The sequence below is a fragment of the Fischerella major NIES-592 genome (assembly GCF_001904645.1).
Classification (GTDB): domain Bacteria; phylum Cyanobacteriota; class Cyanobacteriia; order Cyanobacteriales; family Nostocaceae; genus Fischerella; species Fischerella thermalis.
On record NZ_MRCA01000007.1, the window covers coordinates 93,550 to 151,220 of the forward strand.

The window sequence follows — 57,671 nt, forward strand, 5'->3', positions numbered from 1 at the left end:
CACAGATAAACACCGATTTGATGACTGGGTTGTCTTTTTATCTGTGTGTATCGGTGTGTATCGGTGGTCGAGTTTTCAACAAGATTATGGGGCAATCAGGGGGTAATGATTATCGAACACAGATGAACACAGATAAACACCGATTTGATGACTGGGTTGTCTTTTTATCTGTGTGTATCGGTATCGATGTGTAAACCTCTTTTTCAATTAACGATCAATCACCAACCACCAACAACTAACAAATATTAAGGTACTTCCATCGAAATCAAACCATTCTCCGGCAAATAATTGCAAAAACGCCCTTCATCTGCAAACGCTAGAATTAAGCGCAGGGTATAGTCTGGTGGCACTTGTAAATCAGCCCACGGAATCGCAATCTCTAAACAACGGTCTAAAGCAACTTGCGCCCGACTAGTACGAGGATGCCATTGATAATGTTCCCCTGCTTCCCGAAATTGAACCGATTGCGTCAGTAAATTGATTTCTAAATGATGATGGAATAGGTAATTCACTGGTGCAATATCTGGCACTTCCGCTAAGGGAATAGGGCTATTGTGCATCGTCTTGTCAGGATAAAACCACAGCAAATTTAACTCTGGTGGTAAATCCTGTCCTGGCTGACTACCTGCTTTGAAGTCTAGCCTCAGATACAAATTCAAGTGATCTACCCCATACCACAGACGTTGGATGACGCTACTGTTGTGCATTGTTCCCCGTGCGCCACCTATTTCGATACGTCCAGCTTTATCCCAGTCTTGTTCATCTCCTTTACCGTCTATATTGGGATGAATAAAGCTTTCTGGACGATGATCTGTGCGTGCAGCATGAACTTCTACAGGCTGACGTAAGTAGGGAGGTATGGGTTCATTTAAAGCTTTGTAAATACCACACAGATGTTCGCGAAATAATTGATCGAAAATCGCGTCTTGGTTGGAAGAATGCCCTTCACCAAACCACCAAAACCAGTCAGAACCTTCTGCTGCGTACAATGCTTCCCAAACTGCTGGGTTGTTTTCTTCGGTTGCTTCTGGATGATTTGCTAAGGTGGCACGTGCCTGTGTCAAGTAATCCCAAGCACGATTTTTGGCAGGATCACCAATCCAAGTGGTAAAACTACCATCTACCCAGGAACCACTGTGTAGTTGTTTTCCAGGAATAGTTGCTGTTGGTGGGTACTGTTCGAGGAATTCTGAGACGGTGACGAGTTTGAGATGTGGTTCTCGTTCTAGGGTTGCATACAAGGCTTCTAAAAAGGGTTTGCCATCTTGAGCATAAAATTCCCAACAATTTTCGCCGTCTAAGGCGATGGTGACTAACCAGGGTTGTTCGCTTTGGTGTTCTCTTTGCATTTTTGCGATCGCTTGCAGGTGTCCTACCAAGTCCGCGGCTGCTTGTTTCGCTGGCATGGAACCATAGGTAAAGCCAATTAAATCTGATAATCTATGGTCACGGAAGACGATCGCTAAATCACCCGCAGGGGTTTCTAAACGGTATGGTCGATACAATAACTCTGGTTGTTGCACATTTCCCGCCCCGTCCCGGTGGAAAAAGTGCCGCAATGTCCATCCCAGGACAGATTCATCTGAGCAAATCCACTTAAATCCTTGTTTGATAATATACGGTAATATTTCTGGGCTAACTGACTGTTCCGAGGGCCATAAACCACGGGGTTCTTGTCCAAATCTATCTATGTATAAATTCCAAGCTTTTTGTAAATGTCGGGGAATATCTTCTGGCCACTGAAATCGATACTGAGGCAAGGTCATATTTGGTACAGCTACTCTGCCAGAGTCAGTATCAGCAAGTAAGGGCAAAATCGGGTGAGTGTAGGGCGAAGTGAGTACCTCAATTTGCCCTGTTTGTTGCATTTTCCGGTGTTGCGGGATAATGCGGCTAATGATGTCTCGTTGTTTAGAATAAATACGCTGGCGATCGCTTAAAGTAAAATTTCGACCTTGTTTTAACCACGCAGCAATTTCTGGGTCATCCCAAAACAAGGGATCAATCCAAGCCAAGTTGTGCCAAGCCAATAAATCGCTATAATCTTGTGCTTGCCAATTTTCCAAACACCAAGGTTGTCCTCTCTCTTGCTTTTGGCTGTATAACTCACTGTAGCGGGGATGAGGATCAATCATCGTATGATGATTGGCATCAAAAAAGTGTTGGATAATAAATTCTCGCTGTTGCTGAGTGAGTTGTTCTGTAGGTGTGAGACTAACTTCTAAGTAAGGATCAAAAGCTGTACCAGCTATATAATCTTCTAACTGTAAGATCAGCGATGGTACTAAATTCACGGTTTGGTGTAACTTAGGATACCTCTCTAAAAGCAGTACTAAATCCAAATAGTCCTTAGTACCGTGCAGACGGACCCAAGGCAAGCGATAATGCTGGGACAAAGAAAGCGAAACGCCGCTGCGGGATTTATACAGCGGCTGATGTTGATGCCAGATAAAAGCGATGTAGAGCAGATGAGACATAGGCTTATTTGGGCATGGGACATGAGGATGGGCATTGGGTGTTGGGCATTGGGCATTGGATATTGGGCATCGGGCGTAGTAATATCCCAATTACCAATTACCCATTACCAATTACCCATTACCCATTCCTAAATTACTTGCTCAACTTCTGCAATTTCAGGAATCATTTCCTTGAGACGACGTTCAATACCCATTCTCAAGGTCATTGTGGAACTTGGGCAAGAACCGCAAGCGCCTTGTAACCGCAGTTTAACAATGGGGCCATCGAGTTCTACAAGTTCCACGTTACCACCATCAGACATCAGATAAGGGCGCATCTCATCCAAAACAGTTTCTACGTTGTCAGCTGTCAATTCCATTTTTCAGACCTCATTTTGAGCAGAAATATTTATTTCTATATTTGTTAACTACATCCTAGTACAAGAAGGGTGGGGATTAGGGAAGTGTGGGGTGTAGACGCGCTCTGCGCGGCTTCCCGTAGGGTAGGGGCAATGGGGAGAGTATCAGGAGTATGAGGGGTAGAGGAATTACCACTAACTACTAACCACTAACAAACAACAATCAACCACTAATTCAGAACAATATTTGAGTAATTAAAATCAGTATTAGTAGTATTTTTGTCATCTATATACTCTTGCACAACTTGCTTGGTCATGATATAGTAGCTTCCTATTTTCTCATAGGTATCTTCAAACTTCAAAATGCTGGTGACTTTGTTGGTTTGGGTGTTGCGGAAAGTAGCCTGATAGGAAATGGGAATATAGCCTTCACCTGTATCCAAACTTTTATAAGTATCAATTACAAAAGCCATACGACCCATTGTTCGATTTACCTGACAAACTTGCTTGTCCCGGATTTTGTAATTAGAATCTATTGAGTTACCCTTGACCAAAATTTCCACTGCATCGGTGTTGTCTCTTTCACCGAGAACGAATTCGTGATTGCCGTGTGACTCCTCAAAAGAAATACGTTGGCGGTGAGTGACCATATCCTGTAATTGAGTGTAAATACCTTCTGCAACTTGCTGATCACTGACTCTTGTAACTTCTATACTCATGTCGTGGTTAATGCGAACTTGACCTGTGTAAACCTCCGCACCCTGCACCACTTGTACATCTGCACTGTAACCAGGAAAGTTTTTGTCCCAAGTGTAACGGCTTTCGTAAGCAGTTTGGAATAACTTGCGGGCTGTGTCTGGAGTTGTCATACCACCACATTGACTTCACTTTTCTTAGTTTAATCCGCTTTGTAGTGTCCAGAGTCAATTGTCAATTGTTTTAACTGGTAACAATTGACGATGGACAATTAACATATTGACAAATGACTATTCTTGTGCATTGACCTCACTTGGTGAAACCATGACTGGTTGCTGATACAGTGGTACATTGAAAGTTACTGTAGAGCCAAGCCCTTCACCCAAGCTATAAAAATGTACTTCTCCACCCATAGCTTCTACAAGTTTTTGAGAGATGACTAGTCCTAAACCTGTACCACCATATTGACGAGTGCGGGAACCATCCACTTGTGAAAATAGTTGAAACAGTTTGTCTTGTTGATCTAGAGAAACGCCAATACCAGTATCTGCCACACGTACTTTTACCATACCGGGGAATTCTCGGTCTTGAAATATTATTGTTTTGCGAACTACATCGGCGTTGACAGTCACACCACCTTCGTGGGTAAATTTAATGGCGTTGCCGACTAAATTCAGCATTACTTGCTTGAGGCGTTGGTAGTCACCGTAGACAAGAATATCATCCGATGTATCTGGCAAATGCATCTGGAAGCTCAGGTTTTTTTGTTCGGCTTGCAAGCGCATAAAGTTGCCTACATCGCTGAAGAGTTCTGCAATACTGACTGGCACTAGTTCCAGTTCCATTTTGTCTGCTTCGATTTTGGCAAAGTCTAAAATATCACTGATGACATCCAGCAGATGGAGTGATGATTTATGAGCCTCCAATATAAACTGCTTTTGTTCCTCTGGATCATCAGCCATTCCGTCCAAAATTAATTTTAAAAAGCCGATCATCCCGTTCAGCGGCGTTCTAATTTCGTGGGACACGTTAGCGAGAAACTCACTTTTGAGGCGGGATGCTTCTTCTGCTTGTTGGCGTGCGGCTTCTAGTTCTCTATACAAAGTCGCATGAGCGATCGCAGTCCCTAATTGATCTGCCACTTCTTTTGCTAGTTCAAGTTCTGTGGCTGTTACACCATAACATTTATCGCACAGAGTCACAGCAATCAATCCGTTGGGCTGATCTTGATAGCAGGTTGCTACTACCAACATTGTTTCTTGCCCAAATAGCGGATGTTTGGGGTTTTCTTCTAAAATTGGTTCTAGGGTAGTCAAAGCTCTAGCAAATGCTGGCTCAGCAGCAATATCCACTTCTAAACCCAACACAGAACTTAATGCTGGTTGACGATACTCTGCTATTACCTTGAGTTTGTTATTTGACGGTTGGTATGGACAAATAATTGAACGCTTTAGTTGTAGCAGTTCTCCTAAACTATCAACCGTTTGTTGCCAAATTATATCTAAGTCTAGAGTGCGGCGGATATTTCTGGTAATTTGCGTTACCAATTGTTGATTTTGCTGCGAACGTAAGGCTAATTCCAATTCTGTGGTGCTTTGTGCGATCGCTTGCATTTCTGTTTTGTTGACTGTAGCTTGTAGTAGCCGTCCAATCACCAAAACAGCGATCGCAGGATTACCCAACGTCGGCAAAATTGGGCTAATAATTAACTCCAACTCTATCAACTGCTCTTGATAGCGAAACCAGTATTGACACTTTTCTGGCACTAAAGTTGTAAGTATCCGGTGCAACCTTTCTAGGTAAGCAACCTTATCTACTGGGGCAAAAACCGCATCGACATTGGCATCAACAACTTGCTGAGGATCAATACCGAACCTTTGGCAGTGTTGCCAATGAAAGGAAAGATATCGCCCTATCCCATCTTGCGTATACACCAACTCGGCTCCGAAATTGGCTGATGAGCCATTAGCGTTACTGGTAAAAGTTTCCAGATGTTCAGACACAAAATTTGGCTGTTGGGAATTAGCAGCAATACTCATGACTCGAGTTGGATAAGACAAATGGCAACCCAAAAAATATTTTTGGCTGAAGCTGTTTATAGCTTGGCATAAATTTTTACAGCTTTAGCACTTTTGATGAGTAAATTTTTGGCTGACAGCCTTAGAAAATCTACACTTCCTCACTCTCCCTTAACACTTAATTTTTTCTCTCATGTAGTTACTAATCATTCCATTCGCCTCGTGGTGGTACTGGCATACGTCTAGGAGTGCGTGTAAGTTCATCATCTCTGGGAACTTCACCTCGTAACCACTGACGAATTGCCACTTCAATTACTTTACTGGGGTCATTGGTTAAATGGCGAATTTGCTCCACCAACTCAGAGTCTAGACGAATTGCAATTTCTACCTTATCGGCTAGAGATTCTTCCACGTCGGTAATCTTATCTTTCATATTCATAGTTTCTAACTCTCAATTCGTTTATCAAAAGCTTTGTGATGAGCTTGTTTTTGGTTCTAGGCAATTGTCACCTGCAATCAGCTTCATTTGTCTGCATTTTGCAGTTCTAGATGTTTATTGTACGCTCCCAACCGATCAATACCAGATGCCATAGATAGACCTTTATATTTTGTCAATATTAGTGGTTGGTTGTTAGTAGTTAGTGGTAATTCCTCTACCCCTCATACTCCTCACACTCCACCCTTACGGGAAGCCGCTACGCGTCTACACACTCCTCACACTCCCCACACTCCCCATCTCCCCCCACTCCGCCTTTTCTCCTCCAATTACACCGTCTGAGCTAAGAAACCATTAAAATACGTTAAGTATATTTCTGTTTAACCTTGGTTGCTGCTAAAGCAAAAAAGTATTATGACTGACGTTCCCGCAGTTCGTATTCGGAATTTTTGTATTATTGCTCACATTGACCACGGCAAATCTACTCTTGCTGACCGCTTGCTGCAAGTTACTGGCACGGTGGACGATCGCTTAATGAAAGAACAGTTCCTTGACAATATGGATCTGGAACGGGAGCGCGGCATTACCATTAAGCTGCAAGCAGCCCGGATGAACTACACCGCCAAAGATGGTCAGCAATACGTACTGAATCTAATTGATACTCCTGGGCATGTGGATTTTTCGTATGAAGTATCTCGCAGTCTGGCAGCTTGCGAAGGTGCATTGTTGGTAGTAGACGCTTCCCAAGGTGTAGAAGCACAAACTCTCGCCAATGTTTATTTAGCACTAGAACACAACCTGGAAATTATTCCGGTGTTGAATAAAATTGACTTACCGGGAGCAGAGCCAGATAGAGTCATTGGAGAAATTGAAGAAATTATTGGCTTGGATTGCAGTGGTGCGATTCTTGCTTCTGCCAAAGAGGGAATTGGGATTGATGAAATTTTAGAAGCGATTGTAGAACGTATTCCACCACCACGAAATACAGTCAACGAACCTTTAAGAGCATTGATTTTTGATAGCTACTATGACAGCTACCGGGGTGTGATTGTATATTTCCGGGTGATGGATGGGACTTTGAAGAAAGGCGATCGCATTTACCTGATGGCGTCTGGCAAGGAGTACGAAATTGACGAGTTAGGTGTACTTTCTCCCAACCAAAAGCAAGTTACAGACTTACATGCTGGAGAAGTAGGTTACTTGGCAGCAGCCATTAAAGCTGTGGCTGATGCGCGCGTCGGCGACACTATCACCCTGGCTAATGCCAAGGCTGCCGAACCTCTATCTGGTTATAAAGAAGCTAATCCAATGGTGTTCTGTGGCATGTTCCCCATCGATGCAGATCAATTTGAGGACTTGCGGGAAGCATTAGAAAAGCTCAAACTTAATGATGCAGCCCTGCATTATGAACCAGAAACTTCTAGCGCCATGGGTTTTGGTTTCCGTTGTGGTTTCTTGGGATTGTTGCACATGGAAATTGTGCAAGAACGCTTGGAACGAGAATACAACCTAGATTTAATTATTACTGCCCCTTCAGTAGTTTATCGAGTTACCACCAACAAAGGCGAAGTACTCTACATCGATAACCCCAGTCACTTGCCCCCTCCCAACGAACGAGAGAAAATAGAAGAACCCTATGTCCAAGTAGAAATGATTACACCAGAGACTTATGTCGGGACTCTGATGGAATTATCACAAAACCGACGTGGTGTGTTTAAAGATATGAAATATCTCACCCAAGGACGTACCACCCTGACTTACGAATTACCCTTGGCAGAAGTCGTCACTGACTTTTTTGATCAGATGAAATCGCGATCGCGTGGTTATGCCAGTATGGAATATCACCTGATCGGCTACCGCGAGAATCCTTTGGTGAAGCTAGATATCATGATTAACGGCGAACCAGTTGATTCTTTGGCGATGATTGTCCACCGTGATAAAGCCTATGGTGTTGGGCGTTCAATGGCTGAGAAGTTAAAAGAACTCATTCCTCGCCATCAATTCAAAGTGCCAATTCAAGCCGCTATTGGTAGCAAGATAATTGCCAGTGAACACATTCCCGCTTTACGAAAAGACGTACTTGCCAAGTGTTACGGTGGTGACATTAGCCGGAAGAAAAAACTGTTACAGAAGCAAGCCAAGGGTAAAAAGCGGATGAAAGCTGTAGGTACAGTTGATGTTCCCCAAGAAGCTTTTATGGCAGTGTTGCGGTTGGATCAGCAGTAATGCTTGCAAAAAAAAAGGGTGTAGGGGTGTGGGAAGAGCCAATTTTTCAAGTTTGGTTGTGGGATTTTCCCATAATTGACTCTCTTGAAAATAGGGATTGGGGAGCAACTTAACAGCAAACCGATAATGCATCGGTGTGCATCGGTGTACCCTGCGGGAAGCCGCCCTTACGGGCGTCTACATCTGTGTTCGTTTTATTTTTAATCAATTGCCTGCGAGGATCTAACTTGAAAAATCAAAAATACACAATCTAATTTTGAATTAAGTAGAAACGCAAGGTACAAAAAGTATTTTTTGATAAATCGAACACCGTTCATCAGTGGTCGATATTACAAAATATAATTTTTGCCACAACCCTTACCCCATCCCCTAATTTCACTTCAAGTAGACATAATTAAACGTAAAATACCAGCCATAAACTCTGCCAAGAAGAAGATATTATCCTCTTTAATGCAAGCCGATAATATTTAATTTGACTTGATTTTTTCTGAAATACATTGGAAAGAGCCTGTAAATGTAATTACAGACCCAAAATATTGTTTTCAGCTAAAAATCTTCTTCCATGCAATTGCAATTTGAATCAACAGATATATTTGCTGACATCGACCCTCGGCTACAAAGACTACTTGAACGCAAAAGCCAAGGAATAACTATAGCTGCTACTACATCCACTGAAAAAGAAGAGGTTGCAGTTATTGCTAAGGTAAACAACCTCAAGGAATGGCTATCTATGAACGAAGTCTATCCGGGTGCTGACTTGGGTAGTACGCCCAATGGTGAGCGAATTGTCACAGGTAGAATTCCGGTTTCCCGAATTGAGCATATAAAGCAGTCCGACTGCGTGGTCAGCTTGAAACCAGCACAAGCACTAAAACCAGCTATAAATATTAATTCTCCAGCGACTGTTGCTAAACAAGACCTTTGTTCTCAAAATTCTCTAGAAGAACAGGGAAGTGGTGTTGTAGTTGGTATTATTGATGTCGGTTGTGACTTTGCTCACAAAAATTTTCGTCATCCTGATGGTTCTACAAGATTGTTAGCTTTTTGGAACCAGGATGGTCATTCTGATCCTAAAAGTCCCTATGGATATGGTCAAGAGTACAAGCGGGATGAAATCAATCAAGCCCTTAGCGCAAGTGATCCTTATGCTGCTTTGGGATACGAACTAGAAGAAAGGGCCCACGGCACTCATGTCATGGATATTGCCGTTGGTAACGGACAAGGGAGTGGTTTGTCGGGTGTCGCCCCTGGCGCAGATATCGTGTTTGTTCAACTATCTCAAAATGAATATACTCCCCTGATTGAAAATGGTGAACAAGCCGTAGAAAGTTGTTTTGGCGATACGGTGGCGCTGTTGGAAGCAATGAGATATATCTTTGATATTGCTGGCGATCGCCCTTGTGTAATTAACATTAGTTTGGGGCTATATGGTGGCCCTCATGACGGTACAACTTTAGTTGAACAGGGTATTGACGCTTTAGTTTCCGAAAAACCAAACCGAGCTATAGTAATTGCTGCTGGTAATAGCTACGATACAGGTATTCATGCATCTGGAATTGTGTCGCAGAATCAGCATTTTGATCTCCAGTGGCAAATCCTCCACAGAAATCCCAGACAAAAAGAAATAGAAATATGGTACGACGGGGGCGATCGCTTCCAATTAGAAATTATTGCTCCCGATGGTAGTAGTCTAGGTCGGGTAGATTTGGGAGAAAACGGAGAAGTGGTAGACACTGAAGACAACACCATCATATTTTTCACTAACCGCCACTCTGACCCCAATAACGGAGATAACGTTATTTGCGTGTTTATGGAACCTGATTTACCAGGTGGGATTTGGACGCTACGCCTCCACGGTATTCATGTCATCAATGGGAAATTTCATGCTTGGATTGAGCGTGAAGATCACAGCCAAACTTGTTTTGTGCCTCCCCACGATAATACCCATACCCTGAACACCATCGCCTGTGGATATAAAAGCATCGTGGTTGGTTCCTACGATAATACTAAAACCAATAAGCCCCTATCATTCTTTTCTAGTTCCGGCCCCACACGCGATGGACGGCAAAAACCAGATTTGATTGCTCCTGGCCATCACATATGGGCTGCTGCCTCACGGACAGCAACTCAAGTTGTACGTATGTCTGGTACTAGTATGGCTGCTCCTGTTGTGACTGGGGCGATCGCTTTAATATTTGCTGAAGCCCTTGCCCATAACCAGTCACTCACCATTGAGGAGATTCGTGAGCTTTTAGCGGCTAGTACCCAAAAGAATTTTCCCATACACAGCCAGCCGGAGCGCTACGGTTATGGAGCGATCGACCTCAATGCAGCTGTGTTAGCTGTACAAGACAAGTTTACTCGGTTATGATATTATGATTCCAGGCATATTTTAACTAAATTTTCCTGTAATGTTATAATGGATGATTTGGTTGTAAGCAAATGAGTAATAAGCAGCTACGCTTGATTAAATGTTCAGGCGACAAACTAAAAAAAATAGAACCGAACATAGTGGACTGGGCGCGACAAAATGAAAGTCCCGACGAGCCAATTGCAGTCACGGTAAAGGTGGCTGAGGATGGTTACATACCAAATTTTGTCAACCTCCGCGCTCAAATATCACCTAAGCTATTTACGGCAACAGTCACAGAAACAGATTTACAGAAATTAGAAGCAGACCCACGCGTTATTTCTTTAGGTACGCCCAGACGTTTACATGCAACAATTTAGTTTCAGTTCGGCTAGCTTTGTGTAGAAGAGCATCAAAACTGAAAGTACTCGTTGTTATGACGTTTATTGTAAATTCATGGTTCCTTATCTGCTGCAACATAAATTTTTATATTTCTTTACAAAAGGGTGGGCTATAAGCTCATCCTTTTAACTTTGGGGCTTTGGGGCAATTAATTTAATAAAAATTTTGGAATTGTGATGTGATTTGCGATCACTGCTGATAGCTAAACGCAGAGTTTTCCTGATATAGCGCTTTTCGTATTAGTCAGAAAAAGAATTTATCTGTGTACCTTACGGAAGCCGCTACGCGTCTACATCCGTGTGCATCGGTGTTCGTTTTAAAAAAAACTAACTTTTGCAAAATAGCTTTGGGGGGCTACCTTTGAGTCCCGATACATAGTGTAGATTTGATTTGCAAGGATGCGATCGCTGGAATGAAAAACAAAATCAAGGACACCCATTATGGGTGTCCCAAAATCAATCAGTCTAAAAAACCCAAACTATTTACTGTTACCATTACCTCCATTACCACTGTTAGTAGTTAGAATTCGTTCAGCTAGCTTATCAGGTACTTCTTGCAGATGGTCGAATTCCCAGTGGAAAGAACCAACGCCGAGAGTTTGCGATCGCAACTCTACGATAAAATTGTGCATTTCAGCTTGGGGCAAATAAGCTGTAATACTATCCCAACCTTGCCAATCGTGAATGGCTTCGTAACCTAAAATCTGCCCCCGTCTACCAGTCACCAACTGCATAACTTTCGAGGTGAACTCGCTGGGGGTTGTAACTTGCACCCGCAGAATTGGTTCCAGGAGGGTGGGTTGACACTGAGTCATTCCGGTTTGCATTGCTACACGGGCAGCTTGCTTAAATGCTTGTTCGGAACTATCGACAGTGTGATAAGAACCGTTGGTTAACGTTACCGCCACATCTACAACCGGGAAACCCAATGGCCCATGTGCTAAAAATTCCCGCACACCCATTTCCACACCAGGAATATACTGTTTGGGAACCACACCACCAACAATGGTTTCCTTGAAGCTAAAACCTTCACCTCGTCCTAAGGGTTGGATGTCGAGATAAACATCACCAAACTGACCGTGACCACCACTTTGGTGCTTGTAGCGCCCGTGAACTGATGAAGCTGGTTTGCGGATAGTTTCTTTGTAAGGTATTTGTGGCAAGTGGGTTGTCATCGGCAAATTATACTTGCGGCGCAGGCGATCTAGTGCCACTTGCAAATGAATTTCGCCTTGACCCCAGAGGATAACTTCATGGGTATCACCGTGTTGTTCCCAAGCAAGAGAAGGGTCTTCTTCTAACAACTTCGTGATCGCACCACTTAGCTTCACTTCATCGTTGCGTTTTTCGGGAATAATCGCCAGGGCATAAACTGGTTCTAGTTGTCCAGTTTTGGGCAATTCCTTAGCAGTATTGTTAGAAAGTGTATCTCCTGTCTTGATACCCTCCATCCGGCTTAAAGCGACAATTTCTCCAGCCCCAGCTTGATTAACTTGTTGTAGCTGTTGTCCCATAAGACGATAAATACCACCAGCCCGGACACCGTTGAGGACTATACCATCAGTTAATTTACCTTGCCAAACCCGCACCAAGGAAAGTTTTCCACCTTGAGGAGTGTAATAGGTCTTTAACACCTGGGCGATCGTGGTGCCGTCTTTTTGGTTACTTAAGCGGCGTTCAGCTGTGGTTGCTGGTTCAGGTGCTTCTCTTACTAAGGCTTCTAGTAGGGGTCTAACTCCGTAATCTTGTTCAGCAACACCAAAGAATACTGGTACTACTAAATCCGCCCCTAATTCCATTTTTAAATCTTTGAGAATTTCTTCTTGGGGCGGTTCAATGTCTTCTAAAAGTTCTTCTAGTAAGTGGTCGTCAAAATTTGCTAAAGCTTCGAGCATTTCTGCTCGTGCAATGTGTTCTTCTTCTTTTAGTTCTTCGGGAAATGGGACTGGATCAGCAGGCGCGCCGGAATGGTAATGGTACGCTTGTTCAGTAACCAAGTCAATAAAACCAATTAGCTGTTCCCCTCCCATAATTGGGTATTGGTGCGCGACGAGGGGACGACTAGAAACGGCTTTGAGGGCGTGCAGTGTTTCCAAAACGTGGATATTCGCCCGATCCATTTTGTTGACAAAGACTAGATGGGGAATTTCCCAATCATCCAGGAATTTAAATAGAGGAGCAAGGGTGAGGACGCGATCATTGATGGGTTCGCAAACTACAATTGCCGCATCAACTCCAATTAAGGCGTTGTAAGTTTCTTGAGCAAATTCTACACTGCCGGGGCAGTCAATAAAGGTGAAGCGAATGTCATTGTATTCAGTACTGGCTGTGCTGACTTCTACACTCATTTGGCGATCGCGTGCTTCTTGAGAGCTATCGCCGACTGTGTTACCATCCTTAACGCTGCCTTTGCGAGAAATAGCACCTGTTACAAATAACAAGCTTTCTAGTAAAGTTGTTTTCCCACTCAAATAAGGCCCGACAATTGCTACATTTCGCGAACCCGATTTCACTTTTTCGTTCATAAAAACTCCTTTGCGGTCTTATGTCCATAACCGCCTTATAGTTGAGTTATGAAGAGTTCAAAACCGTTATTTAGGAAATTATCCCGCCTTTAAATTGACATTAACTCGCCTTTAACCAACCGGCAAACAATCGTATTTTGTTGTAAGATTTGGGTCACTAAAAATTAAAATCTACAAATTTATCTATATAAAATTAAAGTTTAGTAAAAAGATTGCAAAATTAACCAAATATTTGTTAATAAAACGTAACTAAATGCAGTTACGAGATAGTTAAAGTATATGCCAGTTAAACTCTATCAATATCGCCGCCAGACATGGGCAAGTTTCATATTTATAAGTGGAATCATTCTCTTACCCTCCCCTAGTCTCCCTCTTCCTCCATCTTTGTTGGTACAGAATGCTTCTAGCAACGCCACAGACTATTTAAATCAAGGATTACAGGCTGTGCAGACAGGGAGAATACAAGATGCGATCGCCTATTTTCGCCAAGCTGCCCAATTAGATCCCAGCCTCGCGCCAGCACATTACAATTTGGGTTTAGCACTGCGGCAAGCTGGACAATTACAATCTGCTGCGGATGCATTTTATCGAGCCACCCAAGCCGATCCCAAGTTTGCTTTAGCTTATGCGAATTTGGGCGGTGCGTTATTAGAAGGCAATAATTTACAGCAGGCAAATGATTATTTACAAAGAGCAATAGAACTTGATCCCAAATTGGGTGTGGCTCATTACAATTTAGGATTAGTAAGAGAACAGCAGCAAAATTGGGATAAAGCGATCGCATCCTTTAAAAAAGCAATGGAATACAGCAAAAATGCACCAGAACCAGCTTATCATCTAGGCATATGTTATCTGCAACAAAACAAACTCGATAAAGCCAAAGATGCCTTCCGCAAAGCAATACAAATAAATCCCAAATATCCAGAAGCTTATTATAGTCTTGGTTCAGTTTTATATGCTCAAGGCAAAGCAAAAGATGCCCTAGAAGCCTTTAGAAAATCTGCTGAAGCTAACTCTAATTATCCCAATGCTTATTACGGTGCGGGATTAGCTTTTATCCAATTGCAGCAATATGCAGATGCAGTACAAGTATTACAATTTGCTAGAGATTTGTACAAAGCTCAGAATAATCCTGAATGGGCAAACAAAGCCGAGCAACTCTTGCAACAAGCACAAAGAATGAATTAGGTATCGGGAACCTCAACATGAGCTACATTCTGGCATTAGATTTAGGTACGACTGGTAACCGCGCTTTTGTGTTTGATGCTGTTGGTAAAATTGTCGGACAAGCATATCAGGAATTAACACAGTATTATCCTCAGCCGGGATGGTTAGAACACGATGCTGAGGAAATCTGGCAAGATACTTACAGGGTAGTGCAAACTGCGATCGCTAATGCCAAAATTATTCCCAGTGAAATTGTGGCAATGGGGTTAACCGTACAGCGGGAAACCTGTTTAATTTGGGATAAAACTACTGGAAAACCCCTGCATCGCGCGATAGTTTGGCAAGATCGCCGCACTGCTCCTTTGTGTAATAAATTACAGGCACAAGGTTACGCCCAAGAGATTTATGATCGCACTGGTTTAGTGATTGATGCTTATTTTTCGGCTACAAAGCTAAGGTGGTTGCTAGATCATGTTACAGATGTTGATCTCAAAAATGTTTTAGCTGGAACAATTGATACTTGGATTCTGTGGAAACTCACAGGCGGCAAAGTTCACGCGACTGATCACAGCAACGCTAGCCGCACAATGCTGATGAACTTAACAAGTTGTAAATGGGATGAAACTTTACTGGAATTATTTCAAATTCCCGCTCATATTTTGCCGGAAATACTACCTAGTTTAGGGAAATTTGGTGTTACTGATTCCAGTTTACTAGGTGCAGAAATTCCCATCACTGCCCTTTTGGGCGATCAACAGGCAGCTTTATTTGGTCATGGATGCGATCGCCCTGGTTTAATGAAATGTACTTACGGAACTGGTAGCTTTTTAGTTGCTCACACTGGCTCCGAAATCGTCCGTTCTCAAAATCAACTGATTTCCACAGTGGCATGGACGCAAATTCGCAACGGTAGCTTAGATGTGGGTTACGCCCTTGAAGGGAGCATGTTTACGAGTGGGGCATGTATCCAATGGCTGCGGGATGGCATCCAATTAATCAAAACTGCTGCGGAGACAGAAGCGATCGCCAATCAAGTTACAGATAACGGTGGTGTATATTTTGTACCTGCCTTTAGCGGACTGGGCGCACCCCATTGGGATATGAGTGCCAGGGGAGCTTTTTTTGGTATTACCGCCGCCGTCCAACCGCAGCATTTAGTTAGGGCTGTGTTGGAAGCGATCGCCTACCAAGTTAAAGAAGTAGTGGCAGCAATCAGTGTAACTTGCAGCACACCACTACAAAAATTAACAGTAGACGGTGGTGCGTGTGAGAACAATTTTCTTATGCAATTTCAGGCTGATTTGTTAGGTATTGCGGTGGAACGTCCCGTTATCCGGGATACCACAGTTCAAGGTATTGCTTTTGCGGCTGGTTTAGCGGGGGGATTTTGGAAGAGTTATACGGAACTAGTACAGCAAAGGCAAATTGATCGTTACTTCTCGCCTAGTGATAGAAGTGGGTATGCAATGGTCAATTTTATGACTTGGCAAAAGGCAGTAGAACGGGCTAAGCATTGGGCAGAATAGACAAGTTGCTAGTAATCTGGTTTAAATAAAAAACCGCAGAGGCGCAGAGGACGCAGAGGAAGAAGAGGAGAGGATACAACTAGAAATTGGTTTACTCGGCAAAGTTTGTGTGACAGAGTACTAGGAAGATTTGGTCAATATGATGTAATTTACGAAAACTCCACAATGACGCTTGTATCAGAATTGATGACAATTTAATAAAAAATAAACAATAACCATGTCTAAAACCAAAATCCTAGTACTTGCTATTGGTGTTACTGGAGTTATTGCAGGAAGCGTAGCTGCATACATGTATTTTAAGGGTGGGCCTGCTGGAGATATTTCCGGGGCTGCTGGTAGTGCTAAAGTTGTGCCAGATGAAGCGTTTATGGCAACTTATATTTCTACAGACCCCAAAGTATGGGCGAAGTTGGAGCAATTTGGAACTCCAGAAGCGCAAAAAATAGTAGCAAAAGGTCTGGAGGACTTTAATCAGAATGTATTAACTGATAGTAATATTTCTTACGAAAAAGACTTAAAACCTTGGGTTGGTGGTGTCATGATTGCCATGTTACCACCAACTTCAACCAAGCCTGCCCAGTTAAAATTGCCTTCAGCAAATCCCAATTTGCCACCAGTAACAACACAGGAACCAAATGTGCTGATGGTAGTGGGAATCAAGGATAAAATCAATGCTTTGAATTTTGCCAACAAATTGAAAGGTCAAAAAGATGTCATCACCAAGGAAATCGACTACAAAGGTCTCAAAATTACAGAAACTTCAGGAAAAGGTCAACCTACATATACTGCTGTATTGAATAATCATGTGGTGTTTTCTCCCGCAAAGCAAACTGTAGAACAAGCAATAGACACTTTTAAAGGACAGCCTTCTTTTGCTAGCAAAGAAGGAACAAACAGTATTCTGAGTAAAAATGTAGTAGAAAATACTGTTGCACAAATTTATGTGCCTGACTATGCAGGGATGGTACAGCAGTTAATTAATTTAAATCCGCAAGTCCAGCAATTACCGCCGCAGACTTTAGCGCAGTTAAAGCAACTGAAATCGATGGTGATGGGTGTGGGAATTGATGATGCGGGAGTGCGGATGAAGGCGATCGCCAACTTAGATCCAGAACTAGTTAAATTTCAGTATCAAAATTCTGCTGGTAAAGTTGTCTCGCAACTACCTGCTGATACAATTGCTATGGTGAGTGGACAGGGTATTAGTAGTTGGTGGTCAGCATTTGTAGAACAGTCCAACGATTATCCGGAATTTAAACAAGTACTCGAACAAGCACGATCGCAAGTAAAATTAGCGAATCTCGATTTAGATAAAGAAATTTTTGGTTGGATGGATGGGGAATTTAGTGCTGCGGCGATTCCATCTAATCAAGGCATTTTAGCGCAGGTTGGTTTTGGAGGAGCCTTTATATTTCACACAAGCGATCGCAAAACAGCCGAAACCACCTTTACGAAATTGGATAATTTAGCCAAAACACAGCAAATTAACATCGCCCAAAGAAATATTGGTGGTAAGAATATTACAGAATGGCAAATTCCAGGACAAGGATCTTTAATCACCCATGGTTGGTTAGATCAAGATACCGTTTTTGTCACTCTTGGTGAACCAATAGCCGATGCGATCACTAATTCTAATGGTAAGTCTCTCAACGACAGCGAAAACTTCAAAACAGTTACAGGTTCTTTACAGAAACCAAATGGCGGTTACTTCTACCTGAATATGGACAAAACCGCATCCTTAATCAATCGTTTTGCAACCCAGAATCAATCTCTACCACCGGAAGCCAGCGCCATTATCAATTCTATTCATGGTGTTGGTCTGACTACTACCAGTCCTGACAAATCTACCACTCATATGGAGATTTTGTTGGCTCTCAAGAAAACAAGCAAGTAAATAGGGAGATGCGATCGCATTACGTGTTGAGTTTGAGTAGTGCGATCGCATTGTAGATTAGAGCGTACTATGCAAAGATGTAATTTTTGCAGCAACGGCAAAAGTGAAAACAGACAGTATTTTTTACCAATTATTTGCAGAATTTCCCAGTATTTTCTTTGAGTTGATTGGACGCTCCCCCAGTAATAGTCAAGATTATCAGTTTCGCTCGGTAGAAATTAAACAAACCGCTTTTCGTATTGATGGCGTATTTCTACCACCAGAAGACAGTTCAGACAAAACAGTATATTTCTGTGAAGTCCAGTTTCAAAAAGATCAATTTCTCTATCACCGGCTATTTGCAGAACTATTTCTGTATTTAGACCAAAATCCATCTACCTACGACTGGTACACTGTGATTATTTACCCTAAACGCAACCTGGAACCAGACGAAGACAGACTCTATCAGGTTTTGCTAGAAAGTTCCAAAGTACAGCGTGTCTATCTTGATGAACTAGAAACCTCAGCCAACAGGTCTTTGGGAATTGGTGTTGTTAAGTTAGTAGTAGAACCAGAAGAAAATGCTGCTAACTATGCTAAACAACTCATTGCACAAGCAAGGCAACAGAGAGGAGATCGTTTATCTAGTCAAGCGATAATAGATTTAATCGAGACGATCATAGTGTACAAATTTCCCCAATTAAGCCGCCAAGAGGTGGAAGATATGCTGAAATTGAGCGAACTAAAACAAACTAGAGTTTACCAAGAAGCATTGGAAGAAGGACGCGAAGAAGGACGACAAGAAGGACGACAAGAAGGAGTCAAAGAAGGTAAGTTAGCTGCTGTTCCCCTGTTGCTAAAAGCAGGAGTGAGTGTAGAAGAAATAGCTCAACAGTTGGAAGTTGAGATTGAAGCAGTTAGGCAAATAGCACAGCAACAGTCTATAAGTTAAAGGCGAAAAGGGAAAGGGGTCTATTGTGAAAATTGAAAATCAGGTATAGATAGAGTAGGTGCGATCGCATCCGCAACACCAGCATCCAACCTCAGAAGTCCACTTTTCCAGCTTTGAGGTTCAGCATCCGAGTTCGGAACATAAAATTTCTCGCTTGAAACGAGAAACTTCTTACTCGAAACGAAAATCTTCCCAATTGAAACGAGAAATTTCTCACTTCAGACGAGAAACTTCTAAGTCAAAACGAGAAACTCCTCACTTCAAACAAAAAACTTCCAGGTTAAAACGAGAAACTTCTCACTTGTAATGAAAACATTTGAAGCTGAAAACCAGAAGAAGCGCCTATTCATGTATCTGCTCTTTAGGTGCTTCTAACTTAAACATTTCCAGTTCCATTTTATAGTACCGATTTGTACTACCAAGAGGAATCATGCCTAATCTTTGAATAACGTGGAGTGATCTGACATTCTCAGAACGCGCGATCGCATAAATTACAGGTAGTTTTAAAGTGTTAAATCCGTAGTCCAAAATTGCTTTTGCTGCTTCAGTAGCATATCCTTTACCCCAAGCAGATTTCTTCAAATGCCAGCCAATCTCGTCATCTTGGGTTAAGTTTTCTTTCTCATCTCGCAGTTGGAGCAAAATAATAGTTCCAACAATTTCTCTGCTATCTTTAAGAGCGATCGCCCATAAGCCAGTACCATTATTGAGTTGGGCAAAGTTTGTCACCCAACGTTGCAGTAGATTTCTGGAACTCTCAACACTATCAACTTTGGTGATCAAAAAGCGTGTAACTTCATGATCACCGTAAATTTGAAATGCTTGCTCAGCGTCTTGTTCTGGAACCCAAGTACGAATAATCAGGCGATCAGTTTGTGTAAGGATAGTCATCAGGGTAATTATACATATCAACTACACCTCAAATTATCCTTACTATTTGATTGTTACTGAATGGTTACTCCTCCACCCTTACGGGAAGCTACTACGCGTCTACACACTCCTCACGCTCCTCACACCTTCCAATCACCCCCGATTCCTCATCCCTTAATCTTTAGCAACCACTCTCTTTTCCACCACACTTGAGAGACGATTGATATTAGTACTTAACAGTGGCACTTCTTGTCGACATGTTTGACAAAACCAGTAGAGTTCACCATGACGGACATGACGCAACAGAGAATCTCCGCAACATGGACATGTGTTGCTTCTCATGTTCATATTAATGTCCTCCTTAAAAAATTGTTGATTTTAAAATGTAGTTAGAAAAACTTGTTTAAAACAGGATTTTTGCAGAATGAATTCGTCCATTTAAATTAGCGCGGCTAGTGATAATTTGTTCATAAACCGCTTCGTACCCATTTACCATTTGGGTGACACTAAATTTGTTTTCTACATATTCTCGGCAGGTAAGACGATTTAATTCCAATGCTTTTGGAATCATTGTCGCCATTTCTGCAAAAGTTTGACAAACAAAACCTGTCACACCATGATCAATAACTTCTGGTACAGAACCCAAATTTATCGCAATAACTGGTGTGCCAGTTGCCATTGATTCAATCATTACCAAACCAAAAGGTTCTTGCCAGGTTATGGGGAACAGAGTGATTGCAGCTTTACCAAAAAGTTCTGCTTTCTCAGCGTGATTTATTTCTCCAAGAAACTGAATTTGCTGACCATCAATTTGGGGAGCAATTTCATTTTCAAAAAAATCTAAATCCACTGCATCTACTTTTCCAGCCATTTTCAACCGCCAACCTGTTTTTTTGGCAATAGCGATCGCGTGCTGTGGGCCTTTTTCTGGCGAAAAACGACCTAAAAATGCTAGATAGGGTGGATCATCTGGTTTGTCTACAAAAGGGTAATCGTTTGTATCAATTCCATTGTAAACTGTACTAATGTAATTCAGGTTTATTTGTCTCTGGGCGTCGCTAATACTGATGTATGATTGCTTTTGGTGATGGCTGTAAACTTTGCGATTGTCTTCGGTGAAGCTACCGTGCAGAGTATGCACTGTAGGCGTTTGTACTAAACTCGCTAAAGCTAAAGCCGAAATTCCTACATGGGAATGAATTAAGTCGAATTCCGCTGCTTTCTGGTAAACTTGGCTGAGTTCAAGCATTTCATATGCTGTGTACTCTTTGACGTTGGGGTCTAAGCGCAGCGCACGGGGATAAACTGCTTCTAGCTTAGCCAAAGTCTGTGAATCTCCAGAAGCGAACAGAGTGACCTCATGACCGCGACGAACTAGTTCATCGGTCAAGCGACTCACTACTAGTTCAATTCCTCCGTAGGTTGGAGGTGGAACTCGTTCCCACAAGGGGGCAACTTGAGCGATTTTCATAAGTTGTTTTGGTTCAGCAGGTGATATCGTCCTTAGTTAGTAGGACTTACATGCAATTAGGTAGAGCATTTTTACCTAACTATCTGACTTTAAGATTAACCTGAGTCACTCTTGGTAGTGCAAGATCAATTAACCGAACTTTGCGATCGCCTGCTAGGGCAAAAGATAGATAACAGAACATAAAAAGCTTAGAAAATCAGCTTTTAATATATTCTTAATATTTTGATTATCTTTGCTTCGCCACAATGTACTAGCCATTGTAGAACATCAGCACAAGCAATCAGGTAACTATACTGATCAATTTAAAAGTAGTAATACTTTGCTTGCATCTATCTTGGGGATCATAGACAATAAAGAGTTTTGTAGTGAAAAATACTAAATTCTACAAAGAGATCAATTTAAGGAACACAAACTAAATCAAATACACAACCTCACCCCTGTCCCCTCTCCGTGGGTTCACCAGAGGGATGCCGAGCTAAGCAATAGACAAAGGCACAAGTCAAAGGACTATGAGGAGAAATAGTACTAAATACCAATAACCAATAACAAATGACAAATGAAAATAGCTACTTGGAATGTTAACTCTATTCGCACCCGCTTGCAGCACGTTGTTGATTGGTTAATTCAAAATCCAATTGATGTATTGTGTATGCAAGAAACTAAAGTAATTGATGATAATTTTCCGCGATCGCCATTTGAAGAATTAGGCTACCATATCTATCTATCTGGTCAAAAATCTTACAATGGGGTTGCCATTGTCAGCCTACAACCTCTACAAAATATCAGCACCAGTTTTACATCAATCTTGCCAGAAGTATCACCAGAATTTGACGAGCAAAAGCGAGTAATTACCGGTGTAATCAATGGTATGAGAATAGTGAATCTTTACGTACCCAATGGTTCGGCAGTAGGCAGCGAAAAGTACGAATATAAATTGCGATGGTTGGCAATGTTGCGAGAGTATTTGCAAACTCTGCTAGCATCCACACCCAACATTTGTATGTGTGGTGACTTTAATATTGCCTTGGAAGATAAAGACATCCACGAAAAAGCGAATCCAGAAAATCATATTATGGCATCCGAACCAGAGCGCCAAGCTCTGCGGGATATCTTGACACTGGGATTTGCTGACGCTTTTCGCAAATTCACATCAGAAGGTGGGTACTATAGCTGGTGGGATTACCGCGCCGCATCATTTCGCCGCAACTTGGGTTGGCGAATTGACCATCACTATCTCACACCCAATTTGTACGAGCTCGCAAAAAGCTGCACTATAGATATAGTTCCAAGAAAGTTAACTCAACCTAGTGATCATGTTCCTGTAATTCTGGAATTGTAGACATGAAACGCGATCGCCAAACTTTTCTAATTCCGTCAAATTCACATCTGTGATGGTGCATTAGCTAGAGGGTTAACGCTACTACCTCCTATCTGTTGTAATTTTGGAAGTTTAAAATACAAGGGATCGGGGATAGGGGGGACGAGTTGGAGGACAAGGGAGAATGTTAATCAAATACTCTCTTTGTCTTTGCGTCACCCCCTCCCCGCGTCTTATTCAATCCCCGCCCCCTACACCCAACCCAAAATCACTATGTTTCTAGTCACAGGAGCTTCCGGAGGAATAGGTCGTCGTGTCGTGCGAATTCTGCGCGATCGCGAAATGTCAGTTCGAGCATTTGTTCGTCTCACCTCACGTTATGGAGAGTTAGAACATCGAGGTGCTGAAATTTTTATTGGTGATTTAGAACAACAAAAAGATATTCACAAAGCTTGTCAAGATGTCCAGTACATTATCAGCACTCACAGTTCTGATGGTAATGCCTTAGCTTTAGATTACCGCGCCAACATAGAACTTATTGACCAAGCAAAAGTCAATGGAGTGCAACATTTTGTATTAATTTCCGTATTAGGAGCTGACCGAGGATATGAAGATGCTCCGGTGTTCAAGGCCAAACGAGCAGTAGAAAGATATTTAGAAAGCAGTGGCTTAAATTACACTATTTTACGTCCAGCTGGATTAGCATCTAATTTGCTGCCATTGGCAGAGCGATTTCGGGAAACAGGGGTATACTTGCTAATTGGCGACCCCAAAAACCGGACTTCGATTGTGAGTACAGACGATTTAGCAAGGATGGTAGTAGATTCTGTGATAGTTGCGGGCGCTCGCAATCAAATTTTGCCTGTTGGAGGACCAGAGATTTTATTACGTGAAGATATTCCCAGAATTTTCGGTCGCATCTTTAACAAAGAGCCAATCATAATTAATCCGCCACTATTTATGATTGACGGTTTGCGTGGTGTGTTGGGTTTTATTAATCCCCAAGCACAAAAAAATTTCGGAACCTTTCGCACATTGCTGGCAAACGAATTTTTCTGTACAACTGAAGAAATTACCAACTTAGAAGCGATTTTCGGTTTTGAGTTGGAAACACTAGAACATTTTTTACGGCGTTATTTAGCAGTCTAATTTAGTTGGTTGTTGATTGTTAGTAGTTGTTGGGAAACAACCAACAACCAACAAACAACAAAAAACCACTAACCACTAACTACTAACAAAATTCTATGAGATACTCCCTAGCCGCAAATGCTGCTCAAGCACGTCAAACAAAACAAAGATTTGCTAAACCAGACGAACAACTGTCTTATGAATTGGGTAAGGCGGTGCAAGAATTACCGCCTTTGTATACAAGATTATTAGCAGGAACAATTAGTGCAATCGTGTTTGGAGCGATCGCATGGGCACATTTTTCCGAAGTAGATGAAGTGGCGACAGCAAGCGGAGAGTTAATTGCTTCTAGCCAAGTACGACCGATTACATCCCTGGGAAATGGCTCGATTTTAGCAGTGAAAGTTAAAGAAGGCGATCACGTCAACAAAGGTCAGGTTTTAATTGAACGTGACCCAGAGATACAACAATCTGATGTTGTACGCCTCAGTAAATCTGCTGATTTAATCAAAGCAGACTTACGACGTTTGGATGCAGAACGCACAGGAGCAACAACCACAGGTACGCAACTGCAAGATCAACTTTTGACTTCGCGCCTACAAGATTACAAAGCACGTCAAGCAGCAGCAGAAGCAGAAGCAAATCGTCAAAAAGCCTTGATTGAACAAGCCAAAGTCCGCCTTAGTCGGTTGCAAGATAACTTAGCTAACGCCCAAACTAGCCTTGCTAATGCCAAAACCAACCTTATCAATGCCAAAAGTCTGCGAGAGAAAGTTGTTAGTAATTTGGCGATCGCTCAACAAAGAGAACAAGGATTACGCACCCTCAATAATTCTGGTGCCATACCTAGAATAGATTACCTAGAAGCACAAGATAGACTCAATCGTGCCAAAGCAGAAATTACCAGAGCCAATGATGAAGTCACCAACGCTCAAAATAAAATCACAGAGGCGCAAGATAAAGTCGTATCTTTAAAAAAAGATATTGATGCTCAAAAGCAAGAAATTCTCCAAGCCCAAGCAGCTTATCAAGCCGCTAGCACTCAAGCACAGCGTTTAGCTTCAGAACGTTTAAGTGAAATTTTGACCCAAATTAACAAACGTAAAGAAGAACTCACCAATGTTCAAGGTCAGTTAGATCAAGCGCAAAAGCAGCGACAGTTAGAAACCATAGAAGCTCCAGTGTCAGGAACAGTCTATAGAGTCAAAGCTACTAAAGGGCCTGTACAATCAGGTGAAGAATTACTTTCCATTCTGCCAGATGGGGAAGAATTGCTCCTGGAAGTCAAAGTCCTCAACCGTGATATCGGTTTTATTCGCCAAGGGATGAAAGCAAAAGTGAAAATGGCCACCTTCCCGTTTCAGGAATTTGGCGTTGTTGATGGAGAAGTTCTTCAAGTCAGTCCCAATGCCATTGTTGATAAAGAATTAGGTTTAGTGTTCCCCACTAGAATTAAGCTAGCAAAACACTCTTTGATGGTGCGGGGTCAAGAAGTTGGTTTTACTCCTGGTATGGCTGCTAATGGTGAAATTGTCACCCGTAAAAAGTCAGTATTGACTTTCATTTTAGAACCTGTAACTCGCAGATTCAGCGAAGCATTTTCTGTCAGGTAAGGTTGGTTGTTGGTTGTTGTTTGTTGATTGGTGGTTGTTAGTGGTTGATTATTTACCACCCTTCACACCCCTCCTTTCACACCCCTCCTTTCCCCATCACCCCTACCCTACGGGAAGCCGCGCAGAGCGCCTTTACACCCCATCTTCAATACTTTTCAGACATCCTCTGAGTCGGTGTTGACAAAGACAATTCACCAGAAGCGATCGCAGTAATTACAGTAACAATATTAACTTATCTTAATAAGAACAAGCAATATTTATTAACATATAAATTGCTTTTTTGTTTATCTATAATTTGATTAATAATGATAAGATAATATGATTGTAAAAATAAAAGGGGGTGAAAATACCATGCTACCCAAGGTTTTACCCAACTTAAAAAATGTCTTTGGGAGTGTCGTTGAGGACTTTGGCATTCCCGGTATTGTAGCAGTGATTGTTCTGCCTATTGCCATACCAGTGGTAGCAGTTGCTGGTAAATCCTTAACTAAAACAGCAATTAAAGGCGGAATTGTTCTTTATGAAAACAGTAGAAGAGCGATCGCAGCAGTGAGTGAGAACTTCAAAGATATAGTCGCAGAAGCAAGAGCAGAACTTCCTGCTGCCGAGAATAGTAGACACTTACGACGAATTAGGTAGGACAATAGATTTTCAGGAAAGTCATATTTGTTTAGCAAAGAGCGCGCTGCAATAGAAGAAGCAAAACAATCAAATCTTTGCATAAATCAAACATGATGTTATTGTTCCGAAAATCATCAATTCTGCTAAGGTTATCAGATCCAAATCATCAGAATCAAAAGTTTATTACAACATAACTGATCTCCTGATCAGATCAAATATACCTATACAAGTTGCGGTTACAGGAGAAGTTTTGATGCAAGCAAAAAAAGATGCGGTAATGTGGAGAATGCTCAAAAAAATTTACCGTATCTTCGTTTGTTTGCGTCGCGATATTAGTCTTAACAACTGAATGCAACTTGATATTGAAATAATTCGGTATCTGTGGGTAATGGGTAATGAGTAATGGGAAAAATCAATTACCAATTACCAATTACCAATTACCAATTACCAAATTAAAATTCCTAATTCCGAGTTTGACCGGACTATACTTTTCTCAAGGCAGTTGCTCTGACTAAAAGTTTTTTTGTAAACAACTGCTGCTGGATAAGTATGTCTTGTTTTGTGCTGCTTATCAGCATATGGATAATGCAGAAAAAGACACGGAGACACAAAGAAAAATTCTCCTCGTATGTGTCTTATTTTTTCTCACACTAATTGGAAAAAAGATTGTGACAGATAGATAGCTAAAAAGCTTATCCAGTAAATTTCACAATCTAAAATCCAAAATCGTATTACACCTCACATCCCGTCACATTAGAGGAGGCGAGACATGAGCAATTGGTACCAAATAGATGCACAAGAAGTTCTGCAACAACTGGGTAGCGATTTATCTTTGGGATTGAGTACAGCCGAAGTCAGTCGCCGCCAACAACAACATGGTTGCAACGAGTTAATTGAGCAAGAATTACGAAGTCCTTGGCAAATACTCTGGGAACAGGTAAATGCAACTTTAGTGATTATTTTGATTGTGGCAGCGATCGCCTCCGGTGTGTTGGGTGACTACAAAGATGCATTAGGGATCATCGCCATTGTTGTACTGATTGCTGTTCTGGGATTTAGTCAGGAGTACCAAGCGCAAAAAGCGATCGCCACTCTCAAAAAATTATCTTTACCTAACGTCAAGGTACTGCGTAATGGTCGGTGGAAAGAAATTTCTGCCCGTGAATTAGTGCCGGGAGATATTATCCAGTTAGATGCAGAAGATATCGTACCAGCTGATTGCCGTATTTTAGAAAGCGTTGGTTTGCGAGTCCAAGAAACCAGTCTAACGGGTGTATCAGAACCTATAGACAAACAGCCACAAACACTTTCTCAAGCAGACTTGCCACTGAGCGATCGCCACAATATGGTTTACATGGGTACAGTTATTACCTACGGGCAGGGTCAAGCAGTAGTCACAGAAACTGGAATGAAAACCGAGATCGGACGAGTTGCTTCTATGGTGCAAGCAGTGGAAGCAGAACCAACCCCACTTCAGAAGCGCCTAGATGAACTGGGACGGGGGTTAGCAATAGCTTCTCTAGGACTAGTGGCGGTTATTCTCGTTTTGGGAATGCTGCGTGGAGAAGACTGGAAAATCATGCTCCTGACTGCCATCACTCTTGTAGTCGCAGCTTTACCAGAAGGATTACCAGCAGTGGTTACCATTGCTTTGGCTTTGGGTGCACGCCAAATGCTGAAACGGCGGGCGCTGATTCGCAATTTGCCTGCTGTAGAAACCTTGGGATCGGTGACTGTAATTTGCTCTGGCAAAACAGGCACTCTGACCGAAAACCGAATGACAGTTACTGTCCTTGATGTTGCAGGTCAACGCATAGATTTAACTACCCGGATGCGCGCTTGTGTTGGAGAAAAAAGCCAAGACAGACCATTTCTGCTGTGTCAACCACCAGCCATATCTTTGCTTTTAGCTAGTAGTACTCTCTGCAACAATGCTTTGCTAGAAACAGACAGAGATGAGCCGCGTTATTTGCGCGCTGTAGGCGATCCGACCGAAGCTGCTTTAGTCATGGCAGCTGCTCAACAAGGATTGTGGAAGGCTGACTTAGAGCATCTTATTCCTCGTGTCGCAGAAATTCCCTACGACTGTCGGCGTCAACGCATGACCACCATTCACAAATTCCCTAGCATTCTATCTAGAATTCCTTGCGCCTTGGAAACAGTTTGGCATTGGAGCGAAAAAATTGGGGGAATATCTTACATTGTCTTCACCAAAGGTACGGTTAATAGCTTGTTAGATGTTTGCAGTCACATCTGGATTAACGGACAGGCCAAACCATTAACTGAAATTTGGCACAGACATATCTGTGTCACCCACAGTCAACTAGCTGAAAATGGTTTACGGGTAATGGGGGCAGCTTTTCGACCTTTGCAGTCTGTCAATCAGTCGGAGGAAGTAGACCAAGACTTTATTTTTATTGGTATGGTCGGTATGAACGACCCAGCAAGACCAGAAGTGCGAGACGCTGTACTCACCTGTAAGCGCGCTGGTATTCGCCCAGTGATGATTACAGGGGATCATCCCCTGACAGCTAGATTTATCGCCCGTGAAGTAGGTATTGCTACAGATAATCAAATCATTACCAGTGAAGAGTTATCGCAATTATCTGTTGAGGAATTACGATGCACCCTAAATGATAGATCTGTGTATGCGCGGGTTTCTCCCCAACATAAATTTGAGATTGTCCAGACTCTGCAACAACAGGGACACATCGTCGCTATGACTGGTGATGGTATCAATGACGCACCTGCTCTCAAAGGCTCCGACATTGGTGTGGCAATGGGTATCCGGGGTACAGATGTAGCAAAAGAGGCAGCAGATATGGTACTGCTAGATGATAACTTTGCTACTCTAGTAGCAGCAGTCAAAGAAGGAAGAGTCATTTACGACAATATCCGCAAGTTTATTAAATATCTGCTCAGTAGTAATGTTGGTGAACTTTTGGTAATGTTGCTGGCTCCTTTTTTGGGAATGCCATTACCTTTGTTACCACTGCAAATTCTCTGGATTAACCTGACTACCGATGGTTTGCCAGCCCTGGCTCTGGGCGTGGAACCAGCAGAGCGAGACACAATGAATCGTCCTCCCTACCCTCCCAACGAAAATATTTTTGCTCGAGGCATGGGAAGGGATATTATCTGGATTGGTATCCTCATGGGTTGTATATCTCTGGGTACAGGATTTTTGTATTGGAAAATAGGCAGTCCTGCTTGGCAAACTGTAATATTTACTACCTTGACTCTCTCCCAGATGGGTAACGCCTTAGCAGTGCGTTCCAACCGTGACTCTCTGTTTACAATTGGTTTGTTGTCTAATCAAGCACTTTTAGCTTCAGTAGCTTTAACACTAGGTTTGCAAATTGCAGTACTGTATGTGCCGTTCTTCCAGAAACTATTTAATACTTTACCTCTGTCAGCACTGGATTTAGTGATTTGTTTGGCTGTGAGTAGTTTGGTCTTCTGGTGTATAGAGTTGGAAAAATGGCTGCTTCGTCGTAGCAATTCTGACAGCACACTGCATTTAGTAGCAGAAACTAGTGAGGAAAAAGATATGCAAGTATGCAACCGCGTTCCTACCTCTCCACGTTTACGTTTATGTGATTCCTCAAAACCCAGTGATCGCGCTTCTTATTTACGTCTACATTTGCGTTTAAAGGCAAGTGGGTACAGACGCAAGTAATATTGCTGTAAAACTTGATTTGGGTAAATGCAAAGGGTAAGCTTCTTCTGTAATTTTAGTTTATGCGATCGCTACTAAAATCTTTAACTGAATAAAATTAAACTTTTTCTTTGGTAAATTTGAAACGCAGAGGAATGCAGAGTTTTTTTGCACAGAAATTTTTAGGAGTTAATGATTGCTGGTGTTGGTATTTTCGGCATGAATTTTATTAACACGGAACATCAACTGCAACTCACCTACATCTGCTGTAAAACCCCAACGCTCATAAAAAGACATCATCTCTGGTAAACAATAAAGAGCCACCACTTCAACAGAATATAATTTGGGATGATTGATCACTAATTCCATCAATTTAGAGCCAAGCCCCATATTTCTATGACTAGGTTTGACAATGACATCATAAACAGTGGCTCTATATATAAAATCGGTGAGAATCCGAGTAAAAGCAATCAAGCGATCGCACTCATCAACCAATCCAATGATAATATCCGATGCTGCTAGCATCTTCTCGATTTCTTCACGGGTGCGTTGTTGACTCCAGAATTCATTTTTATATAAATCTAATAAATCTGAAATTTGAGTTTCACTAAGTTGTTCTACAACTTGATAATTCATAAGATAATCATTATTTGAATGTGAGTTTGATGGAAGCTAACCCAACTTCTCCCCTAGTGGGAAAAAAATCTACAATTATAATTCGCCTTCTCTTCCTCTGTGTTCTCTGCGTCTGGTGTGGTTTTTACTCAAATTTCATTTTTACAAATCAGATAGGACTGCCACAATTAAATATTATTCTAAATTTATCCTCCAACTTGCATAGCCTCAGTTGCTTTAGCACCACTTTCCAAAAAATCATTTGCCTTCATAATTTCGTAAAGGTTGATATCTGTTTCTAATAAACAAGCATGTCCACTTTCAGGTAATACTACAACTTTGGAGTTGGGTAAAATATTAGCTAATCTTTGTGCTTCTGCAAGAGAAGGTAACAGTCTATCCTGAGTGCTAGCAACTAGTAAAACTGGTTGATTCAGTTGACGTAACTGTTGTTCGTCAACACTGAATTCTCGAATTAGAGATAATCGCCACAGAACAGTTTGTGAAGGTATAGAACGCATTGTTTTCAGCAATTCTTGGCGATCGCTTCTAGAAATACGTGATAATGTTGCTAGAAAAGGTAATAAAGCTAGAGCGCCAATGTCAAAACAGGATGATGGCACTAAATAAGAAAACTGAGATGCCCACTCGTATAATGGGCGAAGATGAAAACTAGAAGCAGGATTAATCAGAATAATTCTTGTAAATAGATGCGGTGCTGCTACAGCTACTTTTTGAGCTAAACAACCCCCAAAAGATTCACCACAAAGATAAACTGGTCGCTGGGAACTTTTTTCTAATTCTGCATGGATCAAGTCCAACACATTATTAGTTAATACTTCCCAGCTAGTCAAATCTTCCCGTGGGATTGCCAAACAACGGACATCGAAACCAACTTCTAAGCCTGCTGTTTGCGTTCGTAATAGTTGACCAGTTCCATCCATCCCAGGTAAATATACAAACAAGGGATATTCTGGCTGAAGGCGTTTGGTAGTCAAAAAACACGGCTTTAGTGCTACTTTTGGGGTCATTGATTAATGTTCAATCGTCATTGGTCATTGGTTATTGGTTATTAGTCGTTGGTTATTGATCATTAGTCATTGGTCATTGCAAGCAACCAACAAACAACAAACAACAACCAACCACTAACTCTAATAAGATCCTTCACACAATAGATTAGCAATTTCGCCATGACAATGTTCTGTTAGTTCAGCGACAACAGTTTTAGCTTGTTTGCCTTGGTATAGTTGTTGGTGTTGGGAGGTAATCCAATAAGGACGACCTATTAACACCGCAACACGATTGTATATTACCAAAGGATGCCAGCCTGGTTGATCGAATAGTGGTTCGGAAGGGTCAAACAAGTTCAATAGTTTCAGGGGAACAGCTGATGTGTTAATTTCTTCAATAGAGGCGATCGCAACTGGCAGAATTGCCAAATCTTTGACATTTGTTCGCAATGCCAGATGAGCAAATCCTCGTTGAAACTCACCCACACTGTTCGGCTGAGTGAATTTCACCATCGGTTCTGTTCCTTCGGGAAAAACTCCAACTAATTGCTTTGACTTCAACAAAAGTTGTGCTTGCTTAAAAAAGCTTTGTTGACGTTGTTGATTTGCCTCTAAGGGAAAGCATCCCAACCCTGCTACTATTTCTCGCATAATCGGTACTTGTCCCATGTAATGATGACAAGCAAATCTGATTGGACTCGAAAGTGCTGCCATCAAGACTGGTGCATCCATAAAGCTACGGTGATTGCTCACTACCAACACACTGGCATCTTGGGGAATGCGATCCTCATAGTAGCGAAACATCTTGGTTGAGAGTGCCGCTAACAACCAGTGAGAAATATTCAGGGGGCTGTTTACACTCATAACTCTTTAATATAAAAATCTCACAAACATAGGTGTTTATCTGCACTTAATCGTTACATTTCTTCACTATGCCTGGGACTGCCTTAAGGTAGAAATGTTTGAGTTAATAAAATTAGGAAAATAGTTTACACAAGAGTCGCTAATTATAATATCGCCAACAAAAAATTGTGAAAACTCTTTTTATTGCAGTTTTACACCTCAGATTTAACATAGCCGTGATGAACTTTGTTGATCACAAAGGATAAAAATATTTCTGTACCTTACTTTTTCTCAAAGTTTCTTTTCTATAGAAGTCATCTATGAGAAAATTCTCATGAATATTATACGAAAATATTTTTCTCCAACCCCTAGTCCCTAGTCTCTGGAATCTAGTGGCTCTTTTCAAGGCAATATATGTGTTTCTATCGACAAAAGCAATTAAACCAAGAAGTTTCGAGAAATCAATAGCTGCGAATTTCTTTGTTTTTGGTAAAAATTAACTGAATTTATACTTATAAAAAACTAATTCCAAACTGAAGAAATTTGTTAATATTCTAGTAGAAGTTGAAAAGATGAGGTTTATGTTATATAATGGCGTGGTTTTATCTCTATAAGTAAGATAGAAAATAGTTTTAACAACTTATATTTTTATTGTGCATGAATCTAGTGGATCAAACAGAAAAAACATTTGCACTGACAACACCGCTATATTACGTCAACGACTTGCCTCACATTGGTAGCGCATATACAACCATCGCAGCTGATGTCGTCGCACGTTTCCAGAGACTTTTAGGGCGTCCGGTACTACTGATAACTGGAACAGATGAGCATGGGTTGAAAATTCAGCGAACAGCCGAAAGTAAAGGTATATCCCCCCAAAAGTTCTGCGATGAAATGTCTGGTGGGTTTGTTTCTTTGTGGCAAGTGCTAAATATTAAGTATGATCGCTTTATCCGGACTAGCGATCCTCGCCACGAAGCAATAGTTAAAGAATTCTTCCAGCGAGTATGGAACAAGGGTGATATCTACCAGGGACAGCAAAAAGGTTGGTATTGTGTCTCTTGCGAAGAGTTCAAAGAAGAACGAGAATTGCTAGAGGGACACCGTTGTCCAATTCATACGAACAAAGAAACAGAGTGGCGAGACGAACAAAACTATTTTTTTCGCCTATCTAAATACCAAACCCAACTTGAAGAACTTTACCAATCTCGACCAGATTTTATTCAGCCAGAAAGCCGCCGCAATGAAGTTCTCAACTTCGTCAAGCAGGGGTTACAGGACTTTTCAATTTCACGGGTAAATGTAGACTTAGGTTTTAGAGTTCCAACTGATCCGAAGCATACTCTGTATGTTTGGTTTGATGCACTACTTGGTTATGTAACAGCATTGTTGGAACCAGATGCAGAACCAACACTAGAAAACGCTTTAGCAAAATGGTGGCCGATAAATTTGCATTTAATTGGTAAAGATATCCTACGCTTTCATGCAGTTTACTGGCCAGCCATGCTCATGTCAGCCAATTTACCTCTACCAAAACAGGTTTTCGGACACGGCTTTTTAACCAAAGATGGTCTGAAAATGGGCAAATCTCTTGGTAATACTCTTGATCCCGTAGCTTTAACTACAAGCTATAGTGCAGATGCCGTTCGTTATTACTTCCTTAAGGAAATCGAATTTGGTAGAGATGGCGATTTTAATGAAAGTAGATTCATCGATGTTCTAAATGCAGATTTGGCAAATGACTTAGGAAATTTGCTCAATCGCACTTTAGGGATGGTGAAAAAATATTGTGCTGGCAATGTGCCACCAATTACAAGTGAAGATATACCTAATGATAGTCCTTTGAAATCAATAGGTTTACGTCTAGGGGAACAGGTAAAAAATGCTTACGAAGCGTTAGCGTTCGATCAAGCTTGTGACGCAATCTTGAAACTGGTACGAGCCAGCAACAAATATATTGATGAACAAGCTCCTTGGTCTTTATACAAACAAGGACAGCAACAGGCTACAGAAAAAGTATTGTATTCTGTCTTGGAATCAGTGAGATTGGCTGCTTACCTCCTATCTCCAGTGATCCCAAACATCAGTCACAATATTTACCAGCAACTAGGCTTTGAAATCGATTTTAATAATCAAGCACAAACTGCCATCACTGCTCCTTTTGCCATTCACGGCACATGGGGGGTATTAAGCGACAAACAAACATTGGGCGAACCATCTCCAGTGTTTAAACGCATAGAACCACCTAAATAACATTAGTTAGTTCTTTCAATTTCTGATTTTGTTTACTTGCTCGGGGCTAATTCGATTGGCCCTGAGAGCTTATCATAAGTTCGTCAAACTCTTTGTAAATCTCAAAAATCAACTATCAATTATTTTTTGATAAAAAATGAGGTATGACAACAATGTTGAATAATCTGGAAAACGACTCGATCTTCACGCCAGAGCAAGTTTTGGAAAATCGAGGTCGTGTTGCCATATTTATTGATGGCTCAAATTTATTTTATGCAGCACTACAATTGGGTATTGAAATTGATTACACCAAGTTATTATGTAGACTCACAGGTGGTTCTAGACTACTGCGTGCTTTTTTTTATACTGGAGTAGATAGAACCAACGAGAAGCAACAAGGCTTTTTACTGTGGATGCGTCGTAACGGTTATCGGGTCATAGCCAAGGATTTAGTCCAGCTACCAGATGGTTCCAAAAAAGCTAATCTAGACGTAGAAATTGCGGTAGATATGATGGCTTTAGTAGATTCCTATGATACAGCAGTTTTAGTCAGTGGAGATGGGGATCTAGCATACGCAGTCAATTCCGTTAGTTACCGTGGTGTGCGGGTAGAAGTAGTCAGTTTGCGTTCAATGACAAGCGATAGTTTAATCAACGTCAGCGATCGCTACATTGATCTAGAAGCCATCAAAGAAGATATCCAAAAAACTCCACGTCAAAGTTATCCCTATCGACCCTTGACTGGTATGGATTTTTTAGACCAACCCAGAGAGACTGAAGGGCAATTGGAAATTCAAGAATGAAGCAGCAACATAAAGGACAAAGGGGACATAGGGGACACGGGGGACATGAGAGCAATCCTTCCTCCTTGTCTTTTCCCTCTCCCTTGTCTTCTCTTCTGCGCGTCCGTCCTAGCATCTTATTTTTAACTTTCTCGCTTGTCATTGGACTGGCTGCTTGTGGCGGTCAAAATCGCACATCGAATCAATCACCTGCTGAGAACAAATCTCCTCAAGATGCAGATAGCAAATTAACTTTCTTTGACGTCACTCTAGAACAAGCAGACGAAGTTGGACGACCAATTTGGAAAGTTATTGCTAAACAAGCCAAATATACTAAAGAAAAAGAAATTGGTCAGGTTGAAAATCCCTATGGTGAGCTATACCAAGATGGCAAAATTGTCTACCAAGTACAAGCAGAAAAAGCAGATATTGAACAGAATGGTAAGCAATTATTTTTAAAAGGAAAAATAGTAGCCACCGATCCTAGCAATGGAATCGTGTTACACGGTAATGAATTGGAATGGCGTCCTCAAGAAGACTTATTAATAGTCCGCAACCAAATTAATGGCACCCATAAACAACTACAAGCAGTAGCAAAAGAAGCACGAGTCAAAACCCGAACTCAACGCATAGATTTTTCTGGGGGAGTAGTTGCTAACTCTCAAGATCCACCATTGCAAATGCGGACAGAACACTTAATTTGGCAAATCAAAGATGAAAAACTCATCGCTGATCGCCCAGTACAAATCGACCGTTATAAAAATAAGCAAATTACTGATCGTGGTAAAGGAGATACAGCCGAAGTAAACCTCAAAACTAAAATTGCGACTGTCACAAAGAATGCTCAAATACAGTTGCTGGAACCACCAATGCAAATCGTCAGCAACTCCATGACCTGGAACTTGAATACAGAAATTGTCACGACAAATGCTCCTGTAAAGATATTTCATCGGGCTGAAAATGTCACAGTTACTGCTAATCAAGGTGAATTTAAAATTCCTCAAAAAACAGTTTATTTAACAGGTAACGTCAACGGTGTAGGACAAAAACGCCAGTCCCTCAAATCTAATACAGCAACTTGGTATCTTGACAATAAATTAATAGAAGCCCAAGGTAATGTGGTTTATAAACAAGTTGACCCACCGATGACATTTAGTGGTGAAAAAGCCGTCGGTAATATTCAAACAGAAAACATCGTTGTTAGTGGTGGTAATTCTCAAAATAGAGTGGTGACAGAAATTATTCCCCAGGAAAAAATCAAGAGTCAATAATCAAGAGTCAAGCAAAAAAGAAGTAGGCGATCGCCACGTTGCAATTGGAAGTTTCTGCTAGTCGGTCAGTATCGGCAGAAGTTGAAATTGTTGCAGGCGATCGCATTACGCATTTAGCAGAGTTTCGCATGATACCAGCGAACCAACCAGAAATGGTGAAGCGGACAACGGCTGAACTGGATCGAGCAATGAGCGATGCGCTAGGGCTAATTAATGTATTAGCAAGTTGCTAAACTTTAGGTTGATAAACCCAAGCAAACAAACAAAATAGAAAATTATGGTAATTCGGCAACCACGCTATAGCAAAGAAGAATTTGCTCAACGAGGGGATGAAATTTATGAGCGTGAGGTGCGTCGCCTCGTTGAGCCAGATCACATAGGTCAAATTGTTGCCATTGACATTGAAACCGGTGCATGGGAAATGGATGCTGATGAAATTACCGCTTGCGCTCGTCTGGAAACTCGTAACCCAAACGCACAAATTTGGATTGTACGTGTTGGCTCTCGCTACGTTCGTCGATTTGGAGCAGGTCATACTCAAAAAACAGCATGATTACTGGGTATGTTAACGCTGAGTCTGAACCTATCATCCGTATCAAGATTCTTGATTCCAACGGCCAGATATATGAGCAGGATATATGAGCAGAACGCAATTGTAGATACAGGTTTCAATGGCTGGCTCTCCCTACCATCGGACTTGATTACCACACTTGGATTAACTTGGAAACGTCGCGGACGAGCAATCCTCGCAGATGGCAGCGACTGCATTTTTGATGTTTATGAAGCTGTTATTGTTTGGGATGGTCAATTGCTGAGGATTCCAATCGATGAAGCCGATTCAGATCCTCTGGTTGGCATGTCGCTGATGGAAGGGTACGAATTAACTATACAAGCAGTGGCAGGTGGTACTGTAGTACTGAAGAAACTACCGACAATCTAATAATTAACTAACCTCTAAACAAAACCTCATTACGATTAGCTGCGCCTAGTTGCGGTACATAATTAATACCAGAGTGAGGAGTGAGGACACTAGGAACGCCTTGAGCGATTTGCAGCTGCTTGAGCAGACGTTGCAGAAATTTATCCTGTTCAGCACGGAATGTAGGTACATAGGGGCCACGGTTAATGATCGCGAACCAAACCAAACCGCGATCGCGCGTAGGCATGACTCCTGCTAAAGCACTCACTTCATTGAGAGTACCAGTTTTAATCACAGTAGCAGCAGGGATGTGTCGAGCGTGCAATGTCCCCCGATTATCAAAGCCAGAGGTGGGGAACAAGTCTGCTAAATTTAAGCCGTGTGCCAGTGCTTCCTGTTGCAGTGCCATTAACATCGCACAAGCAGCTCGAGGAGAAATTCGATTTTCAACTCCTAGTCCGGAGCCATTAATTAGCTGAATTTCGGATGCAGGAACCCTTGCTAATTGGGCAGCTGTTGACTGCACAACAAGATGACCTCCTACCAAATCTGCTAGCATCTGAGCCATATCATTATTGCTGAAAACGTTCATCTCCTTAATGATTTGGTGCAAAGGTAAGGAACGATGACGCACCAGCAAAGTTTGTTGTGGATTTAGTTGTGCTTCCACCTTCACAGTACCAGCGATCGCAACTTGAGGTTTAGGTGTGCCTTTAGGCAACCGTGCGTGTTGAAAAGCAATCCCACGTGTCCAGGTAGTGTGGTTAAATGCTTGCTTGAGTAGCTGACCTGCTAACAGTGGATCTCGTTGAAAATTCATAGCGAAATAACCAGTAATCACTAAATTACCTTGGACTCGCTTGATCCCCATCTTGTTGAGGGTATTACCAACAGCGATCGCTTCTTCCCAAACAAACAAAGGATCACCACTACCAATAATGACTAAATCACCTTTTAACACGCCGTTTTGTATTGGCCCAGTGGCGCTGACTAAAGTCTCAAATTGATGGTTTGGCCCCCAAGTTTTGAAAGCAACTAGAGAGGTCGCTATTTTAGTTAATGAGGCCGCAGGCAAAGGAATTGTACCTTGGTGATTTGCCATCAGCATTGGCCCCGACTGTATCCAAATCCCTTGACTTTGGACTGTGTTCGCTGCGACTAATCTTAATGTTGCTAGCCCTTGGAGATACTGTTGTACTGTAGTGACTCCAGCTGGATTTGGATCAGGAGCAACAATTAAGCTGGGGTTACTTTGCCAAGCTAAAACATCCATCGGTTCCAAAGGCTTGATTTGTACTCCAGCCATTTCCAGCCACATTGAAACTAAACCTGAACCAATTAATTCCAGCATTCTTCACTCCTCATATTTATGCAAATATGCTACTGCAAGCAAAAAGGCTATAAAGAATATATTTTAGGCTTTGTGGCTCTTTTTTACTGCGTAGTTGTTTGCCAAGCTGCACTCATTATTATTTTTGTAAGATTTTATCTCACCAACAATCAACCACTAACAACCAACAAACAACAACAAACCACTGTACGTTGTCTATTCAGTGGGTGTGGGGAGTAATTCATGCTATGTTGGGCTTGTTAGTTGCTTTGTTGAAAGCAGAAAAGACAAAAAAGAAGGATAAAGTAAATACAAACCATCGGGGTTATCCGTAGTTTGATTATATAATTTATACTTTTTCCCTTCAGTCTGGAATTGACGGATGCCAATTGGCAGCCAGCAATCTACTACTTTCAGCAGAGGCATCTGGTAAAATTTGTAAGGTTTCTAGAAGCTCTGAGCAATGGGATCGACTTGCGTACGAATCGCAATTGACGCAATGGGAGGGGATCACGCACCCGGTGAAATCGTCGCTGGCGCACTGCGAGCTAGGGATGAGTTGGGCGTGGAAGTCTTGTTGGTGGGTGATCCCCAACAAATTGAAGCAGTGCTGCCACCAAAAACTAATTTGGGGCAGGTGCAGATCGTTCCGGCTGAGGACGCGATCGCGATGGATGAGGAGCCTTTAAGCGCTATCAGACGCAAACCCAAGGCTTCGATCAACGTGGCGATGGATTTAGTCAAGCAGGGGCAGGCAGATGCTGTGATTTCTGCCGGTCACTCAGGCGCAGCAATGGCAGCAGCATTGCTCCGCTTGGGACGACTGCCGGGAATTGATCGTCCAGCAATTGGTGCGGTGTTTCCCACAATGATAGCTAGCAAACAAGTACTGATACTTGATGTCGGCGCCAATGTAGACTGCCGTCCAAAATTTTTAGAGCAGTTTGCTGTTATGGGGTCGGTTTATAGTCAGTATGTCTTGGGTGTTCCGGAACCGAAAGTCGGTTTATTGAACATTGGTGAGGAAGACTGCAAAGGCAATGATGCAGCTGTGCGCGCCCATCAACTACTGCGGGAAAATTCTCAGATAGCCTTTGTCGGCAATGCTGAAGGACGCGATGTCCTCTCCGGTCAATTTGATGTGATTGTCTGTGACGGGTTCGTAGGCAATGTCTTGCTGAAATTTGCCGAAGCAATTGGAGAGGTGATGCTGCAAATCGTCAGGGAAGAATTACCCCAGGGATTGCATGGTCAACTCGGTACAGCAATTTTAAAACCCAACTTAAGGCGGATTAAACAGCGGATGGATCACGCTGAACACGGAGGTGCTTTGCTCTTGGGTGTTGACGGCATTTGCATTATTGGCCACGGCAGTTCTCAAGCACCTTCAATTTATAATGCCATTCGATTAGCAAAAGAAGCAGTGGATAACCAGGTGCTGCAAAGAATTCAATCTAAATATCAAAGTAAATCCTCCGGGCAACTATTGCCCGAAAACAGTCAATAGTCATATTTGTTCTTTGTTAGTTGATGCTAGTTGGTTGGAATAAACAACAAACAACCAACCACACCCAACTAACAACAAAACAAATGACAAAATCGCCAATAGCTTGGGAGAACCCGGAGTGCAAACATTAGGAATCGCAATTACAGGAAGTGGCTCAGCAGTACCAGCTACTTTTCTGGATAACCAAGGGCTGATGGAACTGGTTGAAACATCAGACGAATGGATCACCACAAGAACAGGAATTCGTCAACGGCGTTTGGCAAATGTAGGTGAATCTCTAACAGATCTTGCCACTGCCGCTGGTGAGGCGGCGATCGCTATGGCTGGCATTACACCGCAACAGTTAGACCTGATTTTACTGGCAACCTCTACGCCCGATGACTTATTTGGCAGCGCCTGTCAAATTCAAGCCAAACTAGGAGCAACAAGAGCTGTAGCATTTGATATGACAGCAGCCTGTTCAGGTTTTGTATTTGGATTAGTAACAGCAGCCCAATTTATTAGAACTGGTGTATATCAAAATGTTTTACTGATTGGAGCAGACATTCTCTCTCGTTGGGTAGACTGGCAAGACCGACGCACCTGTGTACTATTTGGTGATGGTGCTGGGGCAGTAGTATTGCAGGCAAATGATAGCGATCGCTTACTGGGATTTGAACTCAGAAGTGACGGCACTCAAAACGATTGCCTTAACCTTCCCTACACACCTGACGCCACAGAATTACTCCCAGGTGTCGTTGTTGGTAGAGGCAACTTTCAGCCGATCACCATGAATGGTAAAGAAGTTTACCGCTTCGCCGTCCAACAAGTGCCAGAAGTTATTGATAAAGCTTTGTTTCGTGCCAACCTCAGTGTAGAGGAAATAGACTGGCTCCTATTGCATCAAGCTAATCAGCGCATTCTAGATGCTGTTGCTCAACGCTTGAACATCCCCGAACAAAAAGTGATTAGTAATCTGGCTTATTATGGCAATACTTCTGCCGCCTCTATCCCCCTGGCTTTGGATGAAGCAATACGACAGAACAAAATTAAGCCTAATGACATTATTGCCGCCTCAGGTTTTGGTGCTGGCTTAACATGGGGGGCTGCAATTTTTCAATGGGGAAGATAGATAGTAGTTGTTTTTTGTTTGTTGGTTGTTGTTTGTTGCATTTTCCAGACAACCAGCAACTACCAAATACCAACAAAATTTATTAACACTTGACTGTTGACACTTGACTAATGACCAAAACTGCATGGGTGTTTCCCGGACAAGGTTCCCAATCATTGGGAATGGGAATGGATTTGATCAATATACCTTTAGCAAAAGATAAATTTGCTCAAGCCGAAGAAATCTTAGGCTGGTCGGTGATTGAAATTTGTCAAAATGATGCCGACAAGCTATCGCATACTATCTACACTCAGCCTTGTTTATATGTAGTAGAAAGCATTCTGGCTGATCTCCTACAGGAAAAACAACAACCAGATTTAGTTGCTGGCCACAGTTTGGGAGAATACATTGCTCTGTATGTTGCTGGCGTGTTTGAATGGTCTGCGGGGTTACGCTTGGTAAAACGCCGTGCCGAACTGATGGACAGCGCTGTTGGTGGAATGATGGCCGCTTTGATGAATTTTGACCGCGAACAACTAGAAAAAGTGATTGCCGAAACCCCTGATGTAGTTGTGGCAAATGATAATAGCCCTGCTCAAGTTGTAATTTCTGGCACATCCACAGCCGTACAAGCAGTCATATCTCAAGTTAAGGCAAAACGTGCAGTTCCTTTAAAAGTCTCTGGTGCGTTTCATTCACCTTTAATGGCAGAAGCTTCAACACAGTTTCAAGAAATATTAGCCTCAGTAGAATTTCACAAAGCAAAAGTGCCTGTTTTATCTAATATTGAACCAACTCCAGCCACAGAAGCAGAAATTTTAAAGCAACGCCTCATCCAACAAATGACAGGGGGAGTACGCTGGCGAGAAATTGCACTGGCGCTACCAGAAAATGGGATTGAGCGAGTGGTGGAAATTGGCCCTGGTAACGTATTGACTGGTTTGATTAAACGTACTTGCTCGGATTTAATTTTAGAGAATATGCGTAATCTTGCGGAATTACCTACTTAACCCTTCCTTAACTTTTGCTGTCTGATGAAACCACAGGTTTAATTCGAGAACTGAAAAAAGATGGTATTGGCTACGCAACATATGAACATACAAACTCAGAAAGTACAGCGCGTATTGTGGCGGTTAACAATACAAACCCAGGTGCATCACAAAATCCTTACCAGCATCGGCTATTTTACGTCTATAAAAATCCTCCTAACGATGCAGTTAAAGCATTTTTGGGTTATGCAACTTCGCCACAGATAAAACAAGGCTTATAGTTAGTAATTTAGTGAGCAACTAATCTTTAGCGAGAAAAAAGTATTAGCGATCGCTTATGTTTAAATTTTGTCTGAATTATCTCACGGCGCTAAGGCAGCCAGTCTGGGTACAGGCAATCACACAACTGTAATCATCTCTTGTATAGCCTTATGTCCTGAGTTGAGCAATTTGGCGATCACACAATTAACGTAAATTTTTTACAATTCAAGAGTTTCATCTAGGTTAGGCACTTCCCAACCAAGAAACTATAAAATTGAGCTAGATTGATCACAAGAATGTACACAATTGTGCTATGAAAACTCTAGCTAAGTGGTCTGTGGACGACTATCATCGCATGATTGAGGCAGGCATTCTGCATGGTCGTCATGTAGAATTGCTAGAGGGTGAAATTGTCGAAATGAGTCCAGAAACTCCAATTCACTACATCACTGCAAAACGTGGTGCAAAATACCTAGAGGAGTTACTATCAGGTAGGGCTGATGTTCGCTTCAATGGCCCTGTGACGCTATCTGATTCTGAACCTGAACCTGACATAGCGATTGTGCGTCTTCCAGAGTCTGCCTATACTGATCGTCATCCTGCCCCTATAGATATTTTCTGGATTATAGAAGTTGCAAAAACCAGCTTGAAGAAGGATTTAGAGGTTAAAGCATCTGTCTACGCAAGGGCTGGAATTCAAGAGTACTGGATTTTAAGCTTATCCACTAAAAAAGTGATTGTGTTTCGAGAACCTCAAGACGGCAAGTATTTGAAAGAGCAGACAATCAGTGAAGGAAAAATCATACCATTAGCATTTTCAGATATTGAAGTATCGGTTGAGAAACTTTTCGCATCAGCATAAGGTAATTGCAGTTGTCACAGCCTGAGGCTTGAGTCGAGAAATTAGTAATTTATCCAGTAACTAAGTTTAACGATCAAAAGTAGTAAAAGTAGTGGCGATCGCTTATCCTTAATTTTGTCTGATTTCAATTATCTTCTGTGGGCAAAAACCGCGAACCGTTAGCCAGTCTCTTACTCTATCAAGCCTTTAAGTGGTCTGTTGTTAGCCCCATGCTACATGTTTACTTTCGGGGCAAGATTTATGGTGCAGAAAATGTCCCCTTAAGTGGACCTTTAGTTGTGGTAAGCAATCATGCTAGTAATTATGACCCACCCATTGTTTCCAACTGTGTCCGTCGTCCTGTAGCATACATGGCTAAGGAAGAACTTTTTAAAATTCCAGTATTAAAACAAGCCATTGAGTTATATGGTGCTTATCCAGTCAGTCGAGGAACAAGCGATCGCACTGCTATTCGTGCAGCCTTAAAATATCTGAATGAAGGCTGGGCTGTCGGTATTTTCTTACAAGGTACTCGCACTCCTGACGGACGCATCACAGATCCAAAACGAGGTGCGGCGTTGATCGCTGCCAAAGCCAAAGCACCATTGTTACCAGTTTGTTTGTGGGGTACACAAGCAATAGAAGAAAAAGGTGTAGTGATCCCTCGTGCAGTTCCCATAACAGTGAGAATTGGTGAGTTGATTGCTTCCCCCAGTTCTACAGATAAAGAAGAGTTAGAAACAATAACACAAAAGTGTGCTACAGCAATTAATGCATTACACACACAAGGACGCTAAAGTATTCACTGATAACTGATACCTGATAACTGATTTAAAAATCTTCCTCATCGACAAAAAATTCTGCGTCATCTTGTCCCGGGGAATAACTTTGTCCAGAACCAGTTAACCTCCACAATGGTTGTAGCAGTGCCATGGCAATCATGCCCACACTAGCACAGAAAGCCAGTAATAAGCCTACAGGAAGTTGAATGGATCGAAAGCCTAAAAATTGTAAGGATACTGGCGTAGCGTTTTGTACTGACAGAAGGGCAACAGCCATTGTCCAAAAAACAAGAACTATTATTGTCAGTAGAGCAGTAAAAGTTTTCATGATGATTTGCGGCGAATTGCTAAAGCAAAGACTTTCTCCACACGATTATAGAAAAGTGGTAATTATTAAGTCACAATTAATATTTAGACAAAAAATTTAACTATTCGTAAGGTATTGGTTCAAATTACTGTTGCAAAACTTTGTCAAAAAAGGCTAGTAGAAACATTTACTATAGATACCCATGTTGCAAAAGCTCCTGCCTTTCTAACTGGAGGTAAGCTTACAATGGTAGTTAGTAATTTCTAGAGTGGCAACAAAAATACGGTCAAGAATATATTTAATCCCATACTCAGGTGCTGGGTGATGGCTATCAGTAGTAAATTTCAATGCTCGAAACTGGATTTCAGTAAGGAGCTTTGTCACTTACTACTAGCATTGCATAAATGATGCTCAGCAATTTTTATCCTATAAGCAATCTGCCGTGACAAATGGCAGTAAGATTAGCCAATTGGCTAGCAAATGAGTAAAGCCTATGTAAGCGAATATTATTCCCCGTCTTTTCTCTCACAGTTACTAAGTAATGTCAACCCCCGAGCGACCTTTTGCCAGTTATCATCTTTGGTCTCTAATTGCCCCAGCATCTGGGCAACAACGTTGGCATTGTCAAATGAGGCGGGGGTATATTAAAGCACGGCAACATGAACCCCAAGTTAGAGCATTGCTGACAAAAGTTACATCATCCCAGCGCATAGGCTTGCTAGCACAAAAAGGTGTTTATGAATTTCATCACCACAGATATCTACTAAATCAATCAGACGGTGTAGAAAAAGTTGCTGAGCTACTGAGATTGAGCAATTCACCTAGTGAAGTGCAACAGCGTGTGTTGCAAATCTTGAAGAAATATCACGACAAACCATTGCTTTCAGGGAAACGTATTGTTTTGTTAACCCGTGGTGATGAGGGATTCCCCAAACCAATATTAATTGATCAAAAGCATTATTGTTTCCGCCTCTATGCGGCGATGGACTGTATTTTCATTGAATCTTCAGGCAATTTACATATTTTAGATTTTAAAACTGGTAAATCTGCTTTTGACCGTCGTCAGGCGTTAGTTTATCTTTTAGCGGCTCGTTATCTTTACCCCAGACACAAAGCTATAGCTTCCTTTTATAATTTAGAATTTTCCAAAAAATCGGAGTTAATTAGTGTTACCAAAAGTGAATTAGATTTGATTGAGCTTGAGTTAGCTAGTATTGCTCAGAAGCACCAACAAGATTTGCAAAAATATCAGCAGCAGACTCAGAAATTTAGTCAAATATTTCCGCCCAATCCTGGGTATCACTGTCGATTTTGCCCATTTAATTCTATCTGTGAATTTTCTGCTTTTAAGGCTTCGCAAAGAGTCTAGTTTGAATGAGGAAAAATTAGGCTGGCGATCGCTCACAATCTGTCACGAGACTGCAAATTCCGTATGTTTTCGCTGTTCAAGGGTTCTAAAGCCCAAAACAATCTGCTCTTTAGGAATTCCCGCAGCCACTAAATCTACAGCAACGCCCTCTTCTGTACCGTCGTGTTGAATCCAAAGCTTATGATCAATAATATCGATGTGTAACAAAGTTCATCCCAACCGAACTATGACAACCATAACCCTGCAATTATCACCTGAATTAGAGCAAAAACTACGAGAAAGTATCGCACGTCACGACGCCGAAAGCATTCGACAGCTATTAGCTGATGCGTTTGCGCCAACGGTAGAAGTATTACTAGGACAAATACCTACTCAATTTAACGATGAGGAATTGGGAGATGATGAATTAGAGGCAAGTATAGATAATTTATTAGAAGAGTTTGAATTATACACTGGGTCAAATTTACCAACACTTTCAGATTATGCAGTCAGTCGTGAAGGTATTTATGAGGATCATCCCTAGCTGTGATACACCTTGTAGACACTAACTTCTTACTGCGCTTTGTGGATCCCAACTCTAACCTAAATCCAATTGTTAGAAATGTTACAAAAAAACTCATAGACAAAGGAGAGCAACTGACAATTACATCGCAAAACTGTATAGAATTTTGGGCATTGCTGAATCAAGATATGAATTTACAATTCACGGATATGTAGAGACGTAGCAATGCTACGTCTCTACAAAAATGTATACAAACATAATTCATGACCAGATTCAGCAACGCCGAATTTTGGAACGTCGCTACAAGACCAGCAGCAAAAAACGGATTAGGGTTAACGCCAACATATGCAAATCGACTATTGCAAATAATTGAACGTCTGTTTCCATTATTGCCTGATACACCTGCTATTTATTCTGAGTGGCGTCGGCTTGTGGTTACATACAGTGTATCAGGTGTGCAAGTGCATGATGCTCGCCTTGTTGCTAGCATGAAAGCAAACGGTGTAACTCACATATTGACATTTAATACTAGAGATTTCGCTAGCTATGTAGTAGAAGGGATTGTAGTAGTTGACCCAGTAACAGTGTAGATTTTATTTACAAGAGTGCGTAGACGTGCTACCGGCTTATCGTCAGACATCGCTTTTTTGATCAGTGTGAATGGCGATCGCCCATAGATTCCCCATAGATCGCCGACTTTTTCAAAAAGTCGGCGATCTTGTTTTTCATCAAGTTTCAAGTTCAGAACTCGGAATTTCTTATTTCAAACCTGAAGTTTGAAGTTCAGAACTCGGAATTTCTCATTTCAAACCTGGAGTGTGAGGTTCTGAAGTTGGAATTTCTCATTTCAAGCTTGAACCTACACTATTTGTGAGAGTTAATTCCTCCACTTTGCTGTTTCCTCACCTATTTACTACGGAATTTCATTCAACTTCTGTGCCGCCGACCTTAAGACTCGACTCCACATCCTGTAACCTTCATACATGGCATTGAGGCGAATTGCTTCATTATAATCAGCAACTGCTCCTTGTACGTCTCCCTTTTGATACTTATCCAAAGACTGAATGAAAAAGTCGTCAGCTTTGGGTGCTGTAGCTACTTGAGTATTAGGAACAGAGACTCCCACATCTATCCCAGATTTTGCTGACACTCGCAAAAACGTATTAATGGGAATGCCCAAATTAAAGCCTGTTTTGTCTTCTTTAGTATCTAAATCTGCTCTACCGTGAACTCCGATGAGTTCACCCTTTTCATTCAATACCGCACCGCCGCTCATTCCCTCTGATGTATTATTGTCGTAGACTAAGGCATAGCCATCACGTAAAGGTTTCGAGGCATTAGCAGCAATCTTGCCATCACTGAAAATATAAATTGACTGATTAATCGCAAATGTTGGTGCAGGGAACCCAGCCACATAAGCAGTAGTGCCTTCTGTGCTAGCGTCAGAGTTACCTATTTTCGCTACAGTGTAATTTTGACTGCTGCTAAATTGCACCACAGCTAAGTCTACTCCTGGCAGTTGTTTGACACTGCTGGAGTTGAGTGCATAACTTTTTCCATCAGGGGTAATAATTTCATAATTGTCTTTGACTTCTACCACATGAGCAGCCGTGAGGACGGTGTAAGTATTACCCTCTTTCTTGATAATCACCCCGGAACCGTACTTTGGCTTTTTACTTTGAATCAGTACTGTGATTTGTTTGGCAATATTATTAACTTCTGTTGATGATAGCGCCACAGCCGCTTGTGTTTGTACAAGAGCGATTGTTACCCCTATTAGCGCTGGTGCAAGTTGATAATAGAATTTCATTATTTATTTTCCGAAATACAGATACGCTTCAACATCAATATTCACTGGATCGTTGCTTGTGTTGCCCCCACTTTGATTTGTGGCGTTTCCAGCAGCCAAGGCACGCCGATCCATTATTTGACGTAAAGTAACATCAGGATTGCTACCTGGTTTGAGAGTGAATAATAAAGTCGTATCTGTACAAGCAGCGTTTTTTTGAATAGCGGCACACACGACAGGCTGTTTGTTGAGAATACCTGCCTTGATATATCTCAGCGTACCGTTGTCATAACTTCTTTGAAATCTGTAAGTTACCTGCTGACAGCGTTGCAGAGGTGTCAACCCTTTACCACTAAAATACTGGGAAACCCAACGAATCATTAGTAGTCTCTTGCCATTTTGGGTACGAACAAATGTTGTCGGTACACCGTTGCTTTGATCACAGTAAAAAGTTGTGTCTCCAGCGTAGCTTGGTTGATTGAGGATAGCTATTGTGGCAAATGTAGTTAGTGCAGCTATGCCGAAAACTCTCACACCCCATGTCAAAGATTGATCAGATATCTCCAGTTTCATAAATGTAAATTTAATCAAAAAAGAGTAGAGCGCACTTTTGCGGGAATAGAATCAGCTACAAACTAAAATTGCAGTATTTCCGATGATGCTTTACATATATCAGTAAAATTAGCGTATATATATGAATATAGATGAAATAGCTTACAAAAAAAGGCAGAGGGAAGAGGGCATCCCCATGAAACAAGTTTCACGAACCTTGCCATGAAAAAACCTCACCCCCTGCCCCTAATCTCCACTCCCTTGGGGGAGTGGGGGCCCCGAGTTCCCCTCTCCTTACTAAGGAGAGGGGTGTCCGACAGGCCGGGGTGAGGTTACTTTCAACTCAGAAGGCAAAAGGTGGGATGTTGGGTTAATGAAGTTTATCGAACTCACCTGAGGGGGTGACAACCGCAGTCAACTTTTGGCAGGGCAAGCCTTTCAGGTGACGGACACCCTCAAAGATAAAAAGCAACAGCAAGATTTTTCTTATTCATCAGCACTCAAAACTCCTATTTTCACAAAGCGCGATCGCGCTCAATTAATTCTCATCTTTTCAGCAGTGATTAAAGTGAAAGGCAAGCCAAGCCTAAGTTATACCAATTCGCCAAAAGAATGCGACAGATAGGCCACCTTTTAGAGACGCGATGAATCGCGTCTTTATCCAAGGGATGTGTTGCAATCATTAATTGAATTGGTATTACATCCCCCTTGTCACCCCCTCAGCGAACTCACCTTAATTATCAGCCGACCCGACAGTATAAGTGAAAACAAGATCACCGACTTTTTAGAAAAGTCGGGGATCTGGGCGATCTGATTGTTCACGAATCAAATAGGATTGCTATATGAAACCCGGAGTTAGCTAAAACGCTGGTAACTCTCCCAAAATGGTGAAGCGAATATGATTAATGGCCAACTCACCAATGGAAATTTCTTCTTTTGTCAGCCTTACACCTTTACTAGTTATAGTTTCAAAAGGAATACCTTTACCGATTTCAATGTGATACCAGCACAAACCCATAAAAAACCGTGTGGGATAGGGCCCATTGTTACCAATATCATCAGGGTTAGATTCCATTGGCAACCAGCCAAAACCAGGGATGTAGAATTCTAACCATACATGATTGTAATCTGGTTGCAGAGGCACATGTTGATGTTCTGCATAAGTAGGACATTTGTAGCGTCCGACGGTACGACAAGCTATGCCATTTAAACGACACAAAGCCAGTAAGACACCTACGTACTCACCGCAAGAACCTACACCTCTTTCTAAAACTCGATCTGGAGTGTCTATGTGAGGTTTAATACCATAAGACAACTGGTCATAAACATAATTACGGATGCTGTACATTTTCCTTAGCAAATTGGTTTCTGTACCAATTGCTTCTTGGGCAGCACGGCGGACAATGGTAGTATCCATTGCCAATTCATCATTATCTACGAGATAGCGAGTTTGGTATTCTGGCGATAGTTCAGGAATATCTTCTACATCGGTTGGAGTGAGACGATATTTAATACCTCGGACTTCTAAGACCGCCTTCCAGCCAAACATGTGCCGTTCACCGGGGGTCAGAGCATCGAATTTAAACACAGCCACCCGTTGCCCATCTATAATTTCTTCTGTAAAAGGCAGTCCCACAGGTTCAACATGTTTGACCTTTTGACGATCTGTGTCGCTTGGTAGGGCAATACGCCATTCTAGGTCTTGTAAGTAAACCTCTTCAATCGGCGCTATTTCCTCCACATAGAACATTTCAATTAGATAGCCATTAGAAAGAGCGTAGCGCTTTTCTGGGAAATAACGATAGTAGAGTGGGTGAATAAACGTGCGATCGCGATATGCTAGTTCGTGATTTGGGTCAGCATTCGGGTTATCGCGCACATAAGGTTCTTCAGAAGCGTAGGCGACATAGAGAGTTTGTTGACCTGTATTTTTCTCTGTTTGTACTGCTATACCTGTAGGAGATTCAAATGGTGTTAGTACACTAAATTGAACTTCCCCTGTAGCTCTATCCATGCAGTAAACGCTTTGTTCTGTTGCATCGCAAGCCCAAAGAATTTCATCAGTCACAGTCAAATTTTCTACGCCCACACCAGGAGCATAAAATCTGGTAATTTCTTTGCGGGTATCGCGGTTAAAAATTACAATATCTCCCAATTTTTGGCAACTGACATAAACAGTTGATTCCCAGACAGCAATGCCATTAGCAGGGTAAGGCAAAGTGACAAAATGTTCTAGCCCCCAAGAATTCCATTTACATAAATAAACACTGTTACCCCTTGTCACCCAGAGAGTATCTTCCCAAATTGCCAAACCAGTGACATCTGTAAATTCCTTGCTTTGGTGAGGATTGAGGATTTTTGTGTTGTCAGTGGCAGGATCTATTTGCAGCAGATACCCTTTAGGAGAATCAATAGCAATCAGAGTATCCTGGAAGAAAGCAATGCCACTCAAAATGGCAGCACCAATTGGTCGAATTGTTTTTTGCCCGAACATCTGGCTAGCGGTCAAACTGGGAAGAGCAAAATTCATATTAAACTAATGTACCTAAAGATTTAGCACGACTAGGATGTATTTTGATATGTTTTGTGCAATTCCACTCCCAACTTCTATTACTCACAACTATCAAAAATATGTGCTATAAAAAGCAGTTACTTTAGCAATAACACTTAGATAATGCCGTAAAAAAAGTAGGGAAATGTGAAAAATCACACCTGATGTTAACGCTTGTTAGCAATATCCCTAATGTAACTTTAGTTGATGGTTTTTCTGGCTATCACTAAATTATGATCGAATTTTGTAACCATTTCCTGTAACCTACACGATGTCTGCTCATTCTCTGCCTGATTCAACTACCGTTTGGCATAGTTTAGAAGTTGATAAAGCAATAGAACTGCTCTCCACGAATGCAGACACTGGCTTATCACCTCAAGAAGCGCAACAGCGATTGGAACAATACGGCCCGAACGAACTTGAGGAAACTGGTGGTCGCAGTGCCTGGGAAATTTTGGTCGATCAGTTCAAAAACATCATGTTGTTGATGCTGATCGCTGTAGCAATTGTTTCCGGGATTTTAGACTTGCTGGCTCTGCAAAACAACGAGTTAAAAGCGGGGGAAGTACCATTTAAAGACACGATCGCGATCTTAGCAATTGTAGTCCTCAATGGTATCCTTGGCTATGTTCAAGAAAGCCGTGCCGAAAAAGCCCTCGCCGCGCTGAAAAAACTCTCTTCTCCCAACGTCCGTGTCATTCGTGATGGTAAACCATTAGAGGTGGCAGCTAAGGATTTAGTACCGGGGGATGTGATGCTCATAGAAGCAGGGATGCAAGTAGCAGCAGATGGACGCTTGTTGGAAGGATCAAACTTGCAAATCCGAGAATCGGCACTCACAGGTGAAGCCCAAGCGGTTAACAAACAGGCAGAAACCACATTACCTGAAGAGACAGGAATAGGCGATCGCATCAATTCGGTTTTTCAAGGTACAGAAGTTGTCCAAGGACGGGGCAAAGTTCTAGTCACCAACACTGGGATGAAAACCGAACTCGGCAAAATTGCTGCCATGTTGCAGTCGGTGGAAAGTGAACCTACACCGTTACAACAACGGATGACTCAGCTAGGTAATGTCCTGGTGACAGGTTCTTTGGTTTTGGTAGCCATTGTTGTAATTATAGGGTTGCTGCGTGGTGGTAACTTAACAGAACTATTGGAAGTTTCTTTAAGTATGGCAGTGGCGGTCGTGCCAGAAGGTCTACCTGCTGTGATCACCGTTACCCTAGCTTTGGGAACTCAACGCATGGTACGACGCAATGCTTTAATTCGCAAACTGCCAGCAGTAGAAACTCTCGGTTCTGTAACTACAATCTGTTCTGATAAAACCGGGACTTTGACTCAGAACAAGATGGTAGTGCAATCTGTCTACACAAACGCTTCTACCTCTAATCCGAGTGAAAAAACTTCCAATCATCAAGAATTCCGCGTTACAGGAGAAGGTTACGCTCCTACAGGCGAGTTTCAACTGCAAAATAATAAAGTTGAGGTACAAGATTACCGAGAACTACAAGCTTTATTAGTAGCCTGTGCTGTTTGTAATGATTCTGTCTTACAACAGCAACAAGGACAATGGACTATTTTAGGAGACCCGACAGAAGGGGCTTTGGTGACACTAGCAGCCAAAGGAGGAATTGAAAAAGATCAATGGGATAGTAAATTGCCTCGGGTGGGTGAGTTTCCGTTTTCTTCAGAAAGAAAGCGGATGAGTGTAATTTGTAGGGTTGAACAAGTAGAAACAGGTATTTCGCCTTTAAGTGATGTTGATCCGATCATCAGCGATTTGGTGAACTCCCATGGCTATTTAATGTTTACCAAAGGCTCACCAGAATTAATTTTGGCTCGTTGCACTCAACTTTATGTAGGTAATAGGACTATTCCCTTAACTCAAAACCAGCGAGATGAGATATTAGCCGAAAACGATCGCATGGCTTCTAATGGTTTGCGAGTGTTGGGTTTTGCTTATAAACCCCTGGCAGAAATTCCAAGTGAAGGCTCAGATGAAGCATCCGAACAAGAATTAGTCTGGTTGGGATTAGTGGGGATGCTGGATGCACCCCGCCCAGAAGTGAGGGCGGCGGTACAAGAGTGCCGTGAAGCAGGCATTCGACCGATTATGATTACTGGTGATCACCAGTTAACAGCCCGGGCGATCGCTACTGATTTAGGAATTGCCCAACCAGGCGATCGGGCCCTGACTGGTCAAGAACTGCAACGGATGAGCGACCAAGACCTAGAGCAAAATGTTGACTTGGTAAGTATTTATGCTCGAGTCGCCCCAGAACACAAACTGCGAATTGTCCAAGCTTTACAGCGTCGGGGCAGATTCGTCGCGATGACTGGTGATGGTGTCAACGATGCTCCAGCCCTGAAACAAGCTGACATTGGTATTGCGATGGGTATCACCGGCACTGATGTGAGTAAAGAGGCAGCAGATATGGTGCTACTAGATGATAACTTCGCTACTATTGTTGCTGCTACTGAGGAAGGTCGGGTTGTTTACACCAATATCCGCCGTTTTATTAAGTATATTCTCGGTAGTAACATAGGTGAAGTTCTGACAATCGCAGCTGCACCCATCTTGGGATTAGGAGGAGTTCCCCTCACACCCCTCCAAATTCTCTGGATGAACTTAGTGACAGACGGTTTACCAGCCTTAGCGTTAGCTGTAGAACCGCCCGAACCAGATGTCATGAAGCGTCCCCCGTTCAGTCCGCGTGAAAGCATTTTTGCTAGAGGCTTGGGTTCTTATATGATTCGGATCGGGATCATTTTCGCGTTCATTACCATTATTTTGATGATGTGGGCGTACAATCATTCTACCAGCATCCAAGGCAATGGGCTGAGTCCAGATCGATGGAAGACAATGGTATTTACTTCGCTGTGTCTTGCCCAAATGGGTCATGCGATCGCAATTCGCTCTAACAGCCGACTGACAATCGAAATGAATCCTTTGTCAAATCCCTATGTGTTGGGAGCAGTTGTGTTAACCACGATTTTACAACTGATGTTGGTTTACGTTCCTCCCCTCCGTAATTTCTTCGGGACTGACTATATTTCTTTGCCAGAGTTGGGGATTTGTCTTGGTTTCAGCGCCTTAATGTTTGTGTGGATTGAACTTGAAAAGATTGTCTTCCGGTTGATGGGCAAGAAGACTGTGTGAGGGGTGTGTAGACGAGGCAGTGCGGTGGACGGATCTCCCGGCATAAAGGAGCCACTGCGGTGGACGGGTCTCCCGGCATAAAGCACGTGGCGTCATCTGCCGTGCGCTCATAGGCTTCCCGCAGGGTGGGGTGTGAGAGGTGTGAGAAGTTATAGTACTATTTTCTTCCCATACTCCTCATACTCCATATACTCCCCCTACTCCTCATGCTCCCCATACTCCCCCTACTCCTCATACTCTCCACACTCCCCTATGTATTTAAAAACCCTCCACCTCCGACACTTTCGCAACTATCAAGAGCAGCAGGTTGAGTTTACTGCTCCCAAAACGATTTTGGTGGGCAATAATGCTCAGGGAAAATCTAATTTGCTGGAGGCGGTGGAGTTATTAGCAACATTGCGATCGCATCGTACTTTTCGCGATCGCGATTTAGTACAAGAAGCAGAAGAACTTGCTCAAATTAGTGCTTCTCTCAAACGAGAGACTGGCATAAGCACTCTCAATTTAATTTTGCGTCGTAATGGTCGCCGTACTGTTAACCTCAATGGTGAAAATCTCCGGCGACAAATGGACTTTCTCGGTGTCCTGAATGCCGTACAATTTTCTAGCTTGGACTTAGACCTGGTACGTGGCGGCCCAGAAGGTCGGCGTCACTGGCTAGATACTTTATTGATTCAACTAGAACCAATATACGCCCATATCCTACAACAATATCACCAAATATTACGTCAGCGTAACGCCTTTTTGAAACGCAATGCAGAGACGTTGTACACAACGTCTCTACAATCTGAATTAGCTATATGGGATGCACAGCTAGCGACAGCAGGTACACGGGTGATTAGGCGTCGGGAAAGAGCTATACAGCGACTTGCTCCCATAGCCAAAAAGTGGCACGCTAGCATTAGTGGCAGAAAAGAAATTTTGCAAATCAAATACTTGCCTAACGTTCCTTTAGAGCAAAATCACTCAGAAAAGGTGCAGCAAGCCTTTCTAGAAAAGCTTCAGCAAAGAACTATTGCGGAATTACACCAAGGCACTACTCTCGTTGGACCACATCGAGACGAAATAGAATTAACAATTAATCAAACACCAGCTCGTCAATACGGTTCTCAAGGTCAGCAACGAACCCTCGTACTAGCTTTAAAATTAGCTGAATTGCAATTAATTGAAGAGGTTGTAGGAGAACCACCACTGCTACTTCTTGATGATGTTTTAGCGGAACTAGATCCTTCTCGTCAAAATCAATTACTTGATACAATTCAAGACCGTTTTCAGACAATAATTACTACTACTCATTTGGGTGCTTTTGATTCCCAATGGTTGAATTCTTCTCAAATTCTGTACGTTAAAAGCGGCAAAATATCCATAGAAAAAGTAGAAGTTGGCAGACAAAAACTAGAAGGAATTTTTCAGGAATAAAATCATAATCTCACTTCATGCCTCAACCCATATCTTTTACCTCGCCCTGAGTATGCCTTGAACTGAAGTTCAACCCTCATAGCCTAAATCTGTTCAAATAGTTTTGTTTGAAGAACCAATTGGTACACTTTTAATAAAAATTAATGATAAAATTTGGAACACTTTGAGGAAGAGTGAGAAGATGTGATGCGATCGCTTATTCTTCAACTAATTACAACTTTTCTGGATCAATCCCCTTTTCTCGTAATCTCGCCAACAATTCTTGATAACGCTGTTGTTCTTGTTCAAGTTGCTGTAGTGCTGCTTCTTTCTGTTGGCGTTCCTGTTCGGCACGTTGGCGTTCCTTTTCCCGGACTTGGTCTAATTCTACGGGTGTGAGAAATCTTTGTCCATCGGGACGATAAATTTCTAAAGTTTCAGGTGTCAGTACAAACCGCACTGCCAATCGGGGACTCACCCAACCATTCATCTCTTCAATAATTTCTAAGTCATCTCCAGAACGTAACAAACCAGTTAATTCCAAAGTGTCTGGATTGTAAATATAATATTCTTCAACACCATAACGTTGATAAAACAGAAGCTTATTTGTCATCTCTTTGGTTGTATTGCTGGGTGAGAGAATTTCAAACACTACTTGGGGAGCAATATTATTTTCTTTCCACTGTAAATAAGAACCTCTATCTGCTTTTGGTCTACCAAAAACGACCATAACATCAGGTGCTTGGCAAAGTTTATTATTTCCCTCTACTGGATACCACAGCAAGTCTCCAGCAATAAATACATCACTTTGTGATGCAAATAAAATTTCTAAATTTTCTTTAATCGTGACAATCCAACGAAATTGTTTTGTATTATCAGCCATTGGCTTCCCGTCGCTTTCCGGGTAGACTAGCTCTGGTGTTGTATCGGGCGTGAGTTGTTGTACCATGATCTACCAAGCCTCCAATTAGGAGCGATCACTACTCCTATCTCCAGTTTAAGAACGGCGCACGTTCAAGCAACACCATTCTTTGCGTTTCCACAAAGTAGCCACCACCCAACCATTTTTTTCTAAAGTATCGGCAACGGCTTTCGATTGCTCGACTAAGATACCACTGAAGATACCCCAACTGCTAGGTTTAGCGATCGCACTCATTTGGGGAACCAGTTCGATAATTACATCAGCTAAGATGTTGCATACTATACCATCTACTGGTGCAGTGAGTAGTTTTGCTGCAACGTCTACACTACCTTGTGCCACAACCAAGCGTTCTTTATCAATGCCATTGAGTAAGAGATTTTCTTGGGTTGATTGCACTGCTAAAGGGTCAGTATCTACCGCATAGACTTGCTTTGCTCCTAGTAATAGCGCCCCGATTGAAAGGATACCAGAACCACAACCAATATCTGCAATTACCGCACCTCCCTGTTCTCCTGTTGGAGGGGATAATAGGGAATCACTTAGCCGCATTTCCAAGGATTCCAAACACAATTGAGTTGTGGCATGGTTCCCCGTACCAAAAGCCATACCAGGATCGAGGCGGATAATTATGCGATCGCTATTTTCTGGCGTGGGATACCAAGCGGGATTAATCAAAAAGCGATCGCCTATTTCCTGTGGTAGCCAGTATTGTTTCCAACTACTTGCCCAATCTTGTTCGTCAATTAACTGCCAATGTATTGTCGGGGGAGCCATTTCCATACACAAAGCGTCTTGGCGTAACCACAACGATAGCGCAGCTAAATCCAATAGCTGCGCTTGAAATACCGGCAAATAACCCCTCACCAGAATTTGATTTCCTTTTTTTTCACTTGCTGTACCACGACAGCCAAAACTTCCCAGCCGCCAAAAGACACTATCTTCTAATTCTGGTTCACAAAGAATTTGTAATTCCCACCAAGTCTTA

General features: G+C 42.1%; 49 protein-coding genes and 1 pseudogene (1 of these 50 running past the window's edge). 31 read left to right on the forward strand and 19 right to left on the reverse strand.

Annotation, left to right across the window (positions count from 1 at the left end; translation table 11 throughout):
* Positions 1-245 precede the first annotated feature (245 nt).
* The 5 genes from NIES592_RS14475 to NIES592_RS14495 form a co-directional block, all read right to left on the reverse strand.
* On the reverse strand, positions 246-2,477 hold the full coding sequence (locus NIES592_RS14475; protein ID WP_073556115.1) for a glycoside hydrolase: 2,232 nt from the start codon (positions 2,475-2,477) through the stop codon (positions 246-248).
* 128 nt (positions 2,478-2,605) lie between these two features.
* A complete protein-coding gene (locus NIES592_RS14480) occupies positions 2,606-2,836 on the reverse strand; it encodes a NifU family protein (protein ID WP_009457148.1) in 231 nt (76 codons plus the stop codon).
* A 209-nt stretch (positions 2,837-3,045) separates the two neighbouring features.
* Positions 3,046-3,684 carry a DUF3386 domain-containing protein gene (locus NIES592_RS14485; protein ID WP_073556116.1) on the reverse strand — a complete coding sequence of 213 codons (639 nt, stop codon included), beginning with the start codon at positions 3,682-3,684 and terminating at the stop codon, positions 3,046-3,048.
* Between the two features lie 117 nt (positions 3,685-3,801).
* Complete coding sequence (locus NIES592_RS14490) at positions 3,802-5,550, reverse strand: ATP-binding protein (RefSeq protein ID WP_062247568.1); 1,749 nt, start codon at positions 5,548-5,550, stop codon at positions 3,802-3,804.
* Between the two features lie 181 nt (positions 5,551-5,731).
* Positions 5,732-5,968, reverse strand: a complete 237-nt coding sequence (locus NIES592_RS14495) for a hypothetical protein (protein ID WP_073556117.1) — start codon at positions 5,966-5,968, stop codon at positions 5,732-5,734.
* A gap of 117 nt (positions 5,969-6,085) precedes the next feature.
* Here NIES592_RS14495 and NIES592_RS25230 point away from each other — a divergent pair, with 117 nt between their 5' ends.
* The 4 genes from NIES592_RS25230 (at position 6,086) to NIES592_RS14510 (ending at position 10,921) form a co-directional block, all read left to right on the forward strand.
* A complete protein-coding gene (locus tag NIES592_RS25230) occupies positions 6,086-6,307 on the forward strand; it encodes a hypothetical protein (RefSeq protein ID WP_178379552.1) in 222 nt (73 codons plus the stop codon).
* Positions 6,308-6,379: 72 nt separating this feature from the next.
* Complete coding sequence (lepA, locus tag NIES592_RS14500; RefSeq protein WP_062247572.1) at positions 6,380-8,191, forward strand: translation elongation factor 4; 1,812 nt, start codon at positions 6,380-6,382, stop codon at positions 8,189-8,191.
* Positions 8,192-8,753: 562 nt separating this feature from the next.
* The gene (locus NIES592_RS14505; protein ID WP_073556118.1) at positions 8,754-10,562 is read left to right on the forward strand and encodes a S8 family peptidase; all 1,809 of its coding nucleotides are present in this window, start codon (positions 8,754-8,756) and stop codon (positions 10,560-10,562) included.
* A gap of 71 nt (positions 10,563-10,633) precedes the next feature.
* Positions 10,634-10,921 (forward strand): hypothetical protein, encoded by a 288-nt coding sequence (locus NIES592_RS14510; RefSeq protein WP_073556119.1) that lies wholly within the window; start codon positions 10,634-10,636, stop codon positions 10,919-10,921.
* 500 nt (positions 10,922-11,421) lie between these two features.
* Here NIES592_RS14510 and NIES592_RS14515 read toward each other — a convergent pair whose 3' ends face one another.
* Positions 11,422-13,467 carry an elongation factor G gene (locus tag NIES592_RS14515; protein ID WP_062247580.1) on the reverse strand — a complete coding sequence of 682 codons (2,046 nt, stop codon included), beginning with the start codon at positions 13,465-13,467 and terminating at the stop codon, positions 11,422-11,424.
* A gap of 279 nt (positions 13,468-13,746) precedes the next feature.
* Here NIES592_RS14515 and NIES592_RS14520 point away from each other — a divergent pair, with 279 nt between their 5' ends.
* The 4 genes from NIES592_RS14520 (at position 13,747) to NIES592_RS14535 (ending at position 18,985) form a co-directional block, all read left to right on the forward strand.
* Positions 13,747-14,655 carry a tetratricopeptide repeat protein gene (locus NIES592_RS14520; protein WP_073556120.1) on the forward strand — a complete coding sequence of 303 codons (909 nt, stop codon included), beginning with the start codon at positions 13,747-13,749 and terminating at the stop codon, positions 14,653-14,655.
* A gap of 17 nt (positions 14,656-14,672) precedes the next feature.
* The gene (gene glpK / locus NIES592_RS14525; protein WP_073556121.1) at positions 14,673-16,160 is read left to right on the forward strand and encodes a glycerol kinase GlpK; all 1,488 of its coding nucleotides are present in this window, start codon (positions 14,673-14,675) and stop codon (positions 16,158-16,160) included.
* A gap of 217 nt (positions 16,161-16,377) precedes the next feature.
* On the forward strand, positions 16,378-18,054 hold the full coding sequence (locus tag NIES592_RS14530; RefSeq protein WP_073556122.1) for a DUF3352 domain-containing protein: 1,677 nt from the start codon (positions 16,378-16,380) through the stop codon (positions 18,052-18,054).
* A gap of 103 nt (positions 18,055-18,157) precedes the next feature.
* Positions 18,158-18,985, forward strand: a complete 828-nt coding sequence (locus NIES592_RS14535) for an Rpn family recombination-promoting nuclease/putative transposase (RefSeq protein ID WP_073556123.1) — start codon at positions 18,158-18,160, stop codon at positions 18,983-18,985.
* 342 nt (positions 18,986-19,327) lie between these two features.
* On the opposite strand, the gene NIES592_RS14540 is transcribed toward NIES592_RS14535, so the two are convergent.
* On the reverse strand, positions 19,328-19,876 hold the full coding sequence (locus NIES592_RS14540) for a GNAT family N-acetyltransferase (RefSeq protein WP_073556124.1): 549 nt from the start codon (positions 19,874-19,876) through the stop codon (positions 19,328-19,330).
* A gap of 382 nt (positions 19,877-20,258) precedes the next feature.
* Positions 20,259-21,326: a glycosyltransferase family 4 protein gene (locus NIES592_RS14545; RefSeq protein WP_073556125.1), complete on the reverse strand. Its 1,068-nt coding sequence runs from the start codon at positions 21,324-21,326 to the stop codon at positions 20,259-20,261.
* A gap of 556 nt (positions 21,327-21,882) precedes the next feature.
* On the opposite strand from NIES592_RS14545, the gene xth reads away from it, so the two are divergent.
* The 5 genes from xth to NIES592_RS14570 all read left to right on the forward strand — a co-directional run bounded on the left by xth (position 21,883) and on the right by NIES592_RS14570 (position 29,685).
* Positions 21,883-22,665, forward strand: a complete 783-nt coding sequence (xth, locus tag NIES592_RS14550; protein ID WP_073556126.1) for an exodeoxyribonuclease III — start codon at positions 21,883-21,885, stop codon at positions 22,663-22,665.
* Positions 22,666-22,917: 252 nt separating this feature from the next.
* On the forward strand, positions 22,918-23,793 hold the full coding sequence (locus NIES592_RS14555) for an SDR family oxidoreductase (protein WP_073556127.1): 876 nt from the start codon (positions 22,918-22,920) through the stop codon (positions 23,791-23,793).
* Positions 23,794-23,888: 95 nt separating this feature from the next.
* The gene (locus tag NIES592_RS14560; RefSeq protein WP_062247592.1) at positions 23,889-25,385 is read left to right on the forward strand and encodes an HlyD family efflux transporter periplasmic adaptor subunit; all 1,497 of its coding nucleotides are present in this window, start codon (positions 23,889-23,891) and stop codon (positions 25,383-25,385) included.
* A gap of 351 nt (positions 25,386-25,736) precedes the next feature.
* Positions 25,737-26,024, forward strand: a complete 288-nt coding sequence (locus NIES592_RS14565; RefSeq protein ID WP_062250656.1) for a DUF5132 domain-containing protein — start codon at positions 25,737-25,739, stop codon at positions 26,022-26,024.
* Positions 26,025-26,775: 751 nt separating this feature from the next.
* The gene (locus tag NIES592_RS14570; RefSeq protein WP_073556128.1) at positions 26,776-29,685 is read left to right on the forward strand and encodes a cation-translocating P-type ATPase; all 2,910 of its coding nucleotides are present in this window, start codon (positions 26,776-26,778) and stop codon (positions 29,683-29,685) included.
* Positions 29,686-29,853: 168 nt separating this feature from the next.
* Here the strand turns inward: NIES592_RS14570 and NIES592_RS14575 are convergent, their stop codons facing one another.
* The 3 genes from NIES592_RS14575 to NIES592_RS14585 all read right to left on the reverse strand — a co-directional run bounded on the left by NIES592_RS14575 (position 29,854) and on the right by NIES592_RS14585 (position 32,153).
* The gene (locus NIES592_RS14575) at positions 29,854-30,300 is read right to left on the reverse strand and encodes a GNAT family N-acetyltransferase (RefSeq protein WP_073556129.1); all 447 of its coding nucleotides are present in this window, start codon (positions 30,298-30,300) and stop codon (positions 29,854-29,856) included.
* A 185-nt stretch (positions 30,301-30,485) separates the two neighbouring features.
* The gene (locus tag NIES592_RS14580) at positions 30,486-31,310 is read right to left on the reverse strand and encodes an alpha/beta fold hydrolase (protein ID WP_062247598.1); all 825 of its coding nucleotides are present in this window, start codon (positions 31,308-31,310) and stop codon (positions 30,486-30,488) included.
* Positions 31,311-31,430: 120 nt separating this feature from the next.
* Positions 31,431-32,153 carry a lysophospholipid acyltransferase family protein gene (locus NIES592_RS14585; protein ID WP_062247600.1) on the reverse strand — a complete coding sequence of 241 codons (723 nt, stop codon included), beginning with the start codon at positions 32,151-32,153 and terminating at the stop codon, positions 31,431-31,433.
* A 636-nt stretch (positions 32,154-32,789) separates the two neighbouring features.
* Between NIES592_RS14585 and metG the strand changes: the two genes are divergently transcribed.
* From metG to NIES592_RS14615, 6 genes are all read left to right on the forward strand, one after another.
* Positions 32,790-34,385 (forward strand): methionine--tRNA ligase, encoded by a 1,596-nt coding sequence (metG, locus tag NIES592_RS14590; RefSeq protein ID WP_062247602.1) that lies wholly within the window; start codon positions 32,790-32,792, stop codon positions 34,383-34,385.
* 152 nt (positions 34,386-34,537) lie between these two features.
* On the forward strand, positions 34,538-35,167 hold the full coding sequence (locus tag NIES592_RS14595) for a LabA-like NYN domain-containing protein (protein ID WP_009457185.1): 630 nt from the start codon (positions 34,538-34,540) through the stop codon (positions 35,165-35,167).
* Positions 35,164-36,417, forward strand: a complete 1,254-nt coding sequence (gene lptC, locus NIES592_RS14600; protein ID WP_084552321.1) for an LPS export ABC transporter periplasmic protein LptC — start codon at positions 35,164-35,166, stop codon at positions 36,415-36,417. The genes NIES592_RS14595 and lptC overlap by 4 nt, the downstream gene beginning before the upstream one ends.
* 38 nt (positions 36,418-36,455) lie before the next feature.
* Positions 36,456-36,650: a hypothetical protein gene (locus tag NIES592_RS14605; RefSeq protein ID WP_062247604.1), complete on the forward strand. Its 195-nt coding sequence runs from the start codon at positions 36,456-36,458 to the stop codon at positions 36,648-36,650.
* A 44-nt stretch (positions 36,651-36,694) separates the two neighbouring features.
* Complete coding sequence (locus NIES592_RS14610) at positions 36,695-36,970, forward strand: hypothetical protein (RefSeq protein ID WP_062247606.1); 276 nt, start codon at positions 36,695-36,697, stop codon at positions 36,968-36,970.
* Between the two features lie 72 nt (positions 36,971-37,042).
* Positions 37,043-37,357 carry a clan AA aspartic protease gene (locus tag NIES592_RS14615; RefSeq protein WP_256678145.1) on the forward strand — a complete coding sequence of 105 codons (315 nt, stop codon included), beginning with the start codon at positions 37,043-37,045 and terminating at the stop codon, positions 37,355-37,357.
* Between the two features lie 7 nt (positions 37,358-37,364).
* On the opposite strand, the gene NIES592_RS14620 is transcribed toward NIES592_RS14615, so the two are convergent.
* Positions 37,365-38,687, reverse strand: a complete 1,323-nt coding sequence (locus NIES592_RS14620; RefSeq protein ID WP_073556130.1) for a D-alanyl-D-alanine carboxypeptidase — start codon at positions 38,685-38,687, stop codon at positions 37,365-37,367.
* Between the two features lie 442 nt (positions 38,688-39,129).
* Here NIES592_RS14620 and plsX point away from each other — a divergent pair, with 442 nt between their 5' ends.
* The 6 genes from plsX (at position 39,130) to NIES592_RS14655 (ending at position 44,151) form a co-directional block, all read left to right on the forward strand.
* Positions 39,130-40,173, forward strand: coding sequence for a phosphate acyltransferase PlsX (gene plsX, locus NIES592_RS14630; protein WP_062247610.1), 1,044 nt, complete (start codon positions 39,130-39,132; stop codon positions 40,171-40,173).
* Positions 40,174-40,291: 118 nt separating this feature from the next.
* On the forward strand, positions 40,292-41,284 hold the full coding sequence (locus NIES592_RS14635) for a beta-ketoacyl-ACP synthase III (protein ID WP_073556131.1): 993 nt from the start codon (positions 40,292-40,294) through the stop codon (positions 41,282-41,284).
* Positions 41,285-41,394: 110 nt separating this feature from the next.
* On the forward strand, positions 41,395-42,273 hold the full coding sequence (gene fabD, locus NIES592_RS14640; protein WP_062247611.1) for an ACP S-malonyltransferase: 879 nt from the start codon (positions 41,395-41,397) through the stop codon (positions 42,271-42,273).
* 14 nt (positions 42,274-42,287) lie between these two features.
* Positions 42,288-42,533: a hypothetical protein gene (locus NIES592_RS14645; RefSeq protein ID WP_062247612.1), complete on the forward strand. Its 246-nt coding sequence runs from the start codon at positions 42,288-42,290 to the stop codon at positions 42,531-42,533.
* A gap of 293 nt (positions 42,534-42,826) precedes the next feature.
* The gene (locus tag NIES592_RS14650) at positions 42,827-43,375 is read left to right on the forward strand and encodes a Uma2 family endonuclease (protein WP_062247613.1); all 549 of its coding nucleotides are present in this window, start codon (positions 42,827-42,829) and stop codon (positions 43,373-43,375) included.
* A gap of 137 nt (positions 43,376-43,512) precedes the next feature.
* Positions 43,513-44,151 (forward strand): lysophospholipid acyltransferase family protein, encoded by a 639-nt coding sequence (locus tag NIES592_RS14655; RefSeq protein WP_062247615.1) that lies wholly within the window; start codon positions 43,513-43,515, stop codon positions 44,149-44,151.
* A gap of 34 nt (positions 44,152-44,185) precedes the next feature.
* Here NIES592_RS14655 and NIES592_RS14660 read toward each other — a convergent pair whose 3' ends face one another.
* The gene (locus NIES592_RS14660; protein ID WP_062247617.1) at positions 44,186-44,464 is read right to left on the reverse strand and encodes a LapA family protein; all 279 of its coding nucleotides are present in this window, start codon (positions 44,462-44,464) and stop codon (positions 44,186-44,188) included.
* A 520-nt stretch (positions 44,465-44,984) separates the two neighbouring features.
* Here NIES592_RS14660 and NIES592_RS14665 point away from each other — a divergent pair.
* On the forward strand, positions 44,985-45,812 hold the full coding sequence (locus NIES592_RS14665) for a PD-(D/E)XK nuclease family protein (protein WP_073556132.1): 828 nt from the start codon (positions 44,985-44,987) through the stop codon (positions 45,810-45,812).
* Between the two features lie 42 nt (positions 45,813-45,854).
* Here the strand turns inward: NIES592_RS14665 and NIES592_RS14670 are convergent.
* Positions 45,855-46,022 (reverse strand): annotated as a pseudogene (locus NIES592_RS14670) (element excision factor XisI family protein); the annotation flags it as partial.
* A gap of 16 nt (positions 46,023-46,038) precedes the next feature.
* Between NIES592_RS14670 and NIES592_RS14675 the strand changes: the two are divergent.
* Entirely contained in the window at positions 46,039-46,335 is a 297-nt protein-coding gene (locus NIES592_RS14675; RefSeq protein WP_062247619.1) for a hypothetical protein, read from the forward strand.
* Positions 46,336-46,577: 242 nt separating this feature from the next.
* Positions 46,578-46,904 (forward strand): type II toxin-antitoxin system VapC family toxin, encoded by a 327-nt coding sequence (locus NIES592_RS14685; RefSeq protein WP_062247623.1) that lies wholly within the window; start codon positions 46,578-46,580, stop codon positions 46,902-46,904.
* Between the two features lie 323 nt (positions 46,905-47,227).
* Here the strand turns inward: NIES592_RS14685 and NIES592_RS14690 are convergent, their stop codons facing one another.
* Both NIES592_RS14690 and NIES592_RS14695 read right to left on the reverse strand, forming a co-directional pair.
* Complete coding sequence (locus tag NIES592_RS14690) at positions 47,228-48,124, reverse strand: S1 family peptidase (RefSeq protein ID WP_073556134.1); 897 nt, start codon at positions 48,122-48,124, stop codon at positions 47,228-47,230.
* A 3-nt stretch (positions 48,125-48,127) separates the two neighbouring features.
* On the reverse strand, positions 48,128-48,676 hold the full coding sequence (locus tag NIES592_RS14695) for a COP23 domain-containing protein (RefSeq protein ID WP_073556135.1): 549 nt from the start codon (positions 48,674-48,676) through the stop codon (positions 48,128-48,130).
* A gap of 400 nt (positions 48,677-49,076) precedes the next feature.
* Between NIES592_RS14695 and NIES592_RS14700 the strand changes: the two genes are divergently transcribed.
* Positions 49,077-49,280: a hypothetical protein gene (locus tag NIES592_RS14700; RefSeq protein WP_062247627.1), complete on the forward strand. Its 204-nt coding sequence runs from the start codon at positions 49,077-49,079 to the stop codon at positions 49,278-49,280.
* A gap of 234 nt (positions 49,281-49,514) precedes the next feature.
* On the opposite strand, the gene NIES592_RS14705 is transcribed toward NIES592_RS14700, so the two are convergent.
* Entirely contained in the window at positions 49,515-51,185 is a 1,671-nt protein-coding gene (locus NIES592_RS14705; RefSeq protein WP_073556136.1) for a transglutaminase-like domain-containing protein, read from the reverse strand.
* 292 nt (positions 51,186-51,477) lie between these two features.
* On the opposite strand from NIES592_RS14705, the gene NIES592_RS14710 reads away from it, so the two are divergent.
* Positions 51,478-54,366 (forward strand): cation-translocating P-type ATPase, encoded by a 2,889-nt coding sequence (locus NIES592_RS14710; RefSeq protein WP_073556137.1) that lies wholly within the window; start codon positions 51,478-51,480, stop codon positions 54,364-54,366.
* A 252-nt stretch (positions 54,367-54,618) separates the two neighbouring features.
* The gene (recF, locus tag NIES592_RS14715; RefSeq protein ID WP_062247632.1) at positions 54,619-55,785 is read left to right on the forward strand and encodes a DNA replication/repair protein RecF; all 1,167 of its coding nucleotides are present in this window, start codon (positions 54,619-54,621) and stop codon (positions 55,783-55,785) included.
* Between the two features lie 211 nt (positions 55,786-55,996).
* Here recF and NIES592_RS14720 read toward each other — a convergent pair whose 3' ends face one another.
* Positions 55,997-56,713 carry a Uma2 family endonuclease gene (locus NIES592_RS14720; RefSeq protein ID WP_062247634.1) on the reverse strand — a complete coding sequence of 239 codons (717 nt, stop codon included), beginning with the start codon at positions 56,711-56,713 and terminating at the stop codon, positions 55,997-55,999.
* Positions 56,714-56,761: 48 nt separating this feature from the next.
* Positions 56,762-57,671, reverse strand: partial view of a 50S ribosomal protein L11 methyltransferase gene (gene prmA, locus NIES592_RS14725; RefSeq protein ID WP_062247636.1) — the 3' portion only. The gene runs 5 nt beyond the window's last position; 910 of the gene's 915 nt are visible here — the last part of the coding sequence; its start codon lies beyond the right edge, outside the window — the gene reads right to left on this strand; its stop codon occupies positions 56,762-56,764.

What these genes read in the sequence shown, in the direction of transcription:
- NIES592_RS14475 (WP_073556115.1), bottom strand. Translation starts at nt 2,477, where the DNA reads ATGTCTCATCTGCTCTACATCGCTTTTATCTGGCATCAACATCAGCCG.
- NIES592_RS14480 (WP_009457148.1), bottom strand. Translation starts at nt 2,836, where the DNA reads ATGGAATTGACAGCTGACAACGTAGAAACTGTTTTGGATGAGATGCGC.
- NIES592_RS14485 (WP_073556116.1), bottom strand. Translation starts at nt 3,684, where the DNA reads ATGACAACTCCAGACACAGCCCGCAAGTTATTCCAAACTGCTTACGAA.
- NIES592_RS14490 (WP_062247568.1), bottom strand. Translation starts at nt 5,550, where the DNA reads ATGAGTATTGCTGCTAATTCCCAACAGCCAAATTTTGTGTCTGAACAT.
- NIES592_RS14495 (WP_073556117.1), bottom strand. Translation starts at nt 5,968, where the DNA reads ATGAATATGAAAGATAAGATTACCGACGTGGAAGAATCTCTAGCCGAT.
- lepA (WP_062247572.1), top strand. Translation starts at nt 6,380, where the DNA reads ATGACTGACGTTCCCGCAGTTCGTATTCGGAATTTTTGTATTATTGCT.
- NIES592_RS14505 (WP_073556118.1), top strand. Translation starts at nt 8,754, where the DNA reads ATGCAATTGCAATTTGAATCAACAGATATATTTGCTGACATCGACCCT.
- NIES592_RS14510 (WP_073556119.1), top strand. Translation starts at nt 10,634, where the DNA reads ATGAGTAATAAGCAGCTACGCTTGATTAAATGTTCAGGCGACAAACTA.
- NIES592_RS14515 (WP_062247580.1), bottom strand. Translation starts at nt 13,467, where the DNA reads ATGAACGAAAAAGTGAAATCGGGTTCGCGAAATGTAGCAATTGTCGGG.
- NIES592_RS14520 (WP_073556120.1), top strand. Translation starts at nt 13,747, where the DNA reads ATGCCAGTTAAACTCTATCAATATCGCCGCCAGACATGGGCAAGTTTC.
- glpK (WP_073556121.1), top strand. Translation starts at nt 14,673, where the DNA reads ATGAGCTACATTCTGGCATTAGATTTAGGTACGACTGGTAACCGCGCT.
- NIES592_RS14530 (WP_073556122.1), top strand. Translation starts at nt 16,378, where the DNA reads ATGTCTAAAACCAAAATCCTAGTACTTGCTATTGGTGTTACTGGAGTT.
- NIES592_RS14540 (WP_073556124.1), bottom strand. Translation starts at nt 19,876, where the DNA reads ATGACTATCCTTACACAAACTGATCGCCTGATTATTCGTACTTGGGTT.
- NIES592_RS14545 (WP_073556125.1), bottom strand. Translation starts at nt 21,326, where the DNA reads ATGAAAATCGCTCAAGTTGCCCCCTTGTGGGAACGAGTTCCACCTCCA.
- xth (WP_073556126.1), top strand. Translation starts at nt 21,883, where the DNA reads ATGAAAATAGCTACTTGGAATGTTAACTCTATTCGCACCCGCTTGCAG.
- NIES592_RS14555 (WP_073556127.1), top strand. Translation starts at nt 22,918, where the DNA reads ATGTTTCTAGTCACAGGAGCTTCCGGAGGAATAGGTCGTCGTGTCGTG.
- NIES592_RS14560 (WP_062247592.1), top strand. Translation starts at nt 23,889, where the DNA reads ATGAGATACTCCCTAGCCGCAAATGCTGCTCAAGCACGTCAAACAAAA.
- NIES592_RS14565 (WP_062250656.1), top strand. Translation starts at nt 25,737, where the DNA reads ATGCTACCCAAGGTTTTACCCAACTTAAAAAATGTCTTTGGGAGTGTC.
- NIES592_RS14570 (WP_073556128.1), top strand. Translation starts at nt 26,776, where the DNA reads ATGAGCAATTGGTACCAAATAGATGCACAAGAAGTTCTGCAACAACTG.
- NIES592_RS14575 (WP_073556129.1), bottom strand. Translation starts at nt 30,300, where the DNA reads ATGAATTATCAAGTTGTAGAACAACTTAGTGAAACTCAAATTTCAGAT.
- NIES592_RS14580 (WP_062247598.1), bottom strand. Translation starts at nt 31,310, where the DNA reads ATGACCCCAAAAGTAGCACTAAAGCCGTGTTTTTTGACTACCAAACGC.
- NIES592_RS14585 (WP_062247600.1), bottom strand. Translation starts at nt 32,153, where the DNA reads ATGAGTGTAAACAGCCCCCTGAATATTTCTCACTGGTTGTTAGCGGCA.
- metG (WP_062247602.1), top strand. Translation starts at nt 32,790, where the DNA reads ATGAATCTAGTGGATCAAACAGAAAAAACATTTGCACTGACAACACCG.
- NIES592_RS14595 (WP_009457185.1), top strand. Translation starts at nt 34,538, where the DNA reads ATGTTGAATAATCTGGAAAACGACTCGATCTTCACGCCAGAGCAAGTT.
- lptC (WP_084552321.1), top strand. Translation starts at nt 35,164, where the DNA reads ATGAAGCAGCAACATAAAGGACAAAGGGGACATAGGGGACACGGGGGA.
- NIES592_RS14610 (WP_062247606.1), top strand. Translation starts at nt 36,695, where the DNA reads ATGGTAATTCGGCAACCACGCTATAGCAAAGAAGAATTTGCTCAACGA.
- NIES592_RS14615 (WP_256678145.1), top strand. Translation starts at nt 37,043, where the DNA reads ATGAGCAGGATATATGAGCAGAACGCAATTGTAGATACAGGTTTCAAT.
- NIES592_RS14620 (WP_073556130.1), bottom strand. Translation starts at nt 38,687, where the DNA reads ATGCTGGAATTAATTGGTTCAGGTTTAGTTTCAATGTGGCTGGAAATG.
- plsX (WP_062247610.1), top strand. Translation starts at nt 39,130, where the DNA reads ATGGGATCGACTTGCGTACGAATCGCAATTGACGCAATGGGAGGGGAT.
- fabD (WP_062247611.1), top strand. Translation starts at nt 41,395, where the DNA reads ATGACCAAAACTGCATGGGTGTTTCCCGGACAAGGTTCCCAATCATTG.
- NIES592_RS14650 (WP_062247613.1), top strand. Translation starts at nt 42,827, where the DNA reads ATGAAAACTCTAGCTAAGTGGTCTGTGGACGACTATCATCGCATGATT.
- NIES592_RS14660 (WP_062247617.1), bottom strand. Translation starts at nt 44,464, where the DNA reads ATGAAAACTTTTACTGCTCTACTGACAATAATAGTTCTTGTTTTTTGG.
- NIES592_RS14665 (WP_073556132.1), top strand. Translation starts at nt 44,985, where the DNA reads ATGTCAACCCCCGAGCGACCTTTTGCCAGTTATCATCTTTGGTCTCTA.
- NIES592_RS14675 (WP_062247619.1), top strand. Translation starts at nt 46,039, where the DNA reads ATGACAACCATAACCCTGCAATTATCACCTGAATTAGAGCAAAAACTA.
- NIES592_RS14685 (WP_062247623.1), top strand. Translation starts at nt 46,578, where the DNA reads ATGACCAGATTCAGCAACGCCGAATTTTGGAACGTCGCTACAAGACCA.
- NIES592_RS14690 (WP_073556134.1), bottom strand. Translation starts at nt 48,124, where the DNA reads ATGAAATTCTATTATCAACTTGCACCAGCGCTAATAGGGGTAACAATC.
- NIES592_RS14695 (WP_073556135.1), bottom strand. Translation starts at nt 48,676, where the DNA reads ATGAAACTGGAGATATCTGATCAATCTTTGACATGGGGTGTGAGAGTT.
- NIES592_RS14705 (WP_073556136.1), bottom strand. Translation starts at nt 51,185, where the DNA reads ATGAATTTTGCTCTTCCCAGTTTGACCGCTAGCCAGATGTTCGGGCAA.
- NIES592_RS14710 (WP_073556137.1), top strand. Translation starts at nt 51,478, where the DNA reads ATGTCTGCTCATTCTCTGCCTGATTCAACTACCGTTTGGCATAGTTTA.
- recF (WP_062247632.1), top strand. Translation starts at nt 54,619, where the DNA reads ATGTATTTAAAAACCCTCCACCTCCGACACTTTCGCAACTATCAAGAG.
- NIES592_RS14720 (WP_062247634.1), bottom strand. Translation starts at nt 56,713, where the DNA reads ATGGTACAACAACTCACGCCCGATACAACACCAGAGCTAGTCTACCCG.